At 69.4% G+C, this 56563-nt stretch carries 54 protein-coding genes and 2 pseudogenes (1 of these 56 running past the window's edge); 33 read left to right on the top strand and 23 right to left on the bottom strand.

Annotated features, from left to right (window positions below):
- Positions 1 to 883, top strand: partial view of a 6-phospho-beta-glucosidase gene (locus KME78_RS29840; RefSeq protein ID WP_219532717.1) — the 3' portion only. Its footprint begins 377 nt before the window's first position; only the last 883 of its 1260 coding nucleotides appear in the window; the start codon falls outside the window, past its left edge; the stop codon is at positions 881 to 883.
- Positions 880 to 1851 (top strand): N-acetylglucosamine kinase, encoded by a 972-nt coding sequence (locus tag KME78_RS29835; protein WP_308127185.1) that lies wholly within the window; start codon positions 880 to 882, stop codon positions 1849 to 1851. The genes KME78_RS29840 and KME78_RS29835 overlap by 4 nt, the downstream gene beginning before the upstream one ends.
- Positions 1852 to 1861: 10 nt before the next feature.
- Here KME78_RS29835 and KME78_RS29830 read toward each other — a convergent pair whose 3' ends face one another.
- Positions 1862 to 2644, bottom strand: coding sequence for an ABC transporter permease (locus KME78_RS29830; RefSeq protein ID WP_219532716.1), 783 nt, complete (start codon positions 2642 to 2644; stop codon positions 1862 to 1864).
- Positions 2641 to 3543 (bottom strand): ABC transporter ATP-binding protein, encoded by a 903-nt coding sequence (locus KME78_RS29825; RefSeq protein ID WP_219532715.1) that lies wholly within the window; start codon positions 3541 to 3543, stop codon positions 2641 to 2643. The genes KME78_RS29830 and KME78_RS29825 overlap by 4 nt, the downstream gene beginning before the upstream one ends.
- 128 nt (positions 3544 to 3671) lie before the next feature.
- On the opposite strand from KME78_RS29825, the gene KME78_RS29820 reads away from it, so the two are divergent.
- From KME78_RS29820 to KME78_RS29805, 4 genes are all read left to right on the top strand, one after another.
- Complete coding sequence (locus KME78_RS29820; protein ID WP_219532714.1) at positions 3672 to 4205, top strand: P-loop nucleotide/nucleoside kinase family protein; 534 nt, start codon at positions 3672 to 3674, stop codon at positions 4203 to 4205.
- A gap of 12 nt (positions 4206 to 4217) precedes the next feature.
- Positions 4218 to 4385, top strand: a complete 168-nt coding sequence (locus tag KME78_RS29815; protein ID WP_219532713.1) for a hypothetical protein — start codon at positions 4218 to 4220, stop codon at positions 4383 to 4385.
- Positions 4386 to 4467: 82 nt separating this feature from the next.
- Positions 4468 to 4815, top strand: a complete 348-nt coding sequence (locus tag KME78_RS29810; protein WP_219532712.1) for a DUF6247 family protein — start codon at positions 4468 to 4470, stop codon at positions 4813 to 4815.
- 624 nt (positions 4816 to 5439) lie between these two features.
- Complete coding sequence (locus KME78_RS29805) at positions 5440 to 5883, top strand: GNAT family N-acetyltransferase (protein WP_219532711.1); 444 nt, start codon at positions 5440 to 5442, stop codon at positions 5881 to 5883.
- A gap of 384 nt (positions 5884 to 6267) precedes the next feature.
- On the opposite strand, the gene KME78_RS29800 is transcribed toward KME78_RS29805, so the two are convergent.
- On the bottom strand, positions 6268 to 7581 hold the full coding sequence (locus tag KME78_RS29800; protein WP_308127184.1) for an RNA-guided endonuclease InsQ/TnpB family protein: 1314 nt from the start codon (positions 7579 to 7581) through the stop codon (positions 6268 to 6270).
- Positions 7582 to 7604: 23 nt separating this feature from the next.
- On the opposite strand from KME78_RS29800, the gene tnpA reads away from it, so the two are divergent.
- Positions 7605 to 8033 carry an IS200/IS605 family transposase gene (gene tnpA / locus KME78_RS29795; protein ID WP_219532710.1) on the top strand — a complete coding sequence of 143 codons (429 nt, stop codon included), beginning with the start codon at positions 7605 to 7607 and terminating at the stop codon, positions 8031 to 8033.
- Between the two features lie 306 nt (positions 8034 to 8339).
- Here the strand turns inward: tnpA and KME78_RS29790 are convergent, their stop codons facing one another.
- Positions 8340 to 8627, bottom strand: coding sequence for a type II toxin-antitoxin system Phd/YefM family antitoxin (locus KME78_RS29790; RefSeq protein WP_219532709.1), 288 nt, complete (start codon positions 8625 to 8627; stop codon positions 8340 to 8342).
- Positions 8628 to 9263: 636 nt separating this feature from the next.
- On the opposite strand from KME78_RS29790, the gene KME78_RS29785 reads away from it, so the two are divergent.
- From KME78_RS29785 to KME78_RS29755, 7 genes are all read left to right on the top strand, one after another.
- Positions 9264 to 10157, top strand: a complete 894-nt coding sequence (locus KME78_RS29785) for a TIGR01777 family oxidoreductase (RefSeq protein WP_219532708.1) — start codon at positions 9264 to 9266, stop codon at positions 10155 to 10157.
- Positions 10158 to 10195: 38 nt separating this feature from the next.
- Positions 10196 to 10933, top strand: a complete 738-nt coding sequence (locus KME78_RS29780) for a Type 1 glutamine amidotransferase-like domain-containing protein (protein WP_219532707.1) — start codon at positions 10196 to 10198, stop codon at positions 10931 to 10933.
- Positions 10934 to 10971: 38 nt separating this feature from the next.
- Positions 10972 to 11676, top strand: coding sequence for a lipoyl(octanoyl) transferase LipB (gene lipB / locus KME78_RS29775; protein WP_219532706.1), 705 nt, complete (start codon positions 10972 to 10974; stop codon positions 11674 to 11676).
- A gap of 57 nt (positions 11677 to 11733) precedes the next feature.
- Positions 11734 to 12714: a M48 family metallopeptidase gene (locus KME78_RS29770; protein ID WP_219532705.1), complete on the top strand. Its 981-nt coding sequence runs from the start codon at positions 11734 to 11736 to the stop codon at positions 12712 to 12714.
- A gap of 63 nt (positions 12715 to 12777) precedes the next feature.
- Entirely contained in the window at positions 12778 to 13707 is a 930-nt protein-coding gene (gene lipA, locus KME78_RS29765; RefSeq protein WP_219532704.1) for a lipoyl synthase, read from the top strand.
- Between the two features lie 391 nt (positions 13708 to 14098).
- Positions 14099 to 14779, top strand: coding sequence for a DUF4191 domain-containing protein (locus KME78_RS29760; RefSeq protein ID WP_219532703.1), 681 nt, complete (start codon positions 14099 to 14101; stop codon positions 14777 to 14779).
- 20 nt (positions 14780 to 14799) lie between these two features.
- Positions 14800 to 15564 carry a class I SAM-dependent methyltransferase gene (locus KME78_RS29755; protein WP_219532702.1) on the top strand — a complete coding sequence of 255 codons (765 nt, stop codon included), beginning with the start codon at positions 14800 to 14802 and terminating at the stop codon, positions 15562 to 15564.
- Positions 15565 to 15578: 14 nt separating this feature from the next.
- Here KME78_RS29755 and KME78_RS29750 read toward each other — a convergent pair whose 3' ends face one another.
- From KME78_RS29750 to KME78_RS29735, 4 genes are all read right to left on the bottom strand, one after another.
- Positions 15579 to 16517 (bottom strand): glycoside hydrolase family 113 protein, encoded by a 939-nt coding sequence (locus tag KME78_RS29750; RefSeq protein WP_219532701.1) that lies wholly within the window; start codon positions 16515 to 16517, stop codon positions 15579 to 15581.
- A gap of 11 nt (positions 16518 to 16528) precedes the next feature.
- Entirely contained in the window at positions 16529 to 17146 is a 618-nt protein-coding gene (locus tag KME78_RS29745; RefSeq protein ID WP_246652071.1) for a TetR/AcrR family transcriptional regulator, read from the bottom strand.
- Between the two features lie 55 nt (positions 17147 to 17201).
- Positions 17202 to 21488, bottom strand: a complete 4287-nt coding sequence (locus KME78_RS29740) for a GH92 family glycosyl hydrolase (RefSeq protein WP_219532700.1) — start codon at positions 21486 to 21488, stop codon at positions 17202 to 17204.
- 69 nt (positions 21489 to 21557) lie between these two features.
- Positions 21558 to 22019 carry an RDD family protein gene (locus tag KME78_RS29735; RefSeq protein ID WP_219532699.1) on the bottom strand — a complete coding sequence of 154 codons (462 nt, stop codon included), beginning with the start codon at positions 22017 to 22019 and terminating at the stop codon, positions 21558 to 21560.
- 88 nt (positions 22020 to 22107) lie between these two features.
- Between KME78_RS29735 and KME78_RS29730 the strand changes: the two genes are divergently transcribed.
- The 3 genes from KME78_RS29730 (at position 22108) to KME78_RS29720 (ending at position 26500) form a co-directional block, all read left to right on the top strand.
- Complete coding sequence (locus KME78_RS29730; RefSeq protein ID WP_219532698.1) at positions 22108 to 23250, top strand: hypothetical protein; 1143 nt, start codon at positions 22108 to 22110, stop codon at positions 23248 to 23250.
- 95 nt (positions 23251 to 23345) lie between these two features.
- The gene (gene glnA, locus KME78_RS29725) at positions 23346 to 24770 is read left to right on the top strand and encodes a type I glutamate--ammonia ligase (RefSeq protein WP_219532697.1); all 1425 of its coding nucleotides are present in this window, start codon (positions 23346 to 23348) and stop codon (positions 24768 to 24770) included.
- An 881-nt stretch (positions 24771 to 25651) separates the two neighbouring features.
- Positions 25652 to 26500 carry a helix-turn-helix domain-containing protein gene (locus KME78_RS29720; RefSeq protein ID WP_219532696.1) on the top strand — a complete coding sequence of 283 codons (849 nt, stop codon included), beginning with the start codon at positions 25652 to 25654 and terminating at the stop codon, positions 26498 to 26500.
- Here KME78_RS29720 and KME78_RS68125 read toward each other — a convergent pair.
- The gene (locus tag KME78_RS68125) at positions 26437 to 26799 is read right to left on the bottom strand and encodes a DUF397 domain-containing protein (protein ID WP_219532695.1); all 363 of its coding nucleotides are present in this window, start codon (positions 26797 to 26799) and stop codon (positions 26437 to 26439) included. The two genes, KME78_RS29720 and KME78_RS68125, sit on opposite strands and share 64 nt — an antisense overlap.
- A 62-nt stretch (positions 26800 to 26861) precedes the next feature.
- Between KME78_RS68125 and KME78_RS29710 the strand changes: the two genes are divergently transcribed.
- The 3 genes and pseudogenes from KME78_RS29710 to KME78_RS29700 all read left to right on the top strand — a co-directional run bounded on the left by KME78_RS29710 (position 26862) and on the right by KME78_RS29700 (position 28467).
- Positions 26862 to 27527, top strand: a complete 666-nt coding sequence (locus tag KME78_RS29710; protein WP_219532694.1) for a hypothetical protein — start codon at positions 26862 to 26864, stop codon at positions 27525 to 27527.
- 72 nt (positions 27528 to 27599) lie between these two features.
- Positions 27600 to 27853: pseudogene (locus tag KME78_RS68120) on the top strand (DUF4235 domain-containing protein).
- 134 nt (positions 27854 to 27987) lie between these two features.
- The gene (locus KME78_RS29700; protein WP_308127183.1) at positions 27988 to 28467 is read left to right on the top strand and encodes a sigma factor; all 480 of its coding nucleotides are present in this window, start codon (positions 27988 to 27990) and stop codon (positions 28465 to 28467) included.
- A 156-nt stretch (positions 28468 to 28623) separates the two neighbouring features.
- On the opposite strand, the gene KME78_RS29695 is transcribed toward KME78_RS29700, so the two are convergent.
- The gene (locus KME78_RS29695) at positions 28624 to 29247 is read right to left on the bottom strand and encodes a TetR/AcrR family transcriptional regulator (RefSeq protein WP_308127182.1); all 624 of its coding nucleotides are present in this window, start codon (positions 29245 to 29247) and stop codon (positions 28624 to 28626) included.
- Positions 29248 to 29423: 176 nt separating this feature from the next.
- Here KME78_RS29695 and KME78_RS29690 point away from each other — a divergent pair, with 176 nt between their 5' ends.
- Together KME78_RS29690 and KME78_RS29685 are read left to right on the top strand one after the other, a co-directional pair.
- On the top strand, positions 29424 to 29618 hold the full coding sequence (locus KME78_RS29690; protein WP_219532692.1) for a ferredoxin: 195 nt from the start codon (positions 29424 to 29426) through the stop codon (positions 29616 to 29618).
- 194 nt (positions 29619 to 29812) lie between these two features.
- On the top strand, positions 29813 to 31024 hold the full coding sequence (locus KME78_RS29685) for a cytochrome P450 (protein ID WP_219532691.1): 1212 nt from the start codon (positions 29813 to 29815) through the stop codon (positions 31022 to 31024).
- 52 nt (positions 31025 to 31076) lie between these two features.
- On the opposite strand, the gene KME78_RS29680 is transcribed toward KME78_RS29685, so the two are convergent.
- On the bottom strand, positions 31077 to 31457 hold the full coding sequence (locus tag KME78_RS29680) for a nuclear transport factor 2 family protein (RefSeq protein ID WP_219532690.1): 381 nt from the start codon (positions 31455 to 31457) through the stop codon (positions 31077 to 31079).
- A 287-nt stretch (positions 31458 to 31744) separates the two neighbouring features.
- Between KME78_RS29680 and KME78_RS29675 the strand changes: the two genes are divergently transcribed.
- The 3 genes and pseudogenes from KME78_RS29675 (at position 31745) to KME78_RS29665 (ending at position 33328) form a co-directional block, all read left to right on the top strand.
- On the top strand, positions 31745 to 32536 hold the full coding sequence (locus tag KME78_RS29675; RefSeq protein WP_219532689.1) for an AraC family transcriptional regulator: 792 nt from the start codon (positions 31745 to 31747) through the stop codon (positions 32534 to 32536).
- Positions 32537 to 32564: 28 nt separating this feature from the next.
- Positions 32565 to 32951: pseudogene (locus tag KME78_RS68115) on the top strand (response regulator transcription factor); the annotation flags it as partial.
- Positions 32952 to 33094: 143 nt separating this feature from the next.
- Positions 33095 to 33328, top strand: coding sequence for a hypothetical protein (locus KME78_RS29665; protein ID WP_219532688.1), 234 nt, complete (start codon positions 33095 to 33097; stop codon positions 33326 to 33328).
- 114 nt (positions 33329 to 33442) lie between these two features.
- On the opposite strand, the gene KME78_RS29660 is transcribed toward KME78_RS29665, so the two are convergent.
- Entirely contained in the window at positions 33443 to 34729 is a 1287-nt protein-coding gene (locus KME78_RS29660) for an MFS transporter (protein ID WP_246652068.1), read from the bottom strand.
- A gap of 84 nt (positions 34730 to 34813) precedes the next feature.
- Between KME78_RS29660 and KME78_RS29655 the strand changes: the two genes are divergently transcribed.
- Positions 34814 to 35806, top strand: coding sequence for a LysR family transcriptional regulator (locus KME78_RS29655; RefSeq protein WP_308127181.1), 993 nt, complete (start codon positions 34814 to 34816; stop codon positions 35804 to 35806).
- Between the two features lie 196 nt (positions 35807 to 36002).
- Here KME78_RS29655 and KME78_RS29650 read toward each other — a convergent pair whose 3' ends face one another.
- A complete protein-coding gene (locus KME78_RS29650) occupies positions 36003 to 36440 on the bottom strand; it encodes a type II toxin-antitoxin system VapC family toxin (protein WP_219532686.1) in 438 nt (145 codons plus the stop codon).
- A gap of 363 nt (positions 36441 to 36803) precedes the next feature.
- Here KME78_RS29650 and KME78_RS29645 point away from each other — a divergent pair, with 363 nt between their 5' ends.
- Positions 36804 to 37136: a hypothetical protein gene (locus KME78_RS29645; RefSeq protein ID WP_219532685.1), complete on the top strand. Its 333-nt coding sequence runs from the start codon at positions 36804 to 36806 to the stop codon at positions 37134 to 37136.
- Between the two features lie 59 nt (positions 37137 to 37195).
- Here the strand turns inward: KME78_RS29645 and KME78_RS29640 are convergent, their stop codons facing one another.
- The 5 genes from KME78_RS29640 to KME78_RS29620 all read right to left on the bottom strand — a co-directional run bounded on the left by KME78_RS29640 (position 37196) and on the right by KME78_RS29620 (position 42853).
- Positions 37196 to 37552, bottom strand: coding sequence for a hypothetical protein (locus tag KME78_RS29640; protein WP_219532684.1), 357 nt, complete (start codon positions 37550 to 37552; stop codon positions 37196 to 37198).
- 11 nt (positions 37553 to 37563) lie between these two features.
- The gene (locus tag KME78_RS29635; protein WP_219532683.1) at positions 37564 to 38145 is read right to left on the bottom strand and encodes a TetR/AcrR family transcriptional regulator; all 582 of its coding nucleotides are present in this window, start codon (positions 38143 to 38145) and stop codon (positions 37564 to 37566) included.
- Positions 38146 to 38244: 99 nt separating this feature from the next.
- Positions 38245 to 38781 (bottom strand): GNAT family N-acetyltransferase, encoded by a 537-nt coding sequence (locus KME78_RS29630; protein ID WP_219532682.1) that lies wholly within the window; start codon positions 38779 to 38781, stop codon positions 38245 to 38247.
- 21 nt (positions 38782 to 38802) lie between these two features.
- Positions 38803 to 39837, bottom strand: coding sequence for a hypothetical protein (locus KME78_RS29625; RefSeq protein ID WP_219532681.1), 1035 nt, complete (start codon positions 39835 to 39837; stop codon positions 38803 to 38805).
- A gap of 76 nt (positions 39838 to 39913) precedes the next feature.
- A complete protein-coding gene (locus KME78_RS29620; RefSeq protein ID WP_219532680.1) occupies positions 39914 to 42853 on the bottom strand; it encodes a bifunctional [glutamine synthetase] adenylyltransferase/[glutamine synthetase]-adenylyl-L-tyrosine phosphorylase in 2940 nt (979 codons plus the stop codon).
- A gap of 83 nt (positions 42854 to 42936) precedes the next feature.
- Between KME78_RS29620 and KME78_RS29615 the strand changes: the two genes are divergently transcribed.
- Positions 42937 to 43488, top strand: coding sequence for an HXXEE domain-containing protein (locus KME78_RS29615; protein ID WP_219532679.1), 552 nt, complete (start codon positions 42937 to 42939; stop codon positions 43486 to 43488).
- Between the two features lie 2 nt (positions 43489 to 43490).
- Here KME78_RS29615 and KME78_RS29610 read toward each other — a convergent pair whose 3' ends face one another.
- Both KME78_RS29610 and KME78_RS29605 read right to left on the bottom strand, forming a co-directional pair.
- Positions 43491 to 44378 carry a hypothetical protein gene (locus KME78_RS29610; RefSeq protein ID WP_219532678.1) on the bottom strand — a complete coding sequence of 296 codons (888 nt, stop codon included), beginning with the start codon at positions 44376 to 44378 and terminating at the stop codon, positions 43491 to 43493.
- 71 nt (positions 44379 to 44449) lie between these two features.
- On the bottom strand, positions 44450 to 45151 hold the full coding sequence (locus KME78_RS29605; RefSeq protein ID WP_219532677.1) for a type 1 glutamine amidotransferase: 702 nt from the start codon (positions 45149 to 45151) through the stop codon (positions 44450 to 44452).
- Positions 45152 to 45207: 56 nt separating this feature from the next.
- Here KME78_RS29605 and KME78_RS29600 point away from each other — a divergent pair, with 56 nt between their 5' ends.
- Both KME78_RS29600 and KME78_RS29595 read left to right on the top strand, forming a co-directional pair.
- A complete protein-coding gene (locus KME78_RS29600; RefSeq protein WP_219532676.1) occupies positions 45208 to 48621 on the top strand; it encodes a serine/threonine-protein kinase in 3414 nt (1137 codons plus the stop codon).
- A gap of 9 nt (positions 48622 to 48630) precedes the next feature.
- Positions 48631 to 49479: an alpha/beta hydrolase gene (locus tag KME78_RS29595; protein WP_219532675.1), complete on the top strand. Its 849-nt coding sequence runs from the start codon at positions 48631 to 48633 to the stop codon at positions 49477 to 49479.
- A 48-nt stretch (positions 49480 to 49527) separates the two neighbouring features.
- Here the strand turns inward: KME78_RS29595 and KME78_RS29590 are convergent, their stop codons facing one another.
- Complete coding sequence (locus tag KME78_RS29590) at positions 49528 to 50247, bottom strand: hotdog fold domain-containing protein (protein ID WP_219532674.1); 720 nt, start codon at positions 50245 to 50247, stop codon at positions 49528 to 49530.
- Between the two features lie 236 nt (positions 50248 to 50483).
- On the opposite strand from KME78_RS29590, the gene KME78_RS29585 reads away from it, so the two are divergent.
- The 3 genes from KME78_RS29585 (at position 50484) to KME78_RS29575 (ending at position 55057) form a co-directional block, all read left to right on the top strand.
- Positions 50484 to 51725 (top strand): serine hydrolase domain-containing protein, encoded by a 1242-nt coding sequence (locus KME78_RS29585; RefSeq protein WP_246652067.1) that lies wholly within the window; start codon positions 50484 to 50486, stop codon positions 51723 to 51725.
- 63 nt (positions 51726 to 51788) lie between these two features.
- Positions 51789 to 54587 (top strand): hypothetical protein, encoded by a 2799-nt coding sequence (locus KME78_RS29580; RefSeq protein ID WP_219532672.1) that lies wholly within the window; start codon positions 51789 to 51791, stop codon positions 54585 to 54587.
- A gap of 119 nt (positions 54588 to 54706) precedes the next feature.
- Positions 54707 to 55057 (top strand): hypothetical protein, encoded by a 351-nt coding sequence (locus KME78_RS29575; protein ID WP_246652066.1) that lies wholly within the window; start codon positions 54707 to 54709, stop codon positions 55055 to 55057.
- Between the two features lie 67 nt (positions 55058 to 55124).
- Here the strand turns inward: KME78_RS29575 and KME78_RS29570 are convergent, their stop codons facing one another.
- On the bottom strand, positions 55125 to 55514 hold the full coding sequence (locus KME78_RS29570; RefSeq protein ID WP_219532671.1) for a hypothetical protein: 390 nt from the start codon (positions 55512 to 55514) through the stop codon (positions 55125 to 55127).
- A gap of 55 nt (positions 55515 to 55569) precedes the next feature.
- Complete coding sequence (locus KME78_RS29565) at positions 55570 to 56310, bottom strand: hypothetical protein (RefSeq protein WP_219532670.1); 741 nt, start codon at positions 56308 to 56310, stop codon at positions 55570 to 55572.
- Positions 56311 to 56563: the final 253 nt, after the last annotated feature.

The following is a 56563-nucleotide window of genomic DNA, read 5'->3' as shown; positions in this document are numbered from 1 at the left end:
CGCCGAACGGGTGCGGCGGATCGCCGGCGAGAAAGCCTGGATCGTCGACTTCACCAACCCGGTCGGCATCGTCACCCGCGCGCTGCTCGAGGCCGGTCACCGTGCGGTGGGACTCTGCAACGTCGCCATCACCTTCGAGCGCTGGGTGGCCGGGAAACTGGGTGTCGCGCCGGAGACGATCGCGCTGGACCACGCCGGGCTCAACCATCTGACCTGGGTGCGGGCCGTGCGCGTCGACGGCGTGGACGTACTCCCCCGGCTGCTGTCCGAGCATGCCGGCGAGCTCGCCGAGCACGTCGGGCTCCCGGCCGAGGTGATGCGCCGACTCGGCGCCGTGCCGTCGTACTACCTGAAGTACTACTACCGTCACGACGCGATCGTGGCCGGACAGCGCGGCCCGTCGCGGGCCGAGGCCGTGAGCGAGATCGAGCATCAGCTCCTTGAGCTGTACCGCGATCCGAGCCTGGTCGCCAAGCCGGCGTTGCTGGAGCAACGGGGTGGCGCCTACTACTCGGAGGCGGCGGTGCGGCTGGTGGCGTCCCTGCTCGGCGACAAGGGAGATGTGCAGGTGGTGAACGTCCGCAACGGCGCCACGCTGCCGTTCCTGCCCGCCGACGCGGTGGTCGAGGTCCCCGCCCGGATCACCGGCGCGGGCCCGGTCCCCCTGCCGGTGGCCCCGCTGCCACCGGCCATCACGGGGCTGGTCGCCCATGTAACCGCGTACGAGAACCTCGCCTTGGAGGCGGCGCTGCACGGTGGCCGTGACCGGGTGTTCGACGCGCTGCTGGCGCACCCGCTCATCGGCCAGATCGACCAGGCGGAGACCCTGGCCGACCGGCTGGTCACCGTCAACCGTGACTTCCTGCCCTGGGCGGCGGCGTGATCGACGGAGTGCTGGCGATCGACGGCGGCAACTCGAAGACGGACGTCCTGCTCGTCGCGGCCGACGGCACGGTGCTGTCGCGGGTGCGCGGTCCCGGGGCGTCGGCGCAGACCGTCGGGGTCGCCGCCAGTGCCGCCACCCTCGACGCGCTGGTCCGGCAGGCGGCGCGGCGCTTCGATCCGGCGGCCCGCGCCCCGTACGCCCGGCACACCGCGGCCTACCTCGCCGGAGTCGACTTCCGCCGCGAGCAGGAGGCGCTGACGCGGGAGCTGGCCGAGCTGGGCTGGTCGACCGAGATCACCGTCGAGAACGACATCTTCGCGCTGCTGCGCGCCGGCACCTCCGGGCATGGGGTCGCCGTGGTCTGCGGGGCGGGCATCAACTGCGTCGGCGTGGCGCCGGACGGCCGGACCTTGCGCTTCCCCGCGATCGGCCGGTTGTCCGGTGACTGGGGCGGCGGTTCGTTCCTAGGTGACGAGACGTTGTGGCGGGCGGTGCGGGCCGAGGACGGTCGCGGCCCCGACACCGCGTTGCGGCCGGCGGTGATCGATCACTTCGCCGTGTCCTCGGTGGCCGACCTCGTCGAGCGACTCCACTTCGGGGAGGTCGGCCGCAGCCGGCTCCAGGAGCTCAATCCGCTGCTGCTGGCGGCCGCGAGCGCCGGCGACGCCGTGGCCAGGGAAGTGGTCGACCGGCTGGCCAAGGAGGTGGTGCTGCTCGCGTCGGCGACGCTGCGCCGGTTGGATCTGCTGCACGTACCGGTGGACATCGTGCTGGGGGGCGGCGTCCTCACGGGTGGCGACCAGTACCTGCTCGACCGCGTCCACGCCGGTTGTGACCGGGCGGCACCGAAGGCGACGGTCCGTGTGGTGGACGTGCCTCCGGCCGTGGGCGCCGCGCTGCTGGGCCTGGACAAGCTCGGCGTCGGCGCCGACGCCGAGCACCGCCTGCGCGGCTCCTACCGGTAGCCGCCTGCCGTCAGGCATCCCGTGAGCGGAACACGGCGAACGCCATGACCAGCAGCAGCGCGGTGAAGGCGGCCATCAGTCCCAGCCCCACCCAGGGAGTCAGCCGGTCGGGGTTCTGCACGGTGGTGGCGACCTGGAGACCGGCCGAGATGGGCCAGTACGTCATCAGCACCTCTCCGGCCTCCTTGGGCAGGAGCCGGGGACCGATGATCGGGATGAGGAAGTTGACCGCCACCAGCACCGTGACCGCGATCATCGTGCCCCGCAGCAGGCAGCCCAACGCCACGCCCACCAGCCCGACCAGCCCCCAGATCAGCCCCATCCCGGTGACGGCCCGCAGCACCCCGGGCTGGCCGAGCGTCGCGCTGGGGGCGCCGGACGCGGCGATGGCCGCCTGCCCGAGCAGGAACGCGGCGAAGCTCGCGACCTCTCCCGCGACCAGGGCGATGCCCCCGAACAACCCGGCCTTGGCGGCCAGCAACCGCCCTCGCCGCGGCACCACGCTCAGGCTCGTCCGGATCATCCCGGTGACGTACTCCGAGGTCACGATCAGCACACCCAGCGCGCCCACCACCGTCTCCGCGAACAGGAACCCGCCGTACATGCTGATGTTCGTCGCGTCGAACGCGCCACTCGCCCCCGACGCGTGGTAGCCCTCGCCCGCGCGGTAGGCGGTGAGGCTGCCGAGGCCCGCCATGAGCGCCACGGCGATCAGCAGGGTGGACAGATTCGACGGGATCGTGCGGAACTTGGTCCACTCCGCCCGGAACGTGTGCGCGATGGTCGCCCTCATGCCACAACCGCCTGGTACTCGATGCTGTCACGGGTCAGGTTCATGTACGCCTCCTCCAGAGAGAGCCTCTGGGGTGTCAGCTCCGACAGCGCCACCCCCGCCTCCATCGCCAACTTGCCGATCTCCCCGGCCGCCAGCCCCGTGACGATGAGCGCGGCCTCGGGACCCGGCTCGACGGAGGCGCCCGCGCCGATCAGGCGGGCAGTGAGCAGTTCCTGGTCGTCCGCGCGGACCAGCACGCCGGAGCTGTGCCGGACGAACTCCCGCATCCCGACGTCCGCGATCAGCCTGCCCCTGCCGATGACGACGAGGTGATCCGCGGTCAGCGCCATCTCGCTCATCAGATGGCTGGAGACCAGGACCGTCCGGCCCTCGTCGGCCAGCCCGCGCATCAGCTCGCGGATCCACTTGATGCCCTCGGGATCCAGCCCGTTGACCGGCTCGTCGAACAGCAGCACCTTCGGATCGCCGAGGAGCGCCGCCGCGATGCCCAGCCGCTGGCCCATGCCCAGGGAGAAGGTGCCGGACCGCTTGCGCGCCACCGATTCCAACCCGACCAGGCGCAGCACCTCGTCCACCCGTTTGTCCGGGATCGCATTGGTGTGGGCGAGCCAGCGCAGGTGGTTGCGCGCCGTACGCGTGCCGTGCAGGGCGCGGGCGTCCAGGAGGGCGCCCACTTCGCGCATCGGCAGCGGTACGTTCACATAGTCGCGGCCGTTGACCGTCACGCTGCCCCCGTCCGGCCGGTCAAGGCCGAGGATCATCCGCATGGTCGTGGACTTGCCGGCTCCGTTGGGCCCGAAAAAGCCGGTGACCCGGCCCGGCTCGACGGTGAACGTCAGCCCGTCCACGGCGGTCTTGCCGCCGTAACGCTTGGTCAGCCCCTCAAGCGCGATCATCTGTCAGCCCGCTCGCTCGTTCAGCCTGCTCACTCGTTGTCATGCTCCGAGGATCACCGCCGCGCGTCGCCGCCGGAATCCACCGATCGGTTGATGCGGCGGCCGTCCCGGCCTCTACGATCATGTAGGTGGAAGCGCACGCACCCCTGTATCTGCTCGCGGGCGCTCCCGGCGCCGGAAAGACGACCTTGCTGCCGCACCTGCTGCGGGCGGCGGACGGGTTGGTGGTGATGGACTCCGATGAACTGCTCGAGGACGGCGCGCTGCTCGGGGTGCCCATCGCGGAGCCGGCAGCCGCGCCCGTGTGGCCCGCGTACGACCGGATGTGGACGCACATCGTGACCATGGTGCGACGGGCCGGGCATCCGGTGCTCCTGCTGTGCCCGATCCCCGATCCCGAGGAACTCGCACCGGCGGGACGCTGGCACGAGCCGGCTCATTGGGCTCTGCTGGACTGCCCCGATGAGGTGCGGCAGGACCGGTTGCGGGACCGCGGCTCGCCGCGGGAGTGGGACGAGGAGGCGATGGCGGACGCCGCGGAAGGCCGCGCGCTGATCCCGACGGTGTTCCACAGCGGGAGCGAGAACGTCGCCGACCTGGCGGCGCGGATCCTCTCGTGGACGCGCGGCGCTCAGGGGCGCCCCGGAATCCGGGCTTCGTGAGACGCTGACGGCGTGCGGATCGCGCTCCTTGGTGAGCTGGAGTTACGTGACGACGACGGCCGGCTCGTCGAGATCGCCGGTGTGCGACTGCGCAGGCTGCTGGCCCGCCTCGTCATCGCCGGTGGGCGGCCCCGTCCCGGCGGAAGGGCTCGTCGGCGCGGTGTGGGGAGACGGCCTTGATCACTTAGAGGTTCCGCCGAGCCCGCACGTCACGTCGATGAAGTGGCGTCTGAATCGGACCTGCGAAAGGGGAGATTGCCTCATGACCGCGCAGCCGCATGAGCCAACAAGCGCGAGCGCACCCGTTCTGGACAAGAGCTTGCGTTCGATCCGCGTGGCGCTGACCGTGCCGCAGGATCGGGAGGCCTTCGATGCGGGTCTGCGGATGGCTCTGGATGAAGTACGGGCCACGCTCGACCTCAGCAAGCTGAACGAATTCATCCATACCTGGTGGCTGATCGCCCACGATTCCCTGCACGACCGCGCAGGCCGCGAACGCATGTATACGCACGCCGCGCACATCCAAGACCTCGCCGAGCGCGGGCAAACAGTGCCGCGTGGAGACAAGAGCTGGCGAGAGCTCCTCGCCGAGCGTGGGGTGCAGCCATAGGTGTACTCGATCACCGAGCCGGATCCCATCGCCCAAGACCAGATCGCTGCTCTACCAGTTGATGCAGCCCGTTACCTTGCCGAAGTCTTCGTCTTGCCGAAGTCTTCGCCCTGCTAGAGACGGCCCCCTGGGCCGGCAGGCCATCCAACCCGGCCAAGTCGGAAGGAAATCTTCGGATCATGCCCTTCGGCGATGGCGGGCTGGTGACCTACCTCGTGCTGGAACAGCAGCGTGAGGTCTACATCGTCCGCGTGCAATGGCTCTCGATCGCATAGCACCGTGACATCGCGGCCGATTAACAGGCTGGCCCGTGGCCGCAGGCACCGACGCCATGCACGCCCGCATCGCCGAAGGCACACCGCACACCTTCCCGGCCACACCGACGATCCCGATGTGGTCCCGACCTTCGCCGATGCCGTGACGCTCGCCGAGATAGCGCGCGATCCGGCCGCGTCACTCACCGCGGCCCAGCTCGCCTTCGGCTTCGCCCTTGTCGGCGGTGGGGGCGTGAACGGCCACCCCGGCCTCGTTCCAGCCGGCGCCACTGGCCGATTGGTCGCTGCTCAAGGGCCGGTTAGGCTCGGACGCGTCACTCTACGCCGAGCACATCAGGGAGCCCCATAAGTGGTGATCATCGCTCAGGAGACGTCGTTCGACGAGGCCGAGATGTTGGAGCTCTACGACTCGGTCGGCTGGCACCCGTGGACGCGCGACGTCGCCCGGGTATGCCGGAGCCTGGCCAACTCGCACCTGGTCATCACCGCCAGGGACGAGACAGGCAAGCTGCTCGGCCTGGCGCGGACGGTGTCCGACGACGAGATCGTCTGCTACGTGCAGGAGCTGCTGGTCAACGCCCAACACCACGGCAAGGGCATCGGCCGCCGACTGCTTGAGCACCTCAAAGACCGGTACGCGCATTGCCGCTACTTCGTCCTCACCACCGACCACGAATCCGCCCCGGAAGGCCCCGCAAACCACGCCTTCTACCGCCGCCTCGACCTGATCGAGCACCACGAGCAGGGCCTGTCGGCCTTCGGCCTGCGGGTGCGCGACCCACGGAGCCTCTAGACCCACCGACGTGCTTTTCGCACGTCAGTACGATTATCCTGTGGTCCTCCGCAACCCACCGCACAGCGGGGAAGGTCCCTTGGAGAAGAGGAGCAGAAAGCACGCCCGGCGTTGGAGCCCGACGGAATAGGCAGTTGATCTGGTGGGAGCTCCGCCGACAGGACTCCTCGCCATGCCCGTGTCCTCCACTCACGGCTGGACCATGTGTACGGACCGAGAGCCCTGTTGATCTGGCTGTTCGGCGGCCCGATACAGGCCTCCGCCTACGGACGGTAGGCGTCTCGCCGATGTTTGACGGACTGGATCATCACGGTGTGTGTTTGTCTTCGTCGATGCGTTGACGTGCTCCTCCACTTGAATGAATGTGGAGGATTCCTGTGCTGCTTACGCAGCAGTTCGCAGCGCGGGTGCGGGCGAGACTGTGGGACAGGATGCTTGACGCTTCACAGGCCCCGCTATCGCGGAGTCTCCACGTCCTGTGACCGCCCATCCGGCGGCAGAGTTGTACCGATGAAGCTGGTTTCGGGCGGCGTTGGTGTCGGCGTTGCCGATCCATCCGCACGCCGGGTTCTTGCACGCGAACCGCGACTGCGTTTCGCGTGATCCCGCAGTCGTGGTGTGGCAGCGGTGGCACTCTTGGCTGGTGCCGTGCGGGCGGACCTGGGCGACCAGGCCACCGTGGTCGGCGCTCTTGTAGGTCAGGAACTCCACCGCTCGGCCCCACGCCTGACCGGCGATCGAGCGATTCAGGCCCCGCTTCTGGGCGACATTGACCCCCGGCTCCCGCACGGTCCCAGACCCCGAGGCCATCATGTTGGTGATGTTCAGGTCTTCGACCACGATCGCGCTGAACCGCCGCGCGAGGTCGGTCGTGCTCTGATGCTGCCAGTCGACGGCTCGGCGCTTGGCTGTCGCGCGGAGCCGGGCGATCTGGTCGTAGGTGCGGCGTTCCCGGTTGGAGACCGGGCCGCCCTTCGTGCGGGTGGCACGCTGACGGGCGCTTTTGCGCTCCAGACGCAACAACCGCTCGCGCTGCCCGCTGCTCAGCCACGGGCCGTGCCGAAGCTGCTCCCCGGTGGACAGGGCCAGGGGGACTGCGATGCCCCGGTCCATGCCGGCCTTCGGCCCGATGTGCGGGACGGGTGCGGATACGAGTAGCTCGGTGCGGAAGGCGATGGTCCACCCGTAGGCGTCTTTCACCAGGCGAGCCCCGGTGACCCTCCCGCAGGGTCCGCCCTTGGTGACGCCGGGCAGATCCTTTGTCCATCGGAATCTCACCCGCCCGACTTTGGGCAGGTTGACCGCACCCCATCTGCGGTTGATCCGGGTGATGTGCAGGTCGCGGGCCTGGGGGACGTCCACGGCCATCCGGGAGCGCAACCGGCCCTTGAACGTCGGACGCTTGGCCGGGTGGTCGGGGTTGAAGAAGTTCGCCCACGCCTGCCGGTAGGTCTTCAGTACGGCTTGCGCGGCCTGAGCGGGCAGTTGCCCCATCCACTCGATCTCGTGGCGGGCCTGGCGAATCGCCGCGTCGCACTCCTTCAGTGACGCGAGGCGGCCCTGGCGGAAGGTCGTGAACTCATGGAGCAGGTTCCACACGGCACGCGCGGCGTGGGCTTGGCCGTCCACAACGGCCTCTTGGGCCGGGTTGAGGCCGAGTCGCGCCACGTGCGCACGAGTCCGCTTCACCTTCTCCACGCACTGATCATATCGTTTGGTCTATGTCACCGCGATGGAATCCGAACCCCGATGTCAGAACGGGACGGCATGTCGTCTACACCCTTCATGCCCATTTGGTGTTCGTGACCAAGTACAGGCGTGGGGTGTTCACCGACGAGATGCTGATCCGCTGCGAGGAACTCATGCGCGAGGTATGCGCCGACTTCGAGGTCGAACTGCGCGAGTTCAACGGCGAGCACGACCACGTCCACCTGCTGGTCCACTACCCGCCCAAGGTCGCCCTGTCCAAACTCGTCAACTCGCTGAAGGGGGTCTCGGCTCGGATGCTTCGTAAGGAATACAGCGCACACGTCCGCACATACCTCTGGGGCGGACATTTCTGGTCTGGTTCCTACTTCGCCGGTTCGGTCGGCGGGGCGCCGCTCACCGTGCTCAAGCAGTACATCGAGCAGCAGAAACGACCTGGGTGAGCAAAGCCGCCGACAAACCGGAAAGGTCAGGGCACACTCGCGCCCTAGCGGGCACTCCCACGTAGGCCTTCACCCCCGGCGTAAACGCCGGAGCACTGGCCCACATTCTGGTAGACCACGCGGTAGACCCCTGGCGGGCGACATGCAGTCCCTCGTAGGGCTCTTCAGGAGGATCGTGGACACGCCATGGCTGGTGAGCGACGGCGCCGGTGATCAACTCCCAGGCCGCTGCCGCTACGGTCTCGGGAAGACCCGAGGCGAGCGCGCGGCGGGCCGTTGGGATCAGGAGGCTGGTTTAGCGGTCGCTCACGCGCCGGCCTTGCCGAGGCGGGCCTGCATGATGGCGGTCATCTCCTCCTCGGTGGTCACGTCACCGCGCGCCTCGGCGGCAGCGGCCTCGACGAGGTCGGCGCGCATGTGCGGGTCAGCGAGGATCTCGAGCGTCTCCTGCAGGGACTCCCACTCGGCCACGGACCCGATAACCGCATGCGGCCGCCCATTCCGGATGAGCGTGAAGTGATCGTGCTCGCGAGCGGCCCGGTCGGCAAGCTCAGTCAGCTGGTCGTTCGCTTCGCCGATCGGAATGATCTCCATGGATCCATGAAACCTCCCTGGCCTGGATGTCGGCCAAGGTTTCGGCAAATTGCCGATGCGCTGCGCTACTCGGTTGGAGCGCTCACGGCCGTCCACCAAGCGGTGATGCCGTAACTGCGCCGGGAACCGCCGCCGCGCCGATCAGCTTCTCGCCCCGCCAGGCGCGGCGGACCGCACCGCGGAAGCCGTCCCGTGCGGTCGCCTGTTGTATTGAGCTCGGCCAAGGCATTTCATGCCCCATCTGGACAACGATAGAAGCCGTGGGCGAAGCGGGCGGCGAAGCCGCATCTCGGGAAAACGCCCGAGCGGAGCGAGGACCATCGCGGGGGCGGGCGTCAGCCCGCCTGGCAGGACGCGCGAGCGAAGCGAGCACCATGGACATGGGCGGGCATCAGATGGCCAACCGTCCAAACGGGTAACGGGCGGGGCCGTGCGGCGAAGCCGCACCAGAAAGGCGTCCGAGCGGAGCGAGGCCCTTCAGGGGTCGGGCCCGTGGCCCGACTGGGAGCAACGCCTGAGTCCCGGAAGCGCGAAGCGCCGGGCCGCGAAGCCCTTTGCGGTGGGGTGGGCATCAGACGGCCAACACTCCAGACGGGCAACGGGTGGGTGAGCCGGGGCCCGGCGTAGTGTGGGAGTATGACGATCATCGTTACGGGGGCGTCGGGGCTGCTCGGCGGGCTGTTGACCGAGGCGCTTCGGGGTCAGGGGCAGCGGGTTGTCAGGATGGTGCGGCGGCCTCCGGAAGGTGATGAGGAGGCTTACTGGGAGCCCCGGGAGGATGTGATCGATCTTTCGGCGCTCGAAGGGGCCGAAGGGGTCGTCCATCTGGCGGGCGCGCCCATCGCCGACCGCCGCTGGAGTGAGGCGTACAAGCGCGAGCTCGTACGGAGCCGGGTCGACGGGACCCGCGTGCTCGTCAACGCGCTGCGGCAGCTCTCGCGGCCCCCTGAGGTGCTGGTGTCGGCCTCCGGGGTGGACTTCTACGGTGATACCGGAGATCGGGTCATCGATGAGTCCCAGGGGAAGGGCACGGGGTTTCTGGCCGACCTGTGCGAGCTCTGGGAAGGTGAGGCCAGGGCCGCCGGGGAGCTCGGGGTCAGGGCCGCGCAGTTGCGTACCGGGCTCGTGTTGAGCGGGCGGGGTGGGGCGCTCGGGCGGATGCTGCCAATCTTCAAGATGGGGCTCGGCGCGCCTCTGGGAAGTGGGAAGCAGTACTGGTCGTGGATATCCGAGGATGACTGGGTGCAGGCCGTACTACATATCCTGAAAAATCGGGAATTGGTGGGGGCGGTAAATGTGGTCACGCCGAATCCCGTCACCAATGCCGAGTTCACCACCACGCTCGGGAAAGCCCTGCGTAAGGGCACTGTGCCGATGCCCGTCCCGGCGTTCGCGCTGGGCATCGGCCTCGGCGAGTTCGCGCGGGAAGGGCTGTTGCCCAGCCACCGGATTCTGCCTGGGAAACTGTCCGATACCGGCTACAGATTCACCCATAGCCACCTCGACGCGGCGTTCGGCGCCATAATCTAAAGTGCCGCTCGTCCTTTACCACATGGGAGACACTGAACATGACCCGCTCCGGCCAGTCACACATTCTTGCCATCGGCGGTGGATCCTTCCGCCTGACCGAGCGTCAGAACTTTCTGGAGGCGAGCCCGCTGCTGCGCTACGGCCTCGACCTGACCGGCCAGGACCGGCCGAAGCTGGGGCTGGTCGCCACCGCGACGGGCGACAGCGCCGACTGGCTGCTGAAGATGTACGGCGCCTTCGCCGGATGGGACGTTGAGCTGAGCCATCTGACCGTGTTCCCGATGCCCAATGTCGAGGATCCCCGTGCGTGGATGCTCGAGCAGGACATGATCTATGTCAGCGGTGGCAGCGTGGCCAACCTGGCGGTTCTGTGGCGGTTGCACGGGCTCGACGAGGCCTTCGAGGAAGCGTGGCGGTCCGGTGTGGTGCTGTCCGGGCAGAGCGCGGGTGCGCTGTGCTGGCACGTCGGCGGCAACACCGACTCCTTCGGCCCCGAGCTGAACGTGTGGGCCGACGGCCTGGCCTTCCTGCCCTACTCGTGCGGCGTCCACTACAACTCCGAGCCGCAACGCCGGACGCTGCTGCACCAGTCGGTGGCCAGCGGGGAGTTGCCCGAGGGCTACGCGGCCGACGAGGGCGTGGCACTGCACTACGTGGGCACCGAGTTCATTCAGGCCGTAACCACCGATCCAACCGGATATGCCTACAGGATCGAGCATGACGGGGCCGAAGGGGCGAAGGAGTTCCGGATCGAGCCCCGGCTGCTGACCTCCTGAATTACCCTTGATGCGTGAGGGAACGGCACAATGGACACATGCGCCCCAAGCACGGGGTCGACCCCCACGCATTGGCCATCGTTCGCCTCGGTGTCGACGTCCCCTACGAGCAGGCTTGGCAGCTGCAACGCTGGGTGCACGGCAAACGAGTCGCCCGTGAGCTGACCGACACGGTCCTGCTCCTGGAGCACGCGCCGGTCTACACAGCCGGCAAGCGCACCGCTCCGCACGAACGTCCCTCTGATGGCACCCCCGTGATCGACGTCGACCGCGGGGGCCGCATCACCTGGCACGGCCCCGGCCAGCTCGTCGCCTACCCGATCATCGAGGTCGGCGACGTAACCCGCTACATCTGCCGGCTCGAAGACACGATGGTCCAGATCTGCGCCGACTTCGGTGTCACGGCCAGGCGGGTGCCGGGGTGGGCCGGGGTCTGGGCCGCGGGCGACCCCAGTCTCGGCCTGCCCGATCGCCAGCTCGGCGCGGTCGCCATCCGCGTCTCGCGCGGCGTCACGATGCACGGTTTCGCGCTCAACTGCGCCAACGATCCGCGCTGGTTCAGCCGGATCGTTCCCTGCGGCATCCCGGACGTGGGTGTCTCCTCGCTGTCCGCCGAGACGGGCAGGCGGATCGTGGTCGAGGAGGTCCTGCCGATCGCCGAGAAACGGCTGGCCGAGGCGCTGGGCCTGGAGCCGTACGACCTCCACGAAGAAGACCTCATGCGCATGACCGGCCGCGGCTGACCGAAGCGGTGCGGGGATCCCGGTGAATTCTGGCGTTCGCCTGTTTACGATCGGGCTGTGAAGCGACTCGCGGCTCTGGTCCTCGCTCTCATCGTGCACACACTGACGCTGGCGTTCGTCGTGCTGGGCGGGTGGACGATCGTGGTCAACGCCCAGTTCGCCGCGGCGTGGGCGCTCGGCGGCCTGCTGATCGCCCTCGGGTGGATGCTGCGGCCGCGTCTCGGCCGCCTGCCCGCCGACGCCGAGGTCCTCGATCCCGCCTCGGCCAGGCAGTTGTACGGCATGGCGGACCGGGTGGCCGACCGGATCGGTGTCAGGCCTCCCCAGAAGGTGGCGGTCAGGGATCTGGTCCTGGGCGCCGGCTATGCGCGCAACGGCCTGCTCAGGACGCCGGTGCTGGTCATCGGGCTGCCCTCGTGGCTGGCCCTGTCGCCGAGGCAGCGGGTCGCGCTGCTGGCCAGGGCGTACGCGGAGCTGCCGACCGGCGACGAGCTCATCGTGAACGGCGCGCTCTCGACCCTGGGCGAATGGCGGGAGGCCCTCCTCGGAGCGGCACCGCTGCGGGTGCGCGAGGAGGCCCAGACGAAGATCGCCTCGTCGCTCGGCATGCTGGACACCGTGGGCACCGGCTACGAGGTGGCCGGCTTCCTGGGCCGGATCTTCGGGCGGGTGCTCGGCGGCCCGGTGCTGCTCACCGAGTACTCCCTGAACCGGCTGGCCCGCTCCGGCGATGCCCGCAGGCGCGAACAGCGCCAGGCGAGGGCCCTGCGCGTCATCACGGCCGAGGAACTGGCCGAGATCGACGGACTGCTGGCCGGCGGCAGCTACGTCGCCCCGATGCAGGCGGCCGCGCTGCGCGGCGAGAGCGTGGCCTCGATCAGGCAGGCCGCCCTGTCCCCCGCTTCGCCGTCCGCCGAGGGCGTCCTCATCGCCACGCCCGGCTCCGAGCTGCTCGGCTCGGCCGAGTCGGACCGGATCGACGACGAACTGCTCCGCCACTACACGCGCGCCATCCGGGGCTTCGGTCTCATCATCTGAGGCTCCTGCCTGACAGGCGGCCCTGGGCGTGGGGCAGGGTGCGGCGCGACGTAAGCTGGGGCGGTGACCGTTGCTCCTGAAGGCCGAAAGCTCCTCCGCCTGGAGGTGCGCAACGCCGAAACCCCTATCGAGCGCAAGCCCCCGTGGATCAAGACCAAGCTGAGGACGGGCCCCGAATACACCGAGCTGAAATCGCTCGTGCGCCGGGAGGGCCTGCACACGGTCTGTGAAGAGGCGGGCTGCCCCAATATCTACGAGTGCTGGGAAGACCGCGAGGCCACGTTCCTCATCGGCGGCGACCAGTGCACGCGCCGCTGCGACTTCTGCCAAATCGACACCGGCAAGCCCAAGGAGTACGACCGGGACGAGCCGCGCCGCGTGGCCGAGTCGGTCGAGCAGATGGGCCTGCGCTACGCCACGGTGACCGGCGTGGCCCGCGACGACCTGCCCGACGGCGGCGCCTGGCTCTACGCCGAGACCGCGCGGCAGATCCACGCGCTGCTGCCCGGCTGCGGCGTCGAGCTGCTGGTGCCCGACTTCAACGGCAACCGTGAGCAGCTGGAAGAGGTGTTCTCGGCCAAGCCCGAGGTGTTCGCGCACAATGTCGAGACCGTGCCGCGGATCTTCAAGCGGATCCGGCCCGCGTTCCGCTACGACCGCTCGCTGGGCGTGATCACGATGGCCCGCGAGGCCGGGCTGGTCACCAAGTCCAACCTGATCCTGGGCATGGGCGAGACGCGTGAGGAGATCGTGGAGGCGATGCGCGACCTGCACGCCGCCGGCACCGACCTGCTGACGATCACCCAATACCTGCGCCCGACGCCCCGCCACCACCCGGTGGAGCGCTGGGTCAAGCCGGAGGAGTTCGTCGAGCTCCAGGCGGAGGCCGAGGCGATCGGCTTCGCGGGCGTGCTGTCGGGCCCGCTGGTCCGCTCCTCCTACCGCGCCGGCCGGCTCTACAAGCAGGCCATCGAGGCTCGCCAGAGCGCCTGAAGCTCCGGGCCGCGTTCAAGAGCGCCCGAAGTCCGGGCCGCGTTCAAGACCGTCTCCGTCAGGAGGCGGTCTTCTTCGTACCGTGCCGTCCTACGATTCGATAACGGCCGATGACAGTTCGGGCACGGTGGCGGTGACCGACGCGGCGCGGGCGGATCAACGATCATCCGCACGCTCTTTCCCAGCCCCGCACCTGGTCACGCTCACGTAGGCCGGGGTCTCACCGTCTCGTAACGGCGCCCGGCCCCGTATCACCGCAGGAGCGTACCCCTGGACAGAGCCCCGCCCCGGTCGGCGACCGGGGCCTGCCGTGCTCTGCCGTAAAAGAAAATTGCCCGATTGACCACGGGCGTTTTCGTATCCCGGCCGGTTGGTTTGTATTCTTCGAAGCATGGCAAAGTCCGAGGACCCAGAGAAGCCGGGACGCATCAAGCAGTTCCGCATGATCGCGCAGATCATCAAGCAGGCCAACCCCAAGGGGATGCCGATCGTCTTCCTTTCGGCGGTCGGCACGCTGGCTGTGGTCGTCGTGATCGGGCTGGTCACGGACTATCTGTGGTACTCGGTGTTCCTCGGCGTGCTCGCCGCGCTCACCGTCGGCCTCGTGGTGTTCGGGCAGCTGGCTCAGAAGGCCCAGTATTCGATTCTGCACGGTCAGACCGGCGCCGCGGCCGCGGTGCTGCAGGGGATGCGGGGCAACTGGCAGGTCACCCCGGCCATGGCGGTCAACCGTGACCAGGACCTGATCCACCTTGTCATCGGGTTCCCGGGTGTCGTGCTGGTGTCCGAGGGGCCCGGCAACCGGGTGGCGAAGATGCTCGCGGCCGAGAAGAAGCGCGTCGCGCGGGTGGTGCTGGGCGTCGAGATCTACGACATCCAGTGCGGCGACGGCGAGGGGCAGATCCCGCTGGGCAAGCTCCAGCGCCACATCATGAAGTTGCCGCGCAACCTGAAGAAGCCCGCGGTCAACGAGGTGAAGGACCGCCTGCGCTCCCTCCCCAAGAACATGCCGATGCCCAAGGGCCCGATGCCCAGGGGCGCCCGCGTGCCGCGCGGCCCCAAGATGCGCTAGTGCCGTTGAGGAGTGCGCCGATGCTGTCGGACTCGTCGCGGGCCAACCGCGGCTGGTGGGACGGCAACGCCGACGACTACCAGGTCGAACACGGCGAGTTCCTGCGTGACACCGGCTTCGTCTGGTGCCCGGAGGGCGTCGACGAGGCCGAGGCGCGCCTGCTGGGCGAGGTGCGCGGGCGGCGGGTGCTGGAGATGGGCTGCGGCGCGGCGCAGTGCGGGCGGTGGCTGGTCGGGCAGGGGGCCGAGGTGGCCGCGTTCGACCTGTCGCACCGGCAGTTGCGCCACTCGCAGCGGATCGACCTCGACACCGGCGTGCACGTCCCTGTGGTGCAGGCCGACGCCGAGGTGCTCCCGTTCGCCGGCGGGTCGTTCGATCTGGCGTGCTCGGCGTTCGGGGCGCTGCCGTTCGTGGCCGATCCGCTGGCCGTGTTCCGGGAGGTGGGCCGGGTGCTCAGGCCGGGCGGCCGGTTCGTGTTCTCGGTCAGCCATCCGATCCGGTGGGCCTTCCCCGACGATCCGGGGCCGCGCGGGCTGACGTCCGACCGGTCCTATTTCGACCGTTCGCCGTATGTCGAGATGGACGAGTACGGCACACCGACCTACGTCGAGCACCATCGGACGATGGGCGACTGGATCGGCCTGATCGTCGCCTCGGGGCTGACCGTGACAGGGCTGCTGGAGCCCGAGTGGCCGGCGGGTCATGACCGGGTGTGGGGCGGCTGGAGCCCGCTACGCGGCGAGCACATACCGGGCACCGCCATCTTCAGCTGCGCACGCGCCTGACCGGTCGGCCCGAGTCAGTCTCGCCCGTACCTGGCCGCCATCGCGTGGAAGGCCGCCTTGGGCTCCCAGCGGGTCTCGTCGAGCATCCTGACCACGCCGTACGCGCCGAGGTCGGCCTCGCCGGGCCGGTTGTAGGAGGCGAAGGTGAACCACAGGGCCGTGTCGACGCCCTCCCGTTCGAAGACGTCGAGCAGCTCGTTCAGGTAGCGGACCTGCTCGCCCTCGTCGCGCTCCGAGCCCTCGGGCACGACCCATGCCATGCCCCCGCGCTCCCCCGCCCCCTTGTAGGCGCAGGTGCCGAACTCGGTCACCACGACGGGCTTACCGTGCTTGAAGTGGCCGCGCAGCTCCTCCGCGAAGCTGTGAGCGTTGTACGCCGCACGGTAGGCGTCCACGCCGACCAGGTCGAACGGCGTCCAGTCGACGAACTCCCACGGCCCGGAGGCATAGGTGATCCGGCCGCCGAACAGCGGCCTGACCGTCTCGGCGGCCTCGCCGAGGAAACCGTTGAAGCGGCCCATGACCGTGCCCAGCGACTGCCACCACTCCATGTCGGCCGACATCATCGCCCGCAACCGCTCGTTGTAGTCGGCGCCGGGCAGGAACCCGTCGCAGAAGGCGCTGGTCTCGCACCCGGTGACCAGCACCACCTCGGCGCCGCTCCGCCGTACGGCCTCGGCTCGTTCGGCGCAGTCGGCGTAGAGGGGAAGTATCCGCTCCGGCGGCAGGTCGACGGGGAAGGGCGCGAACCAGACCTCCAGCCCGGCCGCGGCGGCCTGCTCGGCCGCCAGGCTCAGCCGCTCCGGGTCGCGGCCGGAGACGCGTACGACCGCGCAGTGCAGCTCATCGGCTATCACCCGCATCTCGCGACCGACCGTCTCGGCGTCGAACGCCGCGCGGGACAGGCTCTCCCCCGGCAGGAACCCGGTGTCATAGTTGATACCTTTTTTCACGAAATATCCCCTTATTGTCCGGTGAAGCCGTGCTCGAGAAGGTCGAAGGCGAGCTCGACCTCGTTCGCCAGCCGGCGGCCCGCCTCCGCGATGGGCGTCCCCGCGCCGAGCCGCTGGAAGAACCCCTCCTGCAGCGTCATGAGCACGGCGCCGATCTGCGCGGCCATGAGCTGGTCCAGCAGCTCGTACGCCCCGTCCGGCACGCCCCGCGCGCCCGCCAGCGCGGCGGCCAGCTCGTAACGCTGCCCCGCCTGGGTCTGGTGCAGCCCCGCCATCAGCGTCGGACTGGCCGAGATCACCCGAATCCGGGTGAGCAGGCCGTCGACGTCGACCTCCCTGATCCCCTCGGCGGCGAACGCCCCGTAGTGCGCGCGCAGCGCCCCGAGCGGCGTCTGCCCCGGCCTCCGCTCGGTGACGATCTTCGCCGTGTCGTCCTTGACCACGTCGAGGACCAGGCACTCCTTGGTCGGGAAGTACGTGAACAGCGTGACCTTCGCGACCTCGGCCGCCTCGGCGATCTCGTTGACCGTCACGGCCTCGTAGCCGCGTTCGGCGAACATCCGCAGCGCCACCTCGGCGATCCGCCGCCGTGTCTGCTCCTTCTTCTTCTCCCTGAGTCCCGCCATCATGAGGGCAGCATAAACCGTACCGGGTTAGAAATCTAACCCGGTACGGTTTTCCCGGCTACAGCCCCTTGCACTGCCCGATCGACGGCCCGGAGACCGTGTTGGGCAGGCCGTTCCCGGTCGGGGCCGGGGAGTTGCCCGTGCAGGTCAGCGGCCCCTTGACCGTGCTGGCGGCGATCAGGGGCCCGCTGTCGCCGATCAGCGTGACCGGCCCGCCGACCGTCGACCTCTCCAGCGACAGCTCCTTCACCGAGGTCGCCGTGAGCGGTCCGCCCACGGAGGTGTCCACCAGGACCAGCCGGGCGGCGCCCACCGCCGTGACCGGCCCGCCGATCGTGGCGCCCCGCGCGATCAGCGAGGCGCCCTGGCGGACCACGACGGGGCCGGTCACGTTCGCGCCCGCCGCCAGGCAGGTCACGCCGGAGCCGGCCGTGAGCGGGCCGCTGTGGGTGCCGGTGACGGTCCGCGTGCAGGTCGGATCCGGGGCTGCCAGCAGTTCCAGCTCGGCCAGCGTGCCGGAGGTGGTGAGGCGGTACTGGGCGTACCGGCCCGGGCTGGTGACCTTGAAGGGCCGGGTCTGCTTCGCCTGGTCGAACGCCTGGCCGTCACGCTGGTCGATGACCGTCCAGGTCGTGCCGTCATAGGAGCCTTCGAGCCGCCACGACAGGGAGCCGGGGGCCGCCGAGGTGAGCGTGTAGAAGTCCACCTTCTCCCGCACTCCCGCCTGGAGGGTGATATTTCCGGAAATGGTGGCTTGGGTCAGTGAGGTGTCGTCCGACAGCGCCGCCGGGCCACCGGTGACCGGGATGTCACGCATCGGCCGGGGCGTCTCACCGTCAGGCGTGATCGACTCGGGCGGCTCGCCCCACGTGGATGGCGTGGCGCCCATCGCGAAGTCCAGTACGGCCCCACTGGCCAGTACGTCGTGCGGCAGCGCGGTGGACTTCCACGCCTTGCCGTTCACCTTCAGGCCCTGGACATAGACGTTCTTGGCGCTGTTGGCCGGCGCCTTGATCACCAGCTCCTTGCCACTGGGCAGGTGCACGGTGGCCTTGGTGAACAGCGGCGAGCCGATCGCGTAGTCCTGGCTGCCGGCCTGCAACGGGTAGAAGCCGAGGGCGCTGAAGACGTACCAGGCGGACATCTCGCCGTTGTCCTCGTCGCCCGGATAGCCCTGGCCGATCTCACTGCCCAGGTACAGCCGCGACAGCGCCTCCCTGACCTTGGCCTGCGCCTTCCACGGCTGCCCCGCGTGGTCGTACATGTAGATGATGTGGTGCGAGGGCTGGTTGCTGTGGCCGTACTGACCCATGCGGACGTCCCTGGCCTCGCGCATCTCGTGGATCACGCCGTTGTACGAGCCGGGGAAGGTGGCCGTCTCCTGGTCGGCGAAGAACGCGTCGAGCTTCTTGGCCAGGCCCGCGCGCCCGCCGTAGAGGGCGGCGAGTCCGGTGCCGTCCTGGGGCGCGTGGAAGGCCATGTTCCAGCCGTCGGTCTCGGTGTAGTCGTAGCCCCAGACGCGGGGGTCGTAGTCGGCCTTGGTGTGCCGCCACTTGCCCGTGGAGTCGCGGCCCTGGAAGAAGCCGACCTCCGGGTCGAACATGTTGACGTAGTTCAGGGCCCTGTTACGGAAATATTCGGACTCCTCCAGGTAGCGGGCCTTCTCCGGGCCGGTGGCGGTCTTCGCCAGGGACGCGGCCATGGTCGAGATGCCGAAGTCGTTGATATATCCGTCCATGGCCCAGGACAGGCCCTCGCCTACCTCGTTCAGCGCGGTGTACCCCCGGAAGATCGAGGTCTGCAGTCCCTTGCGGCCGACGGCCGGGTTCGTCGGCACGACGGTGGCGTTCTTCACCGCCGCCGCATACGCCGCCTTGGCGTCGAAGCCGCGCACGCCCTTGCTGTAGGCGTCGGCGAAGGCCACGTCCGAGCTGGTGCCGACCATGAGGTCGGCGTAGCCGGGCGAGGACCACCGGGCGATCCAGCCGCCGTCGCGGTACTGCTGGACGAACCCGTCGATCAGCTCGCCCGCCTCGGGCGCGAGCAGCGAGTAGGCGGGCCAGGTCGTCCGGTAGGTGTCCCAGAAGCCGTTGTTGACGTAGATCTTGCCGTCCACGATCTTGGCCCCGGTCTGCGTAGGGGTGTCGGGTCCGCTCCTGGCCGAGACCGGGCTGGCGTACTTGTAGACGGGGGTGGCGGCGGTGCCGGTGTTCTCGAAGCCCGAGTTCGGATAGAGGAACAGCCGGTACAGGTTCGAGTAGAGGGTGGTGAGCTGGTCCGGCGTGGCGCCCTCGACCTCGACGGTGCCCAGCTTGTCCGCCCAGGCGCGCTGGGCCCGTGCCTTGACCTCGTCGAACGTGCCGTTCTCCAGCTCAAGATTGTGCTTGGCCTGCGCCACGCCGAGGAACGAGGTGGCGATGCGCATCGTGACCTGCTTGGCGGAGAAGGCGAGATAGCCGGTCACGTTGTCGCGGCCCGCCCCGGTCAGCTTGCCGCCTGCGGTGGGCTGCTGGTCGAAGACCGCGTAGACGTACATCCGGGTGGCGCCCGCCGACAGGCCGCTCCGCGTGTCGGTGAAGCCGGTGACGACGCCCTGGTCGATGGTCAGCCCGCCGTTGTTGTTGTAGTTGTCGAAGATCAGGCTGCCGCTGTCGCCGGGGAAGGTGAAGCGGAACACCGCCGCGTGGTCCGCGGGCGCGATCTCCGTACGGATGCCGTTGAGCAGGTCGACCCCGTAGTAGTACGGCTTGGCGGTCTCGCCCGAGTGCAGGAACGGGGTGGCCCTGGCGACCCGGTCGGGGTTCGGCGTGGCCAGCAGCGACGGCATGACCTGGAAGGACTGCCGGTCGCCCATCCAGGGGCTCGGCTCGTGGCTGGCGGCGAACGCCTGGATGGTCGGAATGTTGTCGGCGTTGCCGTTGCGGTGGTACTCGTACAGCCACGAGTTCGACCCGGAGCCCGTCATCGGCGTCCAGAAGTTGAACCCGTGCGGCACGGCCGTGGCCGGGAAGTTGTTGCCCCGCGAGAAGCCGCCGGTCGACTGGGTGCCGCGCGTCGTCACCACATGGTCGGCCAGGCTGTCGACCTGCCGCGGCTTGGCGTTGACGAGCGTGATGTCGTCCACCCAGCCCTTGAACGGCAGCGGCCCGGCCGGCGCGTCGAAGGCGACCAGGATGCGCTTGATCCGCTTGCCCTTGGCCACGTCGCCGATGCGGGAGCGCTGGAAGTTCCACTGGTCGGCGTAGAGGGTCTTGGACTCGCCCTGCGCCCGTGGGGTCAGCGTGATGCCGTGCTGGTCCTTGGCCTTGAGATCGCTGAGGTAGGTGCCGTCGGCGAAGGCCAGGTCCACGCTCGCGTACGTGCTGGGGTAGCTCAGCGAGGCGCCGGTGAACTCGGGGAACAGCACGTACGACAGTTCGGTGTCGGCCGTGACCTCGATGTCCGTCTCGAACACCTTGTTGGCCGAGTGGCCGCCGCCGCTGGTGGTCGTGCTGCCCGAATAACGCAGCGCCTTGAGGCCCGTGTAGCCGGCGCGGGGCTTGGCGGTGTAGCCGCTGCCGGGGCCGGGGCCGATCAGGCTGCGCATGTCGGAGCGCGGTTTCGGGGCGGTGTCGCCGTCCGAGAGCTGGAGCTCGGCGAGCTGGACGATCGTGCCCGAGCCGATCCGCGTGATGTCGAGCCGGTAGTAGAGGTAGGAGGCCGGATGCGCGACATCGAACTCGCGGGTCTTCAGCCGGGCGTCGAACACCTCTCCCGCCCGCGTGTCCACGGCCGTCCAGCTCTGCCCGTCCGCCGATCCCTCAAGCGCCCAGTCGCGCGGGTCGCGCTGGGCGGCGTCGTTGGCGGAGGCCATGGCGTACCGGGTGACCGCGATGGGCTTGGACAGCTTCACCGACACCCAGCCCGTGCTGGTGAACGCCAGCCACTTGGTGTTGACGTCGCCGTCGAGCAGGTTCTCCTTCACCTCGCCCGAGGCGGTGTTCTCGCCGCTGGCCGCGATGTCGACGACCTCGTCGGTGATGTTGCCCGGGATGCCGCCCGTGGTGCTGCCGGTGATCCCCTCGGCCTTCCTGCCCTCGTCGACCGTGTTGAGCCAGGCCGGCTGCGGGTCGCCGGTCTCGAGGGAGGAGTAGAAGAGCGCCCCCGGCGGGGCGGTGCGCACCGCCCCCCGTCTCGCGTTCGGGGCCGGCGTCACCTCCTCGATGGGCGTCGGCTGCGTGGGTGCCGCCGACGGCGCGTCCGACGGCAGGGGTGACGGAGGTGGATCGGCCACCGCCACCCCGGATAACCCGGCGAATCCCAGTGAGGCCACGGCCGCCATGACCGCAAGATGTGCTCTCCGCATGTCGCCTCCTGACAACGTTGTCAACAGCAGATCCCGAGCAGACAACGTTGTCAATGAGGCTCACATGACTCACATACGAACGACCATCGTGTTGGAGGCGCGGTCGTGGACTCCCCTGTGGTCGCGATCCCAGATGAGCGCGGGCACGGTCAGGCAGAGCAGCAATGTGCGTACGAGCACGGGCAGCAGCCGCGGGCTGCCACCGTCCAGCGCGGCGACCCTGATGCCCGCGAGCCGGTGCCCGAACGTCTGCCCCATCAGCCCGACGAGCAGCGCGTACTGCACCGCGAACACCGCCACGACCGCCCATGGCGACTCCGCCGGGTTCATCCTCAGCACCAACTGCACGACCACCCAGGTGCAGATCATCCAGTCGACGACCAGCGCGGCGATGCGCCGCCCCCACCCGGCGATCGCGCCGCTCCCCTGCTCGGGCAGGCCCAGGCGTTCGCCTGGGTACCCGAGATCGACCCCGGCCGCCCTGACGCCCCCCAGCCAGGTCTGGGTCCAGCGCGGTTCGTTCCTGCTCATGCCCTCCACGGTATCCGGCAGGGGGGCCGGTCGGGATCGTGACCCATTCGCGGCACAAAGATCACTTTTCTCCCCCATCATGTTCGCCATGACGAACGGGGATGACTTAGACGCGCGCTTCAACGAGCTCGTCTCGCAGATCGACGCGGACGAGCAGCGCAGGATGCGCGCGGCGGCCACCCGGGGGAGCCGACCGCCGCGCTCGGACAAGGCCATGCGGCCTCTGGGGCGGGCCGGACGCGGGCTGCTGGCCACCGCCGCGGTGATCACGGTGATCGCCGCCGCGGGCGCGGTCGTCGCCTTCCGCCCCGACCTGCTGTCTCCGTCGGCACGGCCGGCGGGCCCGGTCCCCGAGGAGACCCAGCCGGTGATCATGCCTCCGGAGGGGGCCAACGTAGCGACCTTTATCCAGGATGCGACCGCAACTCCGGAGGCGACCGCAGCTCCGGAGGCGACCGCAGCTCCGGAGGCGACCGGCGCGACGGAGACGGCGGCCCCGGGAGGGGAGACCGCCGCGGACCCGTTCGAGGGCTCACCCGCCGAGAAGTACGCCGACGGCGCGGCGGGCTTCGTGATGCCGAGGGCGAAGGCGATCGGCGGCGTGTCGAAGAAGGACGTCGCGAAGGCCCTGGACCGCACCCGCGAGCTCATGGCCGCGGCCTACCTCGACCACAAAACGCTCATGGGCGGCAAGCCGACCGCCTTCAGCAAGCTGCTCGACCGCGAGCAACGCGTCTGGTTCCGGAAGAACCTGGACCCGCGGAAGAAGGGCAAGAACGACCCCGACAGCCGCGGCTGGGTGATCAGCTTCGCCCCGAAGACCGCCCAGCTCTCCACGGACGTCATCAAGGTCAACGGCCGCACCACACTGACCAAGGCCCGGAAATACGGACGCAGCGGCGTCCTGGTGAAGCTGAACCACACCATCACCTATGCCGTACACCGCCCAGGAGCGCCCGCCACGACGATCCGTCTCGTCGCTCACCCCACCGGCAGCGTATTCGTCTTCCGGGATGCGGGAGAGCTCGTCCTGTGGCTGTCGAGCTGGGGTTTCAGCAGCACTCCCGCGCGCTGCGACGTGGACGACGCCTTCATCCACCCCGACTACCCCGACTCGGCTCCGGACGCGGTGAAACCGACCGGCCCACCGTTGGATCCCTACGATCTGGACACGGAGAAGGGCGGCGAAGAAGACCGTAAGGACGGGTGTCGCGCTTCGAACCCGACCTGAACCCGCTTAACATGTGCGAAACAACCGAGACACCGTTCGGAAACGGCCACGACTTAACGTCGGCCTGATAGCCATGTCCCCAGGGAGGTTCGAGAGTGTTCAACTCCGCCGACGACGTCCTGAAGTTCATCAGTGACGAAGGGGTGCAGTTCGTCGATGTCAGGTTCACCGACCTGCCGGGGACGACGCACCACTTCACCTTCCCGGTCGAGAACTTCGGCGCCAGCGTCTTCACCGATGGCCTCATGTTCGACGGCTCGTCGATCCGCGGCTTCCAGGCCATTCACGAGTCGGACATGCTCCTGCTGCCCGACCCGTCCAGCGCCGTGATCGACCCGTTCCGCCAGCACAAGACGCTCAACATCAACTTCTTCGTACACGACCCGCTGACCGGCGAGGCCTACAGCCGCGACCCGCGCAACGTCGCCCGCAAGGCGGAGGAATACCTCAAGGGCACCGGCATCGCCGACACGGTCTATTTCGGTCCCGAGGCGGAGTTCTACATCTTCGACGATGTCCGCTTCGAGACCCGGCAGAACGCCGGCTACTACTACATCGACTCCATCGAGGGCGCCTGGAACACCGGCAAGGCCACCGAAGGCGGCAACCTCGGCTACAAGCCCCGTTACAAGGGCGGATACTTCCCGGTCCCGCCGATGGACCACTTCACGGACCTGCGCTCGGAAATGGTGCGCAACCTCATCGAGGCCGGCATCGACGTCGAGATGCAGCACCACGAGGTCGGCACGGCCGGTCAGGCGGAGATCGACTTCAGGTTCGGCACGCTGCTCAAGACGGCCGACAACCTGATGCTCTACAAGTACGTCATCAAGAGCACGGCCCTGGAGTACGGCCACACGGTCACGTTCATGCCCAAGCCGATCTTCGGTGACAACGGCTCCGGCATGCACTGCCACCAGTCGCTGTGGAAGGACGGCTCGCCCCTCTTCTACGACGAGGTCGGCTACGCGGGCCTGTCCGACACGGCCCGCTACTACATCGGCGGCCTGCTCCGGCACGCCCCGTCGCTGCTGGCGTTCACGAACCCGACGGTCAACTCCTACCACCGTCTGGTCCCCGGCTACGAGGCCCCGGTCAACCTGGTCTACTCCCAGCGCAACCGCTCGGCCTGCGTCCGCATCCCGATCACGGGGTCCAACCCGAAGGCCAAGCGCATCGAGTTCCGCGTGCCGGACCCGTCCTGCAACCCCTACTTCGCCTTCTCGGCCATGCTCATGGCGGGCCTCGACGGCATCCGCAACAAGATCGAGCCTCCGGAGCCCGTCGACAAGGACCTCTACGAGCTGCCTCCGGAGGAGGCCCGCCAGGTGCCGCAGGTGCCCGGCTCCCTCCCCGAGGTCCTCGCCGCCCTGGAGGCCGACCACGACTACCTGCTCGAAGGCGGCGTCTTCACGCCCGACCTGATCGAGACGTGGGTGGCCTACAAGCGCGAGAACGAGGTCGACCCGATCCGGCTGCGCCCGCACCCGCACGAGTTCGAGCTTTACTACGATATTTAGTGTCGAGGTTTTCCGGCCTCGGCGATCTTCTTCGGAACGAGCGCTGAGCCGAGAAAACACTCTCGTCCTCTGGCGGACCGGAACAGGACGGCCCGGCATCGAATCACGATGCCGGGCCGTTTCTGCACGTGAGAGGAGTCAGGCAGCCCCCTGCGCGGCGTACTGCGCGTCCTCCCATGCTCGCCCTTGCTTGCCAACCCTCATGTACGCCGGGCCGTCCCATCCGAGTTCATCTTGTAGATCGTCCTCTTCGGAACGCTGAACCGCGTCGCCAGATCATCCGGGGTCAGGTGCACCTCTGCCATCGTGGCCCTCCGCAACGCTTCCCGTTCTTGCTCATCACACGCCATCCGCGCCCGCTATGGCGTACTTGGCGCATTTTGATCAATCTGACGCACCATGCGGCAATGCTGTGAGTCGGCCCGCCCGGACTTCCAGACGCTGGTTCTGACGCCGGATCAGACGGTCATACCTATATGCGATGACGATGTCACACCGAGTAGCGGCGCCCTGGGTTCCAGGGGTGACGGCCTGACCTCACACTGGCCAACGGAGGCCGATGAGGCGGTGTGCCCAATGCGCGCGGCGGCGATAGCCGCAGGGGTGGACTCGCCGAACGTAGTTGCCACCGCAGCCAACGCTTGCCACGGGTTGATGTGACCCTCGGACAAGGCTCGCACTCGGAGTTGACCGCCAACTCAATCGTTTCGGGTCGCTGCTCGCCCAACAACGACAGTGCTGCCCGAAATATACCTTTATGAGGCTTTCATCGCCTATATCCTGTGACAGTTGTATAACGTTGTGCAAATCGTTGCAAAGTGCGACTTATTGCACTAGCTTGTCGGACGACCATATTGGCACGTTTGTGAGGGGCATCCAGAGTGGAGACGGACGGCCGGGCGATGCTTCGCCGTCGAGTAGGGGTGCTACTGCGCAGGTCGCGCGAGGCCGCCGACCTGGCGATCGAGGACGTGGCCGCGCACCTGGAGTGTTCGTCCGCGAAGGTCAGGCGAATTGAGAACGGTCAGGTAGCCGTTCGCCCGTTGGAGATCCGCGAGATCCTTGCCCTGTATGAAGTTCCGGACGCCCGACGCTCCGCGCTGCTCGACCTTGCCAGGAGGAGCCGAGAGAGCAAGCTCGAATGGTGGCAGGAATACGCAGATGTCGTGGGGCCTGACTACGAGTTCTTCGTCGGCCTGGAGGATCGGGCCACGTTGATATGCGACTACCAGTCCTATCTGATTCCGGGCCTGCTGCAGACTGAGTCGTATATGCGTGCGGTCATGGATGCCTATCGGGTTCCCGCCGACGAGGCCGCACTGCGTATCAGGTTTCGCCAGAAGCGCCAGTCACTCTTGGTGGACGCCGGTTCGCCTGCATTTCGCGCGGTCATCGAGGAGAACGCGTTGCGAAAGAAGGTCGGTGACGACAGTGTGATGCGGGAGCAGCTCCGGCGGATTGTGGACGTCGGATCGCGCAGCCGGGTCTCCATACAGATCATTCCGGCGGCGACGGGACTTCACCCGGCTGAGGGCCGCGCCTTCATTATGCTCGGTTTCCCGGATCCGGAAGAGCCGAAGGTGGTCTACCTCGAACACCTCAACGGGTCCCATCTGCTCGACACGCCGGCTAAGACCGTCGCGTTCGACCGGGCCTTCGCCGACCTTCAGGCGATCGCGCTGTCGCCCGATGACTCGGCCTCGCTCATCGAAGACATGGTGAAGGAGTGACCATCGCGGATTCCCCTGACGAATGAGATCCATTCGGACCGGGCGAGGATCAGACAGCGAGCCGGCTGGTTTGACGATCGCATCGCGACAGTGTTGTCGTCGAGCATCGCTACTTCAACACATGCTCCGGTTGCACCGCAGTAACTACTGCGTTGCCACGCCGCTTTTGCTGGGTGTGATTTTTCCACTTTCGCACCGCCTTTACCGGGCAGGGCACACAATGGCGATATTACAGGTACCCAGAAACCGCGAGGAATACTCAATCTTGCCGCAAAGGCGCGGCTGTAAGCAAAGAACATGAGGAATGAGCATAAAGAGACTTTCTCGTGAGCCGAATGAGGAGCCATGTGGCCTCGGCCCCTTGTTGGTTGATCAGACGACACTCAGAAAGATTGCCCGTGCCGCTTCCCGGCTTGGCAAACCGACCATCATGGCCAGGGATTCGGTCGGTCGTTGGTTCGCGCTTCCGAGCGCCGAAGATTTCGTGGAACTGGCTCATACGACGACGCCGGAATTAAAGTACGTCAGCATATGCGTGCACCGTCAGGCCGAAATGACGCCGGACCTGTCGGTAGAGTTCGCGCGGGACCGGGCCGAGCTCCGTTACAACACTGACTCGGCCGAGGTCAGCGCGGTGGCGCAGGAGATCATCGTCCTCTGTCGCCCGCGTGTTCGTCGCTGGACCAAGTTCGCACTCGGGCACGCGATGGTGGCGCAGGCCGCTGTGGTCGTCGTCGCTGCCGTAGTCAGCTTGCTCGTCACGTTGATCGCCAGGGTCGAACTCGAGTGGTGGCACGTGCCTGCCGCCGCACTGGCGAGCATGGCCCTGGTCTGGGGCTGCCGTTTCCTCCTGCGCCGTCTCATCACTCACGCCGTGATCCGTAACCACCCTGAGCAGGATCAGCCGGGCTTTCTTGAGCGCAACAAGGATGCCCTCATGGTGGCCAGCATCGGAGGCGCCGCGGGTTCGGTGGTTGGTGCTGTCGTTGCCACGATCCTGACCGTCCTCACCAGGTTGTGGGAGTGACCGCCATATCAGCAGGAGTTGAGCAGGTGTCACAGGGTACGGGCGTACGTCACGTCGCCGTAAGGAGTTGACATGCATCCCATGGAGAAGGCCACGTCATTCGGGATCAGTCTGGTGAGCGGCGCGCTGGCAGTGGCGCTGTTCAAGCGGGTGTGGCAGGTCGCCGCAGGGGAGGGCGAGGCTCCGGAGCCCAACGACCTGGAGCGGGCCTAACGGAGGTCTTGGTGGCCGCGACCGCGCAGGGCGCGATCTTTGGGCTCGTACGCGCGGCCGTGCAGCGGGCCGGAGTCAGGACGTTCAGGGGCCGGACGTCAAGCGCGCATTGAGAGTGCGGCCAACTCCGGCCCTTAGGGCTGGTCGCCGGGCAGCCAGACGGCTACAGAGGCCACCCCAGTGAAGAACACGCCATGGATCCCCTCCTTACCCCTAACGGAGAGCTCGACAATCCCGTCCCACGGCCGTGACCTGGGCCCCCGCATTCAGGCGATGCTGCACCCTGGCATCGATCTCGGCCGTACAGAGGGCCAATATCGGCCCGGCTCGGTGGACTGGAAGGCTGGCGGGCGTTACAGGCGACGCGGTTGAGGAGTTCGAGCGGCATCGCTTGACGCTGTTCGGGCTGGCCTATCGGATGCTGGGTTCGGCTGAGGAGGCCGAGGACGTGGTCCAGGACACCTTCCTTCGCTGGCACCACCGGTCGGCTGTCGAATCGCCGTGGGCCTGGCTGGCCAAGGTGGCAACCAACCTGTGCGTGAACCGGTTGACGTCGGCGCGTGCTCGTCGGGAGAGCTATGTCGGTTCGTTGCTGCCTGAGCCGGTACTGACCGCGGACGGCGCTCTGGGACCGCTGGACAGTGCCGAACAGCGAGACTTCGTCTCGCTGGCCTTCCTGATGATGCTGGAACGGCTCAACCCCGTGCGCTTTCGGCGGCGGCCGTGATCCCGCTGGTCCTGTGGCCGCTCACCAACAGACTCCAAAAGACCTGAATCCCGCATTCCTAAAGAGAAGCCTCTTCGCCCTGCCCAAAACAGTTCCGCTGCCGATCCGCAGGGATACGGCTGCGCCCGCATGGGTTCGAGCTCTACGACGGCGTGGTTACAGGGGCCAGTGGCCCGGTAGCCGCAGCGGGGGGGCCGCGGCTGGCAGCGGACTGGCCGCGTCAGGTGAAAGGGCGTCGAGGACGAGTGCGAGGTAGCGTTGCCGGCCGTCACTGTGGGGGTCCATGGTCCACAGCAGGCTCACGAGCATGACCACGATTCGGGGCATGTCGTCGGGGACGAGATCGGCGCGGATGAGCCCGGCCTGCTGGGCCCGGCGGGCCAGCAGGATCAGCGACTCGAAGGAGCGGCTGCCGGCCTCGGCGGTCATGGCGCCCGCGTTCCTGGCGGCGGCCAGAGTGCTGTGTTCGCGGGCCGCCATCGACAGCGTCGCCTCGAGCACGGTGACCAGGCCGCGTCTGGGATCGTCATCGCTCAGCGCCTGCTCGATGGCGGGGGCGATCTCTTCGTCGAAGGCTTGGTCGACGGCTGCGCGGACCAGGACCGTCTTGTCGGGGAAATGGCGGTAGAGCGTCGCATTGCCGACGCCGGCGTGGCGGGCGATTTCATCGAGTTGCGCATCGGGACCGCGTTCGGCGTAGATCTCTCGCGCGGCTCGCACGATCCTGTCGAAGTTGCGTGCCGCGTCGGCGCGCAACGGTTTGGGGGCTTCGGTGGTCACCACCTCAGGATAGCAACCGAGATACAACTCTCAATTTCTCTGCTATCGTGACAGCATTATGTGAGAGTTGACTCCCGATTTCGGGATGTCGTACCGGCGTGCCGGACCGGCCTGGTGCGGGCGCCGCATACGGGTTTCCGGGCCATTGGCGATGCGCTCGGAGGGAGGAGGACCAGGTGAAGGTGAACGTCGACGTCCCCAAATGCGTGGGCTCCGGGCAGTGCGTGCTGATCGCGCCCGAGGTGTTCGACCAGCGTGAGGAGGACGGCATCGTGATACTGCTGGCGGAGACGCCCGCGCCACACCTGCACGACGCCGTCCGCGAGTCGGCCGCGGTCTGCCCGGCCGCCGCCATCTATCTGGCCGAGTAGTGAACCGGATCGTGATCGTCGGCACTTCGGCAGGTGGGCTGACCGCCGCAGAGGCGCTGCGCCGGGCGGGACACCTAACGCGCCCTCATCGCGGCCCGAACCCATGGGCCGCCGCCATCGCCGACACGACAGCCGCGTAACTCGCATCGTGGCGTCGTCGCGACGCCCGCACACGACACCTCCAGGAGTTTTCCATGAGCATCACGACCGACACCAACGACAACGCCGACCTTCCCGTCTTCCCCGGCGTACGCTCCCAGCGCTGCCCCTTGGACCCGCCCGCCGAATACGCCGACTGGCGCCAAGCCGAAGGCCTGCGGCACGTCCGGCTGTGGAACGGCCACACCGCCTGGGCGGTGACCCGGTATGAGGACGTACGCGCGGTATTGAGCGACCCGCGCCTCAGCGCCGACGCCCAGCGCTACCCGTCCGTGCTCCCTCACACGCAGGTCCCGGCGTTCCCGCGAATGGACGACCCTGACCATGCCCGGCTGCGCCGCATGCTCACCGCCGACTTCACGGTCAAGCGAGTCGAGGCGATGCGTCCAGAGATCCACGAAGTGGTCGAGAGATTCCTCGACGAGATGATCAGCAAGGGGCAACCGGCGGACCTCGTTCGCGAATACGCACTGCCCATCCCATCCTTGGTGATCTCACTCCTGCTCGGAGTTCCTTACGACGACCACGAGTTCTTCCAGCAGCACAGCGCCACCATGAACCACGCGAACGCCTCGCCGCAGGAGAAGGCGGAGGCGAGCGGGGCGCTGTTCGGCTACCTGCTGAGCCTGGTGAAGCGCAAGGAACGCGAGCCGGGAGACGACCTCATCAGCCGCCTGCTCACCGAGCGGGTCGCCAAGGGCGAGCTCAGCCGCGAAGAAGCCGCCATGAACGGCATGATCCTGCTGTTCGCCGGGCACGAGACCACGGCCAACATGATCGGCCTGGGCACGCTGGCGCTGCTGCAGAATCCGGATCAGGCCGCCCGGATCCGCGACACCGACGACCCCGCCGTGGTGGCGAACGCCGTCGAGGAACTGCTGCGCTATCTGTCCATCGCCCAGGACATGATCGTGCGGGTGGCAACCGAGGACCTCACCATCGGCGGGCAGTTCGTCCGGGCCGGAGAAGCGGTGACCGTCAACCTGCCCGCCGCCAATCGGGACACGGCGTTCCTCGACCAGCCCGACAACGTGGACATCGACCGCAACACTCGCGGGCATCTGGCCTTCGGCTACGGCATCCACCAGTGCCTGGGGCAGAACCTGGCGCGCGTGGAACTACAGGTCGCACTGCCCGCACTGCTGCGTAGGCTGCCGGGGCTCCGCCTGGCCGTGTCGCTGGAAGAAGTCAAGTTCCGGCACGACATGTCCGCCTACGGCGTCCATGAACTGCCGGTCGCCTGGTAACAGGCAACAGCCCTTCCGCTACAAGCAGCGAGGCAGGGCGGCGTCAACCTCCTCAGAACATGGTGTTGTCGTTCTTGGAGGTGGAGGGGATGGTCTGAAGGACGTCCCAGTGTTCGACGATCTTGCCGTTGGAGTCGAAGCGGAAGATGTCCATTCCCGCGTACTCCTCGTCCGGCCAGGTCTGGTGGCAGTGCAGGATGACGTGGTCGCCTTCGGCGAACGCGCGTTTGAACTCGACATGCTTGCCGGGGTATTCGGCGGCCATGCGGTCGAAGTACTCAATGAACGCCTTCTTGCCGTCGGCGACGTCCGGGTTGTGCTGGATGTAGGTGTCGCCCGCGTACCGGTCGATGGCCTCGGCGGGTCGGTTGTGGTTGAACATCAGGTCGTAGAACGCCTGGGCGGTGGCCTTGTTCGTCTCCGGGTCGCTCATGGTGCTCCTTGCGGGTCGGGCGCCGGATATGGCGCGCTGCGGGCCAGGCCCGGATGCTCACCGGGCCCGGCAGCCGGGGCGGAACGGCTCGTTCAAGCAGACGCCGGCGCGGCGCGCGTGGCGTCCGGCATGGTCATTCAGGCCACCATGCCGCGCTTGCGATAATGGGAACAGCGATCAGCCTGGTGAATAAGGGATCCATGATGGTCAATCGGCGACAAGTTGGTGTGCCGCAGATCGGGTACCGGCCAGCTGACGGCCGCTCAGTCGGGATCGAGGTCGTCACCATGGCCGACATCACCGGCCGGATCCCCGCCCACGCCCTGGCCGCACCTCACCGCGCCGACTTCCACATCCTCATCCTGATCACCACGGGCGAAGGCCGACACGAGATCGACTTCGCTTCCCACCCCTGCTGGCCTGGCATCCTGCTGTGGGTACGGCCGGGACAAGCCCACCGCTTCCACCAACCCGGCAGCCTCGACGGCAAGGTGGTCCTGTTCACCGCCGACTTCCCACCCGATCTCGGCAGCGCAGAGCCGCGGCTCACCAACTGGCTCGCCGCTTCCCGCTGGGCCCCGGCCAGACCCGACCTCACCGCTATCTCCACCACGATCGACCAGATCGCCGCCGAACGCGCCGCGTTCGCACACGCGATGCCCGTCGCCCTGCTCCGCCACCTGCTGGCCGTCCTGCTCCTGCGGATCGATCGGCTGCCAACCGAGGACGACCGCCGCGTCGACTCCGCCACCGCCGAACTCTTCGGCCGGTTCCAGGCCGAGCTCGAACGCTCCTACGCCATCACCCGCTCCGCCGAGCACTACGCCGCCCGCCTGGGCTATACCGTCAAACACCTCACACGCGCGTGCATCGCCGCCGCCGGCCACCCTGCCAAACACCTCATCGACGCCCGCGTCATCCTGGAGGCCAAACGCCTGCTCGCCTACACCGAGGTCCCCGTCGCCGACATCGGCCGGCGCCTCGGCTTCATCGACCCCACCAACTTCGGCAAGTTTTTCGCCCGCCACACCCACACCACCCCCGGCGCCTTCCGCCGGACACAGAAGGCATCGGGCTGAAGCAGCCCCTCGTCATCGGTGGCAGCTCGGCCGCAACCGCTCGGCCTGCGTCCGCATCCCGATCATGGGGTCCAACCCGAAGGCCAAGCGCATCGAGTTCCGCGTGCCGGACCCGTCGTGCAGCCCCTACTTCGCCTTCTCGGCCATGCTCATGGCGGGCCTCGACGGCATCCGCAACAAGATCGAGCCCCCGGAGCCCGTCGATAGCGCGCTGACGCCACGCGAGACCGACGTTCTGCGGCACCTGGCCGCCGGGAACAGCAACGCCGAGATCGCCCAGGCGCTGGTCATGTCGCCCGGCACGGTCAAGGTCCACATCGAGCGGATCCTGGCCAAGCTCGGCCTGCGAACCCGCGTTCAGGCAGCCGTCTACGCGCACCGGCACGGCCTCATCACCTGGGCGGACCTGCCGTGACCGACGCGGTGCTCCCACGCCGAAGATTAATGATCGACTGCCGCTGGTTCCGTTGATCAAACGCGGTTACCGTGATGTCAGATCACGCAAATGGCCTTGGCATTCGCTCTGGCCTGGAAGCCCGCTGGACTGGAGGAACGTCCATGAACATCAAGCGAGGAGTTTTAGCGGCGGTTTTGGCTGCCGGCGCGCTCGCTCTCGGCTCGACCCCGGCTCTCGCCATTCCTCCTCCCCCGCCAGGGGGCGACAACCTCCTCGTCATCAGCTACTACAGCGGAGACCAGGTCGTCGGACAGCGCTGGTCCGGGTGCAGTCAGCCTCCCGGCCAGTGGGGGATTCTGGAGGGCACGCAGAAATACTTCTTCACCCCCTGCTGAGCGAGTGGAAGAGGCTCTGGTGTCTGGTGTCTCGGCTAGAAACCGCTCAGACGGCTAGCGAGGCACGCGGTCGGCCCCCGGAGCGGCCCATGGCGGCTCCGGGGTATCACGCGATTACTTCCTGGTGGCGAGTCCAACCGCCCCGGGTGAGTCCACGGCCGGCACCGTCCGTCGAGCGCGGGCCGCGAGGCCGTAGCAGGCGCAGGTCAGTGCGGTCACGGTGGCGGCCACCGGCAGAGGGTGGGACAGGCCGCCGAGTACGGCCACACCGAGGGTGGCGCCGACCTGGCGGGAGGCGTTGAGGACGCCGCCGGCCGTACCGGCTGTGCCGGGCGGTGCGCTGGTGACCACGCCCGCCATCAGCGCGGGCAGCACGAACGACAGCCCGAAGCCCATCACGACCAGCCACGGCGCCAAGAGATCGGTGAACGAGACGCCGGCCAGGCCGATCGCGAGCAGGGCGAGGCCGCCCAGGATCGGTGGGCGGGGGCCGTAGCGGGCCACCAGGCGGCCGGTGAGCAGCGGGTTCACCGTCATCGGGAGGGTGAGCGGCAGGAAGGCCAGCCCGGTGGCCAGCGGGGTCAGGTGGCGGGTGTCCTGCAGGAGCAGGGTCAGGACGAACAGGGCACCGGAGAAGGCGAAGTTCGCCACCACGCCCGCCAGCAGCTCCGGCCAGGTCACCGCGAGCAGGCCACCGGGCAGGACAGGGGCGTGGCTACGACGCTCCACGAACACCAGCGCGGCCAGGGCGCCCAAGGCCGACAGGCCGGCGATCCATGACGAGTCGATCAGGGCTTCGGCGAGCAGGCCGAGGAGTACGCAGGCCAGCGCCTGCACCCCCCAGTCGATGAGGCGGTGCCCACGCGCTGAACGGACCTTTCGCATGGCCAGCAGGCTGATCAGGGCGAGGGGAGGGTTGAGGAGGAAGACGGCCCGCCAGCCGTACGAGTCGACCAGCAGGCCGCCGAGCAGCGGGCCCGCGACCAGGGCGATGCCGGTGATGGCGGCCCACAGGCCGGTGGCGCGGGCGCGGGCGGCCGGGTCGGGGAAGAGTTCGGGCAGGAGGCCGAGCGAGCCGCCCGTGCAGAGCGCGCCCGCCACGCCGAGCAGGGCGCGCAACGCGATCAGTACGCCGAGATGGGGCGCCGCCGCGCTCAGCAGCGAGATCACACCGAAGGCCAGCACACCGATCTTGAAGATCCGGGCCGCGCCGTACCGGTCGGCGACCGCTCCCCCGGTGAGCAGCGACGCGGCGAACGCGACGGTGTAGGCGTTCACCGCCCACTGCTGCCCGGCCAGCGAGCCACCCAGGGAGGTACGCAGATCGGGCAGCGCGATGGTGAGCACGGTCGTGTCGAGGATCACCAAGAAGTAGGCCAGGGAGAAACCGAACATCTTCATGCCCATCAGCCTGCTAAAAGACGATATTTCCCCTCAACAGGCGCAACCGCAGGGGGCATTCGGGAAAACCGTATGCTGATATCTGTGGATTTGCGCCAGTTGCGGGGTTTCGTGGCGGTGGCAGGGTCGGGCACCGTCACCGCAGCCGCGAACACCCTCGGCCTCGCCCCCGCCTCGGTCTCCGAACAGGTACGCCGCCTGGAGGACAGCCTCGGCGTCGCGCTCTTCGAGCGCACGCCCCAGGGCATGCGCCTGACCGGCCCCGGTGCCACCCTGCTCACGCGGGCGCAGGGTCTGCTCGACCACGCGGACGAGGTACGGCGCGCGGTGACCGGGGAGCGCCCCAGGGTTCGGATCGGGGCGCTGGAGATGCTGGCCGCGGCCAAGCTGCCCGCCATCGTCCGCCGCCTGTCCGAACGCCGCCCCGACTTGGACGTGGATGTACGCTCGCTGACCAGGCAGGCGTTGCTGTCCGAGGTGGCCGGCGGCGGCCTGGACGCGGCGCTCCTGCTCGACTCCGGTCCCCGGATCGGCGGCCTGGGCTTCACCCCGCCGGCCGACCTGGACTTCCTGGACGTGGGCGAGGTCAGGCTGCTGCTGGTCGCGGCTCCGGACGGTGACAGGGAGCCGCTGCTGGTCAGCACACCCGGCTGCTCGATCCGGCTGGCGGCCGACCAGCTGTTCGGCGCTCGGGTGCCGCGCAGAGAGCTGACCAGCATCGCCACGGCTCGCGAGTGGACCAGGCAGGGCTTCGGCAGGGCGCTGCTCCCCGACTTCGTCCTGGAAGCGGACCTCGCCTCCGGCGCGCTGATCCCGCTCGACCTCGCCCCCGAGACGGATTTCGCGCCGGGCCCGCGCAACTTCACCTCTGAGAAGGACGGTGCGCCGGGCCCGCATAACTTCACGCCCGAGACGGACGGTGCGCCAGTCCCGCTCGACGTCCCCCAGGAGACGGGGCCGGCCGCCGGCGTACCGGTTCCGCTCGACCACGACGCGCCGACGCTGGCCCTGCGGCTGGTCTGGCTGCGCAGCCGCGAGGCCACCCTGCGCGACGTGCTCTACGCGATGAGCGCCTGACTACGCTTGGGACGGTAGATCGCGGTCACATCAGGCCGGACGCCCGCGCTGAGCAATGAGCCACTGATCAACGGAGGCGTCCTGGGTGCTGGAACAGAGCACGACCACCAACTCCCCGACTCTCACCGATCCGCGCGGCGACGTCAGCGTTGGCGCTCAGGGCGGTGCCCTGTGTGGAGGCCGGGAGCGCAGCGGGTCAGACCGGAACGACCTTGACCTTGGAGTTTCCGGCGCCGCGCGGCTGACTCGAGCGGTCCAGACGCTCCCCGAGGAGCTTTTCCAGATCGTCCGGGTCGGATGTGAGGATCCGGGCGGGCTTGTCGGCGGTGGTGATCGCCGTCGCGGCGACCATCGCGTCAATGGCGTACTTGTGACCGTGCAGCCCTGCGGATTCGAGCAAGCCTGACGCCCGCTGGGCGAGGTCCTTGGTGAGCGGTTCCACGGTGAGCCGGGACAGCGTCCAGGCCAGCCGGGCGGAATGGACTCTGTCATGATCGGCCTCGACGATCGTGACAGCGCTGATGACGACACGGATGTCGTCCTCGAGAGCGACGGCAAGCCGGGCGGTCATCTTGCGATCGGCTCGCAAATACCGCGAGAGGGCTTCGCTGTCCAGAACCCAGGTGCCGCTCACGCCACCTCACCGTGGGTACTGAGTCCAAGCATCTCTTCCCGAGCTGCCTGGATCTCCGCCCCGGTGAGCGGGCCGTGGATCTCTTCACTGGCTCTGATGAGAGCGGCCAGGTTGTCGCGCTCGATCTGCCGCCGGACTGCCGCCTCCACATACGGAGATACACCACGCTTGCCGGCTGCCAGAGGCGCTGGCCATGACCGTGCAGCGCGGCGGAGGCGTGCGCCACGTTCGTCCTCAACGATCGGGTGGACCGGGAGGAGAGCGTCAGCTCGGCCTTGGCACTGATCGGACGCTTCACGGGAACCGACATCGCCGCCGACCGGTTCCTGCGGTGTAATGGAGAGGAGTCTCCCTTTATGACGTGTGCCCCGGGATGACGCTGACACCCGGCACATCAAGCGGCATGAACGGGAAGCCATGGCAGCGGAGTTCGCGATCGGCGAGTACATCCTGGTGCATGACGGCAGGACCTTAGATGTCTTCCACTGTCAGGCGGATGCCAGGCGATATCACGTGATGTTCCTCGGAGTGGACGCGAAACCACACGGGGACGGCTTCAAGGTCACGATCGGCACCAGGTACGACGACCGGATCGCCAACGGGGTGTCGCTGAAGATGGATCAGCAGCAGTTCGCGCGTTTCCAAGAATTCATGGCCGCGGTGATCGAGGCACGCGATGGCACGACCGCCCAGTAGCCGCACAGGACAGCTCCCGAATCCTCAGCTCGGTCATGTCGATGGCAAGGGCGGGCGGCTCATGCGCGGGTGATGTGGCTCTCCACGAGGTCGACGGTGGCGCGGGGGTCGTCGACCTCGATGACCAGGCGGCTGTAGCGTTCGTCGGCCAACTCGATGACAACGGCTTTGGCCGCGTCGTGGACGTCCCAGAAGACGCGCTCGCCGTCGAGCTGGAAGGTGCCCGCGGTGATCACACCGGGGATGTGGGTGCCGGGTACGCGGATGCCCTTGGGGCTTTTGATCATGCCGGGGTCGGCGGTCGCGCCGCGGATGTTGGCCAGGGGGATCGTCAGGCTGCTCTTCAGCGCCCAGAGCTTGTCGAGTCCTTCGATCTCCACGACCAGCGCGTCACCGTCGACGTGCAAGTGTGCCATGTCAGTACTCCTTAGATGGTGAGGTCGTTCGGGGCGAGGCACCGCACCAGAGCCGCCGCCGCCCGGTCGGATTCGGTGGCGGCGGTGGTGGCTCTGGCGCGTAGCCGGAGCCCGATCAGCGCCGCGGTGAGCGCCCCGGCCAGCGCCGGCGACGGCTCGCCGACTCGGTCGGCGCGGTCGGGTGCGGCGCCGGTCAGAACGGTGCCGATGGCCTGGTCGAGAGCGTCCAAGGCGGCGCAGACCTCGGCGCGGACCTCCTGATCCACGGGGGCACGTTCGGCCGCCGCCATCAGCAGCAGGTCCAGTGCGCCTCCGTCGTCGTGTGCGGCCAGTGTGCCGCGCACCGCCTCGGCGAGGTCGCCCGCCGCGCCGACCGCCGAGACCAGCGGACGCACCTGATGCTCCACGTGCCAGCGCAGTGCGGCCAGGTACAGCCCCCGCTTGCTGCCGAAGGTCTTGTACAGGCTGTTGCGGTGCACGCCGAGGTGGTTGACCAGGTCGTCGACGGAGACACCGTCGTAGGCCCGGTCCGCGAACAGCGCCGCCGCCGCCCGGATCACCTCGGTTTCGTCGAACCCTCTCGGCCGTCCCATGCGATGACCATACGTGTTTAGGAACGAATGGTCAAGAACGATCATTCCTAAATAACCTCACGCCAGGCGAAACACGCGGCCGCTACCGCGTCGTGGAGACTAAAGAGCCTGACCGCGCTTGAGCCGGTACAGGACGTGCGGGCGGAGCGGGTTGTCCTCCGCGATGCCCGGGAAGTAGAAGTCGTCGGCTATGTCGCGGGTCATGCCCAGGCGTTCCATGACCTTGCGCGAACGGGTGTTCCGCACGGTCGTCATGGAGACGATCTCGTCCAGCCCCGCCTCCTCGAACCCGTACCGTACGGCCCGCCTGGCGGCCTCGATCGCGTACCCGTGCCCCCAGGCCGCCTTCGCCAACCGCCAGCCCACCTCGACGGCCGGCGTGAACGGCGCCTCGAACGTCTGCAGCACCAGCCCGGTGAACCCGATGAACTGGCCGCTCTCGCGCACCTCCAGCGCCCAGAGCCCATAGCCGTGGGCCTCGAAGCCCTGCTCGATCCGGTCGACGAAGCCGTCACTCTGCTCCCTGCTCAGCAGGGCCGGGAAGTGCTCCATCACCTCGGCGTCGGCGTTCATCGCCGCGAACGGTTCCCTGTCTTCGTCGCGCCATCTGCGCATGATGAGCCGTTCTGTCTCCATCCGTTCAACACTAACCCAGATCTAACGGCGACCACGGATGCCGGTGAGGCGGCGGAGCAGGTCCCACCAGAACGACGCGCCGAACAGCAGCGCCACGAACGTCAGCAGATAGCCGGGCCAGTGGCTGAGCGTGGTGAGGCGGTCCCACCAGGTGCCGCCGTTCCAGTTGACGCTCGGCTCGCCCTCGGCCGGGATCACGATGTTGACGATCGCGTGGTCGAACACCTTGACCAGCGCGGGCTGGCTCAGCGTGTCGGTGATGCAGGGCACCGGGTTCGACTGCGCGCACTGCTCCTTGAGCTCGCTGTAGGCGTCGGGCCCCGCCTCGGACACGGCCGTGACCGAGGCGCGGAAGGCGTTGTCGCGCAGCAGGGTCTTGCCGTATTCGAGCCCGTCCATCGTGAACAGCAGCACCACCACGAAGCCGAGCAGGGCGACGACCCACTTGACGTAGCGCTTGTAGAGCATCGACAGCCGCTGCATCTCGCCGTCGAACCAGGTCTCCACGCCCTGCCGGAAGCGGTCCATGTCGCGCTGCGCGGAGTCCCACACGCCCTTGAGATGGCCGTGCAGCGGGCTGCCCATCGCCTTGAGCTTGGTCAGCAGCCCCTCGACGCCGTCCTTCTCGACGGCCGCCATCTCCATCAGCGCCACCGCGAAGCGTTCCGGCGGGATGTTGGCGATGCTGGTGCGGCCCCTCTTCGGGTGGTCGATCTCCTGGACCCGCTGGTAGAGGAGTTTCGTCATGGCGTCTTCGGCCTTGGTCTCGTGCTCGGGCGCCTGCGCCGCCTCGACCGGGGCCGGCTGGTCGCTGTGGACCGGCCGTGGATCGCGGACGAACGGCAGCGACGCGAACACGTCCGCCACCTTGGCGGGCAGCCACGACTTTCCCTGCGCGTCGCTGCCGTCCATGGTGTCGCGGAGGTAGGCCCACAGGAACTTGCTACGGATGCCGAGCAGCCGTACGAATGCCTCGTTCAGCCCGCTCACCAGCAGCGAAAGCATGAGGAACGCGAGCACCAGACCTAAGGCCAGGTCAACGTAAATGGAAAGCACAATCGATCACCCCGCGCCTTGATACACCCGCCAGGCAGCATCCGCACGGTTTGTAGCCAAGCTGTGACAGCTGGGGTCAGGAGTCGTAGAAGACCCGGTGGACCACCTGGCGGGCGCGGCGGGTCACCCGGCGGTAGTCGTCGAGGAAGTCCTCCGAGCCGTCGGGAGGGTAGCCGAGCATGCGGGCGATCAGCCTGCGCTCCCGGACGTCGGCCGGGAGGCTGTCGCCGGGACGGCCCTTGACCAGCATGACCGCGTCCCTGACGCGGGAGGCGAAGCGCCAGGCCTCCGCCAGCACGGCCGCGTCGGCACTCGTGAGCAGGTCCTCCGCCTCGGCCGCCCGCAGCGCCTCCAAGGTGCGGGTGGTCCGCAGCGCGGGATGCTGGTCCGCGCAGCGGAGCTGCAGCAGCTGCGCCACCCACTCGACGTCCGACAGGCCGCCGGGGCCCAGCTTGGTGTGCAGGGCGGGGTCGGCGCCGCGCGGCAGCCGTTCGGCCTCCATGCGGGCCTTGATCCGCCTGATCTCGCGTACGACGTCGTCGGGCAGGCCGTCAGGCGGGTAGCGCAGCTGGTCGATCACGGAGATGAACTCGGCGCCGAGCGCGGCGTCACCGGCGGAGAAGCGGGCCCGCAGCAGCGCCTGCGCCTCCCACGGAGACGACCAGCGCGCGTAGTAGGCGCGGTAGGAGGCCAGCGTACGGACGAGCGGGCCCTGCCTGCCCTCGGGGCGCAGGTCGGGGTCGATGAGCAGCGGCGGGTCGGGCGCGGGCAGGGCGAGCAGCCGGCGCAGCTCGTTGGCGACCGCGTACGCGGCGTCGGTGGCCTCGCGTTCGGTGGCGCCGGGCACGGGCGAGTGCACGAACATCACGTCGGCGTCGCTGGCGTAGGAGGACTCCATGCCGCCGAGCCGTCCCATCGCGATCACCGCGAACCTGGTCGGCAGCTCCGCCCGCCGCTCGACCTCGACCTTGCCGATCGCCACGTCCAGCGCGGCCTGGATGGTCACGTCGTTCAGCGACGACAGCGCCACCCCGACGTGCTCAATGCTCATAAGTCCAGAAATGTCGGCTACGGCCGTGCGGAACAGCTCCCGCCGCCGCAGCGCGCGAACGGCCGCCACCGCCGACTCCATGTCGGTCCCGTGCCTCGACACGGCGGCCGACGCCTCCTTCAGCAGCGCGTCCGGCGGGCGCGGGGACAAGCCCTCGTCGGAGCCCAGCAGCCCGACGGCGTCGGGCGCGTTCAGGAGCAGGCCGGTCGCGTAGCGGCTGGTGCCGAGCATCCGCGCCATCCGCGCCGCCACGGCCGTCTCGTCACGCAACAGCCGCAGATACCAGGGCGTGGCACCGAGCTTGTCGCTCACCTGGCGGAACCCGAGCAGCCCCGCGTCCGGGTCGGGCGCGTCGGCGAACCAGCCGAGCATGACCGGCAGCAGCGTCCGCTGGATCGCCGCCCGCCGCGAGACGCCCGTGGTCAGGGCTGCGATGTGGCGCAGGGCGCCGTTGGGGTCGACGTAGCCGAGCGCCTCCAGCCGGGCGGCCGCCGCCGTGGTGGACAGCCGGGACTCCGACTCGGGCAGCCGGGCCACCGCCTGCAACAGCGGCCGGTAGAACAGCTTCTCGTGCAGCCGCCGCGCCTCCCGCGCGTGGCGCCGCCACCTGGCGGTGAACTCCCCCACCGGGTCGGCGTGCATGCCGAGCGCGCGGCCCAGCCTGCGCAGGTCGCCGGGGTCCGACGGCAGGATGTGCGTACGGCGCAGCCGGTGCAGTTGCAGCAGGTGCTCCACCTGGCGCAGGAACGTGTACGCCTCGGCCAGCCCGCGCGAGTCCTCGCGGCCCACGTAGCCGCCCCGGGAGAGCGCGGCCAGGGCGGGCAGGGTGGCCTTGCGCCGCAGCAGCGGATCGAGCCGCCCGTGTACGAGCTGCAGCAACTGCACCGCGAACTCGATGTCACGCAACCCGCCGGGGCCCAGCTTGATCTGGCGTTCGCCCTCGGCCCGTACGTGGGACTCGACGCGGCGGCGCATGGCCTGCACGTCCTCGACGAAGTGGTCCCGGGTCGCCGCCGACCAGACGAACTCGTTGACCGCCTCGACGTAGGCCGCGCCCAGCGCGAGGTCGCCCGCCACCGGCCGCGCCTTGAGCAGCGCCTGGAACTCCCAGGTCTTGGCCCAGCGCCGGTAGTAGGCCAGGTGGCTGCCCAGCGTGCGTACCAGCGGCCCCGCCCGGCCTTCCGGCCGCAGCCCGGCGTCGACCTCCCACAGCGCGCCCTCCGGGGTGGTCGCGGTGCAGGCCCGCATCATGGCCTGGGCCAGCCGGGTGGCACCGCGCAGGGCCGCGGTCTCGTCGGCGCCCTCGCGCGGCTCGGCCACGAAGATCACGTCGACGTCGCTGATGTAGTTGAGCTCCCTGGCGCCCTGCTTGCCCATGCCGACCACCGCCAGCCGTACGTCACCGGCGTCGACCTCGGCCCGCGCGATGGCCAGCGCGGCCTCCAGCGCCGCGCCCGCGAGGTCGGACAGCTCGGCGGTGACGTCGGGCAGTCCGATCTGCCCGGTGAGGTCCCGCGCGGCCAGATGCAGCAGCCGCCCACGATAGGCGACCCGCAGCCTCACCAGCGAGTCGGGCTCCGACGCGCGCGGCTCGTCCTCCTCCGGCTCGGCGCCGACCGCGCGCAGCAGCTCCGCCCGCGCGTCTCCGAGCTCGGGCACGGCCAGCAGCCCGAGCTGTTCGGGATGGCGTACGAGATGCTCCCCCAAGGCGGCACTCACCCCGAGCACCGCGAGCACCCGGGCCTGGAGGTCTTCGTCCGCGCGCAGGGTGTCGAGCACGGTGGGCTCGCGCTCGGCGAGCCGGGTCAGGGAGGCGAGCGCCAGATCGGGGTCGGCCACGGCTACCAGTCCTTTGAGCAGGTCGTCCAGCTCGGTCCCCGACTGACGTACCAGGGTCGCGGCCCGTGCGCCGTCGGCGAAGCCGAGCTTTGCCAGGCGGGCGGCGGTGGACTCGATCCTTGGCACACCCCCATCTTGACAGCCCTCTGGTTCCGGAGCCTAAAGTTAAACGCAACGTTGCGTTGCATTTTGAATCGGGAGGTTCTGGGATGGATGGTGTGCCGGCGGCGGTGACGTGGGGGCTGCTCGCGGCCTGGGCGGTGCACGACGCGGAGGAGCTGGCCACGATGGCCCGCTGGACCCGCGAGGCCCGGCCGGAGCTGGAGCGGCGCTACCCGCGTGTTCCGTGGCAGCGGCTGGAGCTGTCGCAGCGGCAGGTCAACGTGGCGATCGGGCTGATGGGCGGCGTCATGGCCGGGGCGTCGGCCATGGGGGCGCGCACCGGAGGGCGTAGCCCGGTGTTCCAGGCGGTGCTGGCCGGGTTCGGCCTGCACGGGGTGGGCCATCTGGCGCAGTCGGCGGTCGCGCGTGGCTACACGCCTGGTGTGGTGACGGCGCCGGTGGTGGTGATCCCGTTCACGATGTGGGCGTGGCGGCAGCTCAGGGCGGCCGGCGTGCCGACGGCGAGCGGCCGGTCGGCCCTGGCCGGGCTGGCCGCCCTGCCGCTCGTCCTGGTCGGCGTCCACGCACTCGCCCACGCGCTCACCAAACAGCGCGTCCACCGCCGATCACTCACGCCGCGCCGCGCCCGCCGCCGGTAGCCCTAATCGACGCAGACCAGGAACTGGTCCGTGTCCCAGGGGCCGGCCAGGCCGGTCTCGTCCTCGGCCGCCCTCGTGGTCGCCTCGTTCAGCGCGGCCGACGGGAAGACGGCCGTCGGGATGACCTGGTTCTGCTGGCCGCCGTTGCCGACGCCCGTTCCCACGATGCGCTGGGCGGGGTTCGGGCAGGCGACGAGGGAGCTCTTGGGGCTGGCGGAGTTGCCCTGGAGCTGGGCGGGCATCTCCACCGCGTAGCCCGGCGGCTGGTCACCGCAGACGGCGAAGGCCGTCACCCGCCACCTTCCCGCGAACCCGCCCTCGGCCTCGTAGGCGTTGGCGAAGGTGAAGGCGTCCTGGAGACCGATCTCCGTCAGGAAGACCTTCCCGTCGCCGCCGTCGATCCGGCCGCCGGTGCCCAGCGCGACCTTGCCCGCCGGGCAGTTGACGGTCTGCGCGTCGCTGGGCGGGGAGCCCGGCGTTCCGCGCTGCATGAGGTAGACGAGCCCGGGAAGTCGCCCGCACACCGCGTACACCTTCAGCCGCCACTGACCGCCGAAGCCGTTGCCGTCCTCGTGCGCGGCGGCCTCGAAGTAGTGCCCGGAGCCATGGGCCACCGGCTCCAGCCGGGTGAGCACCACCTGGGCGGTGGCGTTCGGGGCCTGCCCCGCCGTGCCTCCCTCGATGGAGGCGCCACCGCTGATCACCCGCGTGCCGTGCGGGCAGCGGGCGCGGGCCGATTTCGCTTTCGCGGAGTCCTTGCCCGTCTGGGCCGAGACCCTGACGACCTGCGGGGCCGACCGCGCCGCCGCGTCCGCCACCGGCCCCGCCAAGGTCAGACCGATCGTCGCGCACACCGCCAGGGCCGCGCGCACTGCCGTGCGTCGTTTCATGACCGTCCTACCCCCCTCGATCGATGAGGCAGCGTAGGACGGCTCAAGAACCGACCGCGTCAGGGTACGACCTAGTGCATCCCCTGAATCGGCTCCCGGCCGAGATCCAGGACCACGCGCCCGAACGCCTCCGCCATCGGCCGCCAGGTGGCGACCAGCGCTTCCTCGGCCGCGACGACCGCCGCGTTGAGCTCGCGGGCCGAGTCGAGGCCCGAGGCCGTGGTCCACGTGGCGAAGATCTCCGGCGTGGCCTCCGGGTGGAACTGCACCGCCCAGGCCGCCTCGCCGAGCCGGTAGGCCTGGTTCGGGTACCGCGAGCCGGTCATCAGCGGCACCGCTCCCTCGGGCAGGCGGGCCATCACGTCCTGGTGGTACTGGACGGCCACGGCCGTGCCGGCGCCCGACAGCAGCGGATCGTCGGTCGCGGCGGGCAGCGCGACCACCTCGCACAGGCCCACCTCCAGCCCGGCGCCGCCCCGCTCCACGGTGCCGCCACAGGCCAGGGTCATCAGCTGCGCGCCGAGGCAGACGGCCAGCGTCGGCGTCCCCTCCTCGACGGAGCGGGCCAGCAGGTCGCGGGTGGCGGGCAGCCACGGGCAGCGCTCGTCCTCCCACGCGGCCGACTCCCCGCCGAGCACGATCAGCCCGTCGGCGGCCCGCTCGGGAATTTCCTCGCCCAAGTACGGGCGGACGACGTCGCAGACCGGCCCCAGCCAGCCGCCCAAATAGCCGAGCGGTGCGTCCGCCTCATGCTGAATGACCGTGATGCGCATAAGGAGTAATTTATCCGCCCAAAAACCTTTGCCACACCGCACGCATCAAACAGCCCGTGAGCGAACTGATCGACGGAGACCCTCAGCGGCTGGGCGGTTACTGGCTGGCCGGGCGGCTCGGCGCGGGCGGCCAGGGTGTGGTCTACGAGGGCTACGCCGAGGACGGCCGCCGCGTGGCGATCAAGGTGCTGTACGGCGACCAGCCGGCGCAACTGGCCAGGGAGGCGGCCGCGGCGCGGCGGGTGGCCGGGTTCTGCACCGCGAGCGTCCTGGAGGCCGAGCTGGAGGGGCCCAGGCCGTACATCGTCAGCGAGTACGTCCAGGGCCCCAGCCTGCGTAAGACCGTCATGGAGGGACGCCGCTTCGGCGGCGGCGACCTGCACCGGCTCGCCACGGCCGTGGCCACCGCGCTGACCGCCATCCACGACGCCGGGGTGATCCACCGCGACCTGAAGCCCGACAACGTGCTGCTCGGCCCGGACGGCCCCCGGGTGATCGACTTCGGCATCGCGCGGACCGCGGAGATGTCGCTCACCGCGACGGGCCTGGTGACGGGCACGCCCACGTACATGGCGCCCGAGGTGTTTGGCGGGCAGCGGGCCGGGACGCCCGCCGACGTGTTCGCCTGGGGCGCGGTCATGGTGTACGCGGCCAGCGGCACCGACCCGTTCGAGGCCGAGAACCTGGGCGCGGTCATGCACCGGGTGCTGTCGGCCCGTCCCGATCTGAGCGTGCTGCCCGCGACGCTGCGGCCGCTGGTGGCCGCGGCGCTCAGCAAGGACCCGTTGGAGCGCCCGTCCGCCCGTGAGCTGCTGCTGGCCCTGGTGAGCGCCGAGGGCGGCCTCGACACCGGCCTGCTGCTCGCCGCGGGCGGCAAGGAAGCCGCGCGGGCGGGCGTCCCCGCCCACGATCCCGCGCTGGGCACCCTGGCCGAGGAGGCGTACGCGCTGCTCGCCCCGGACGAGCGCGAGCTCGCGCCCGAGGTCTTCCTCCGGCTGGTCACGCTGAGCGAGCAGGGCGGCCTCGCGGTACGGCGGGCGCAGCTGGCCGAGCTCGTCGAGGGCCGGCCGCTGCCCGAGGTCTCGTCGGTCACCCGGATCCTGGAGGTGTTCGGCTACCTGCTGTCCAGGGAGGGCGAGGAGGTCTGGCTGGCCCGCCCCGCCCTGCCACTCGCCTGGCCGCGCTTTCGCCGCTGGGTCGACGCCAACCGGGACGGCCTGGCCGTACACCGGGAGATCCTGAGCGCCGCGCAGCGGTGGAATCGGGCCGGGCGCAGGGACGGCGACCTGTTCCAGGGCAGCAGCCTGGAGAACGCGCTGCGGTGGGCGGCCACGGCCCGCCGGAACATCACCCTGTCCACCGCCGAACGCGACTTCCTCGACGCGGGCGCCGATCTGTCCAGGCGCAGGAGCAGGCGGACCAGGCTCGTCTCCCTCAGCCTGGCGGCGCTGCTGGTGATCTCGCTGCTGGCGACCGGCCTGGCCGTCCAGCAGAGCGCGCTCGCCGGCGAGCGGGCCGACCGGATCGCCGCGCAGCGTGACCAGGCGGAGGCGGCGCGGCTGGCGCAGTTCGCGGGCACGCTGCGCAAGAGCGACCCGAGGGCGGCGATGCTGCTGAGCGTGGCCGCCTGGCGGCTGGACCGGACCCCGCAGACCAGGGCCGCGCTGACCGCTTCGCTGGCGCAGCGCGAGGTGGCCGTGTTCAAGAATCCCGTCGCCTCCGGTGACGCGCTGCGGCTGCTGAGCGGCGACGGCCGGACGCTGGCCAGCGTGAGCGACGACGCGGTGCGGCTCTGGGACGTACGCACCGGCGGACGGACCGGCGGCATCGCCCGGCTGGGCCTGGCGGGCGAGCGGCCCCTGACCGCCGCCCTCTCCCCCACCGGCCGGAACCTGCTGGTCGTCACCGGGAAGCGGGCGCGGGTGTGGGACCTGCGTACCGGCAAGTCCACCGGGACGTGGACGTTCGGCCATGACGTGGGCGACGACACGGGCACATCGGTCGGCGTCCGGTACCGGACAACCGACCGCTACGCGCTGATCCGCCTCGACCAGCACGAATACACCTGGGACCTACGAACCGGCACCCGGACGAAGGACCCGCTCACCGCGCGCCCGGTCGTCTCACCCGACGGCAAGTCGACCGTGCGGCCGGTGGGCGGAAAGCTGCGGATCACGGACCGCGCGGGCGGACCGGCGGCGACCCTCGGGAACGAGACCGACATCTGGAACGGCGGCGAGGTGACCTTCAGCGCCGACGGGCGGCTGCTCGCCTCGGTGACCGGGCAGAACATCCAGGTCTGGCGGGCGTACGACCGGCTGCTCACCACGCTGACCCTGCCCAGTGGCACGGAGGACGACTCCGTGCCGCTGCCTCAGGCCGGCTTCGAGGGCCACACGCTGCGCTATCTCAGCGAGGACCGCGTCTTCACCGTGGACCTGAGCGACCTCGCGGTGCGCGCGCCGAAGCAGGCGCCCTCGTGGTCGTGGGCGAAGTTCGGTCCCGGCGGGCGGCAGGTCCTGAGCTCCGAGGACGGCTACCAGGTCTCCCTCGCCGATCCGCGCGGGCCACTCGGCGCCCCGGTGCTGAAGAGGCCCGATTCCGACCCGGCGGAGGCCGCGGCGATCAGCCCCGACGGGCGGCTGGCCGCGGTGGGCGGCATCAGCGGGTTCACGGTTGTCGACACCGGCACGCGGCGCACGCTCGCGAAGGCGGCGCCCAGCGGTGACCTGGCGGACTACGAGACCTCCTTCCTGGCCTTCAGCCCCGACGGCACGAAACTGGTCACCGGGCTGCGCTACGTCGACGGGGACGTGTCCACCCGGTACGCGGTGAGCGTCTGGGACTGGAAGTCGAAGCGCCAGTTGTGGTCGGCCACGGTGGGCGAGGTGCACGACGCCGACTTCTCCCCCGACGGCAAGGTGCTGGCGGTGGGGTCCGGCGAGCAGCACCTGTTCGACGCGGCGTCGGGCCGGCGGCTGGGCAAGCCGTTCGGGGGCACCGGCCAGGGCACGACCGTCACCGACGTGCTCTTCACCCACGACGGCAGGTCGCTGGCGGTCGTGGACTCCCGCGGTCGCGTCAGCGTGTTCGACACCGCCACCAGGCAGCGGGTACGCCAGGTCGCCCTGGGCCCGCTCGCGGGCGAGGACGTCGCGGCCAGGTCACCCCGCGCGGACGTGGTCGCGCTGGTCACGCACGACCACCGGGTACGGCTCGTCGACCTGGCCGCCGCCGCGGACCTGGGCACGCTCGGCGACGGCGACGACCGCGGCGACCTTTACGGCCCGGTGTTCACCGCGGACGGCTCGGAGGTGATCACACTGGGCCAGACGGGGACCGTGCGCGAGCAGCCGGTCGAGCCGGGCAAGGTGGTGGCCGCGATCTGCGCCCGCGCCGGCCGGTCGCTGAGCCCCGGCGAGTGGCGAAGCTTCGTGCCAGGAGTGCCGTACCAGAAGGTTTGTCCGTAAGATCCGGCTATGAGGCTCGACGAGGTCGATGGCATGCGGGTGGCCACGTTCGGTACGGGATCGCGCCTGATCATCGCGGTGCACGGGATCACCGCCTCGCTGATGGCCTGGGCCACGGTGGCGCGGTTCCTGCCCGGGGACTGGTCTCTGGTGGCGATGGACCTGCGCGGCCGTGGGCACAGCGCGGCGCTGCCCGGCCCGTACGGACTGGCCAGGCACGCCGAGGACGTGCTGCGCGTGGCCGACCACGTCGGCGCTGGACCGGAGACCGTGCTGACCGGGCACTCCATGGGCGCCTACATCGCGGCGCTGGCCGCGGCCGAACGCGACTTCGCGCGGGTGGTGCTGGTCGACGGCGGGCTCCCGCTGCCCATGCCCGGGGGCGCCGATCCCGACGCGGTCCTGGAGGCCAGCCTGGGACCGGCCGTGGAGCGGCTGCGCCGGACGTTCCCGTCACCGGAGGCGTACGTCGGCTTCTTCAAGGAACACCCGGCCTTCCGCCGCGGCTGGACCGCCGACGTCGAGGCGTACGTCCGCTACGACCTGACCGGGGACGAAGGCGCGCTGCGCTCGCGCGTGGCCGGTGAGGCGGTGCGGGAGGACGGGCGCTGGCTGTTCACCGAGTCCGCGCGCATCGGCGCGGCGCTGGCCGCGATCCGGGCGCCGCTCTCGCTGATCAGGGCGCCGCGCGGGCTGCTCGACCAGGAGAGCGGCATGCTGCCCGACGCGCTGGCGGCCACGTGGACCGCGCGCCTGCCCGGCCTCGCCGACGAGGTGATCCCGGACTGCAACCACTACACGATCATGTTCGACGACCGCTGCGCCTCGATCGTCGCCGACCGGCTCACCTCCCGCTGAGAACGCGGACGGCCCGGCACGATTCCGTGCCGGGCCGTCACGCTTTTCTCACGCTTCGCGTGGAGCGATCCAGGTGGCGCGGGCGGCGGCCACCAGCGTGCCGTCCACCTCGTAGATCGCGCTCTCGCCGAACAGCTTGCGCCCCTCGCGGCCGGTCGCGCGGGCCACGACGGAGTAGGCCCCGCCCGCGTACAGCCGCCGGTGGATCTGTACGGCCAGCCGCCCGAGCAGCGCCGACTCGCCGGGCCCGAAGTGGGCCCAGCCGGTGATGCAGTCGAGCGCCGCGCCCACGACGGAGGCGGGCACGCCGTCCTCCTCGGCCACTGTGAACGGCACCAACCACCCGGCGGCCACCAGGTCGGTCCCCTCCACCGGGCCGGGGAAGATCCGCAGCCCGTCACCCGGCTCGCGCAGCCCGCAGGCGAAGCACTCGGGGAAGGCGTGGCCCCGCCAGCCGGCGAACCCGGCCTCGGCGCGGGCGGCGTCGTTGAACGGCACGAACGCGGGCGCCGTCAGGTCCTCGGCCACCGGGATGGCCTCGACCAGGAGCTTGTCACCCTCGTGGAGGGAAACCGTGTTGGCGACGTGCTCCAGGCACAGGTCGGTCTCCAGAGGGGTGGGCGCGTGCAGCGTGACCTCGACCGCTGATCGATGGCCGCCCAACGCCTCCGCCATGGTCCCGGCTATCCAGCCGCCGTTGGCGACTCCCGCCGGTCCCCTGAAGCGCTCAGGAACGGTCAACACGGTCTGCAGGGCAGCCGTCGTCATGCCACACCCTCCAACATCGCCCTATATGGCGAAATATCCGAAAAGTCTCTTTGGAACGGACCGATTTTAGCGGACGATCAGTTTCCTCACGCCCTCCAGGAGCTTTCGTCCCACCTCATAACACCCCAGAGGCGAGCAAAACTTCCCAGCGATGACCCGGGCTGCGCCGGGTTCTTCATGTCCGTAAGATACGACGCCTACTTTGCACGGACGTTACCTAGGAGCCAGAAGTGACGATGCTCACTCGTAGGAGCCTGCTCAAGGCGGGGGCCGTCGCCGTACCCGCCGCCGCGATGACCGCTCGGCCGGCACTCGCCGCGCCCGTCCCGGTGGTGGAGACCTCAGGGACCGCTCCCGCGTCCTTGGCCGGGTTCGACAATGTGATCAAGTCGTTCGTGAAGGAACGCGAGATCTCCTGCGCCCAGTTGGCGGTCATGAAGAGCGGCAAGATCGTCCTGGCCCGCGGCTATCGCTACAACACCGGTGCCCAGGCGCTGCCCACCGTGACGCCGACGTCGCTGTTCCGCATCGCCAGCCTGAGCAAGAACATCACCTCCGCCGCCATCATGCGGCTGGTGCAGGACGGCAAGCTGAGCCTTTCGGCCAAGGTGACCACGCTGCTCGGCCTCACCCCCGCCGACACCCGGATGAACCAGGTCACCGTGCTCAGGCTGATGCAGCACCTGGGCGGCTGGGACCGTGACACCTCCAAGCAGGACCAGCTCTGGCTGGACCACACGATCTCGGCCGCGCTGGACGTGCCGCTGCCGATCAGCCACGCCGACATCATCAAGTACGCCACCGGCCGGCAGCTCGACTTCGCCCCCGGGTCGAAGATGGTCTACAGCAACTACGGCTACATGCTGCTGGGCCGGATCATCGAGAAGGTGTCGGGCCTGTCGTACGAGACGTACGTCAAGACGAAGCTGCTCAAGCCGCTCGGCATCACGCGGATGCGGCTCGGCAGGAGCCTGCGGACCGAGGCCGCGTCCGGCGAGGTGATCTACCAGTCCCAGTACACCAACAAGACGGTCTTGGACGACTCGGGCACCGTCGTGCCGTACCCGTACGGCGGCTTCAACATGCCCAACCAGGACGCCAACGGCGGCTGGCTGGCCTCGGCCGTGGACCTCGTCCGGTGGACGCTCGCCTTCGACCGGCCGGGCACGGTGCTGAGCTCGGCGTCGATCGCCAAGCTGGTCGCCAAGCCGGAGATCGGCGTCAACTCCTCCGGCGCCTGGTACGGCGGCGGCTGGTGGGTCAGGCAGGTGACCGGGCACCTCAACACCTGGCACAACGGCTCGATGCCGGGCACGTTCTCGTACCTGGCGCGGCTGCAGAACGGCTGGAGCTATGCGGCGATCTTCAACCGGCGCGAAGAGACCGGAACCCCGGACTTCGACGTGATCGACGGCCAGATGAACAACGTCAGGATCACCACCTGGCCGACGACGGACCTGACCTCGAAGTACTTCTGACCTCCGGCGGCTGCGGAATTCCGGTTGCCTCACCGCGTACCGGGCCAGAACCATGGGGATGTGGTGCGATTGGCCTTTGGGGTGGTGTCCGGGCGGGACCAGGAGGTGTGGGACGTCCGTGGCCGTCCCGCGAGCGATTCCCCCGGGTCCGCGGTGGTCGTGGGCCCGGCCGGCGGCGATCCCCGGAGCTCGGCGGCCGAACTGGCCCGCCTGATCGAGGCGGGCGGCGTGGCGGTCGCCGGGGCCGGGATCGAGCTGCGGCCGGGCTTCAGGTCCGCGCGGCTCGACGGAGCCGGGGGCGACCGGCGGGATGCCGTGCTGGCGGCGCTCAGGACGCTGGGCGTGGCGGGGATGAGCCGGTTCGGGGAGCGGACCGGCATCCTGGTGGCCCTGTTCGGACCGGCCACGACCAAGCGGGTGGCCGCGGCCGCCGGCCAGGCCGTGATCGACGGACGCTGGCCGGCGCTCCAGCTCGCCTCGGCGGCCAGCGACCTGCTCGGGCCCGAACAGCTCGAACGCCTCCTCGCGCTGAGCACCCCTCCCGGGCGACCGGACCCGATGGGACGCGTCACACCGTCCGCCCTGGCCGCCCACCTGGCTCGCGTGCTGAGCCCCTTCCCCGGCCCGAGGCGGCTGGAGCTGCTGCTCGACCTGTGGGACCAGGTAGCCGCGCACCAGGCGGAGCTCGAGCGTGAGCAGCGGATCATGGCCACCCAGGCCCGCGAGAGCAGGCTGCCCGAGCTGACCCGGCGCTACCGCGGCCACGAGGACGAACTGCTGCTCGACGAGGTCCGCACGGAGCTGGGCCCGGACCCCTCACTGGCCCAGGTCGCCCGCTGGACCCCACAGCCCTGGCACTGGGCTCACATGATGCACCGGGTGCTCGACAACGCGCTGGCCGCGACCGTGCTGCTCCGCACCGCGGTCGCGGTGGCCGAGCACGGCGTGCCGGACGGCCTGGCCCGCTGCCGCGACCAGCTGGTGGCCGCCGCCGCCCGGCTCGACGATAAGGCGGCGGGCCGGGCCGCCCGCCGGGTCCCCGGTCTGTGCGGCCTGCCCGCCCGGCCCGGCTGTTACGTCCGCGACCTGGCGAGAAGGGCCGACCCGCCCGAGCAGTACGTCAGGCAGCGGCTGGCCAGAGCCCGCGAGTTCGGGCTCGTCGTCCTCGAGGCCGTCCCCGAGCTGCTGGCGGCCGGCGGTGGCCGATTAGGGCCGTGGGCCTGCACCGACCTGCGCAAATGGCGCGAAGCGGTCGGCTACACCGCCATCAGGCCGCCGCGATCCTGGGAGCAGATCCCAGTCGCCGGTCAGCGGGAGTCGCTCGCGCGACGGCTGGCGGCGCAGCCGGACGCGGTGCCGTACGCGGTGGAAGAGGCCGGTGACCTGCTCTGGTACGGCGAGCTCGCCGACGCGGTCGCCCGCCTGCACGGCCACGAGGCCGCCACCGTCACCCACCTCGGCCCGGAGGCACCGGAGGTCACCGTCGACCCGCCGCCCGGCGAGCCAGCCCCACTGGATCCGCGCCTCGACTCGCTGCCGCTGGCGGTGGCGGGCGCCGCGCAACTGGTCGCGCTGGGCGCGCGGGCGCCCCGGCGCTGCCGTACCTGGAAAGAGCTGGTCGAAGGGCTCATAGGCGACGTGGACCTGGCGCAGGCGCTGACCGGGGCCTTCCAGGTGCCGGAGCCGCTGACCGCCGTGGACGGCCAGGAGGTCCCCGGCACCGGGCTCCGCGTCGAGCTGGCGCGTGGCCCGCGCACGCTCGCCGAATGGTCGGCGTACATGGGCAACTGCATCGCCTCCCCCATCTACGTGGAGGAGGCGACGGCCGGGAAGTGCGGGCTGCTGGCGCTGCGCGACCGCGACGGCGTCATCGCCGTCAACGTGGAGCTTCAGCTGTCGACGCGGCGCTGGCATGTGGCCGAGATGAAGGCCAGGTTCAACACCGAACCGGAGCCTGGGGTGGGCGAGCAGGTGCTGCGGTTCGTGGCGGGAATCGCGCCGCCTGCCCTGCCGGAGCAGGCCCCCGCACCCCGGATACCCGGCGAACGGCTGCCTGCCAGGCGCCCACGGAACCAGGCCTTCCGCGATCTGGCCGAACCGCTGGCGACCCTGGCCGCGCAGACGATGGCCGCCCCGTCGGCCGTGTGGGCGATCCGCGTACTGGAGTCGCTGGACGCCGCCGACGACGGCAGTGGTGGTGGCCCGGGCGGCGAGGTGCTGGTCGCGTTGCGGAGGATGCGGCCCGGACGACTCGCTGAGACCTGCCGCACCGCGCTGGCGGCGGCCCGGCTCGGCGAGGTGTGGGCGGCGACGCGGGTGCGTCCGCTGGCCGGCGCGATCGAGCGGCTGGATCCCGGGCTCCGCGACCGCTACGACCAGCTCGGCCTGCTGCTGGTGGACGCGCCGCTGCCCGGCTCGCTGCGCGGGCTGGCCCGGCACCGGGCGATCGCTCCCGCACGGACGGCGGAGCTGGTCGTACGCCGGATCAGGGCGGCCATCGGCCGGCTCGCGCGCGCGGCGGACCCGGTGCTGGCCCAGGCCATCGGCCGGGGCGCGGACACCGACGTCCTCTGCGCCCTCGTCATCGCCACCACGATCTGGCCGCTCGAAACGGTCCCGGTGACCGAGCCCGCCCACACCAGCGTGCCGGGCTTCCCCGCGTCCACCCTCTCCGACGAAGACGGCCCGTGGCACCGCGCGCTCCCGGCCGCCGCCGAACTGGGCGCCGACCTCACCACGTTCTGGGACCGCGTCGCCACCGGCGGCCTGCGCGTCCCACCCACGTGGCTCGGCCACGGCGGCTGGCCCGCCCTGTGGAACCGAGCCGCCAGGAACACCCGCAGGACCGACCGCACGGTCTGAGGACCGCGACAGCCAGCCACCACGAGGCCACGACCCGCGACTGAAGTATCCTGGCAGGGGTAGCTGATGTGGACTGCGACTTCTCCCCGCCAGTACTTCACGTGTGTTGGAGGGAAGCCATGAAAATCATCATCGCCGCCGCCGGATTGTCGCTGATCCCCATGTTCGGAATGACCTCCACCTGGGATGGCGCCGACCGGCACGAGGTGAGCAGATCCCAATACGAGGTCCTGATCGGTCAATGCCGGTATGCCGACTCCTCGCACGCACGATCGAGGTGCCGCACAGCGGTCAGGACGAACTACCGCGTGGGAAGTCGTGATCCCAACCTGGATTGCCGGACTTATTCCAGCGTGACCGTGTGCGGCACGTTGCACCTGAGCAGTGGCGAACGCGCCTGCGTGCGCGACTCCGTGGCCAGGCACCTGTCTTTCCGCCGGTCCGAGGTCGAGTGCTACGCGTTCCAATGATCGCCACGTTGAAGACATAGTCGTGGGCACCAGCTGTCTGGTGCCCACGACCCGAGCTGAGGACGTCTCACGTCTTCTTTCTGCTGCTGGTCCCCCTGGCTGTGGCGGTGGTCGTCCTCGGGGCCTTCGCGCCGCCGCCCTTGGCGTTGGTGGTGTACTGCTCCAGGACCTTCATGATCTCGGGAGTCAGCGCCTCCGCCAGTGCGGGCGCGAGAGCGTCCGCCAGAGCCGAGGCCAGAACCTGGGCGAGCAGGACCCTTTCGATGGCCGAGGACTTCAGCATCGCGCGCGGTGCTGAAGTAAGGGCCGTTTCGATCAGGGTGGCCATGGAGTCCCCGCCGCGGGCGAGAACCTTGGTGGACTGGCTGGCCTCGTTGAGGATGTCGCGAATGGCGTTGTCGATCAGCGACTCCACCGGGTCATGCTCGGTCGGATCGGCGGCTTCCCCTGACGCCATGAGTTGCTCCTCTGCGGTCGATGTGATCTGTCTGCCGGTGATCGGAATCGCGCCACTATCGGTTGGCGAGGGCGGCGAGCAGCAGCGGGTGGTCGATACCGCCCTCCTCCTCGCTTTCCCCGCGGCGACGCATCAGCATCGCGAGCAGCAGCGGGTGATTGATACCGCTCTCCTCGCCTCCCCTGCGCCGACGCATGAGAGCGGCGAGCAGAAGCGGGTGGTCGATGCCACTCTCTTCCTCGCCCTCCCTGCGACGACGCATCAGCATCGCGAGCAGCAGCGGGTGATTGATACCGCTCTCCTCGCCTCCCCTGCGCCGACGCATGAGAGCGGCGAGCAGAAGCGGGTGGTCGATGCCACTCTCTTCCTCGCCCTCCCCGCGGCGACGCATCAGCATCGCGAGCAGCAGCGGGTGATTGATACCGCTCTCCTCGCCTCCCCTGCGCCGACGCATGAGAGCGGCGAGCAGAAGCGGGTGGTCGATGCCACTCTCTTCCTCGCCCTCCCTGCGACGACGCATCAGCATCGCGAGCAGCAGCGGGTGATTGATACCGCTCTCCTCGCCTCCCCTGCGCCGACGCATGAGAGCGGCGAGCAGAAGCGGGTGGTCGATGCCACTCTCTTCCTCGCCCTCCCCGCGGCGACGCATCAGCATCGCGAGCAGCAGCGGGTGGTCGATACCGCTCTCCTCGCCATGTTCGCGGCGTGCGGCAAGCGCGGCGAGTAGCAGGGCTTCCAGAGGGCGTCCTTCGCCCTCGGTCGTCTCGGTCCGCTGGGCCTCTGCGGTAGCGGTCATGGAATGTCCTTTCATGCGCCTATATGGCGCACCAGGTTGGAATTCGGGATACATCGACCCGATACCCGAGGCCCATGAAATGTATTCACAAAGGATGTCTAAAGAAAACCTTGCCCTTTTTCACTTTTGCGGGTCGACGGCGTGCAGCTAAATGGAATTCCCAATAATCACCAAAACCAAGGGCCGCACATGGGAATCCATTGATATACGACAAGGCGCCCTGCCACTGAGAGGACTCTCAGTGGCAGGGCGC

It is taken from the genome of Nonomuraea guangzhouensis, from assembly GCF_019396345.1.
Classification (GTDB): domain Bacteria; phylum Actinomycetota; class Actinomycetes; order Streptosporangiales; family Streptosporangiaceae; genus Nonomuraea; species Nonomuraea guangzhouensis.
Note: the sequence above shows the minus strand (reverse complement) of the source record. Positions and strands in the feature narration are given on the sequence as shown.

Coding starts and splice junctions, on each gene's coding strand:
- KME78_RS29830 (WP_219532716.1), bottom strand. CDS start 2,644: ATGAGGGCGACCATCGCGCACACGTTCCGGGCGGAGTGGACCAAGTTC.
- KME78_RS29825 (WP_219532715.1), bottom strand. CDS start 3,543: ATGATCGCGCTTGAGGGGCTGACCAAGCGTTACGGCGGCAAGACCGCC.
- KME78_RS29810 (WP_219532712.1), top strand. CDS start 4,468: ATGACCGCGCAGCCGCATGAGCCAACAAGCGCGAGCGCACCCGTTCTG.
- tnpA (WP_219532710.1), top strand. CDS start 7,605: ATGTCACCGCGATGGAATCCGAACCCCGATGTCAGAACGGGACGGCAT.
- KME78_RS29790 (WP_219532709.1), bottom strand. CDS start 8,627: ATGGAGATCATTCCGATCGGCGAAGCGAACGACCAGCTGACTGAGCTT.
- KME78_RS29785 (WP_219532708.1), top strand. CDS start 9,264: ATGACGATCATCGTTACGGGGGCGTCGGGGCTGCTCGGCGGGCTGTTG.
- KME78_RS29780 (WP_219532707.1), top strand. CDS start 10,196: ATGACCCGCTCCGGCCAGTCACACATTCTTGCCATCGGCGGTGGATCC.
- lipB (WP_219532706.1), top strand. CDS start 10,972: ATGCGCCCCAAGCACGGGGTCGACCCCCACGCATTGGCCATCGTTCGC.
- KME78_RS29760 (WP_219532703.1), top strand. CDS start 14,099: ATGGCAAAGTCCGAGGACCCAGAGAAGCCGGGACGCATCAAGCAGTTC.
- KME78_RS29755 (WP_219532702.1), top strand. CDS start 14,800: ATGCTGTCGGACTCGTCGCGGGCCAACCGCGGCTGGTGGGACGGCAAC.
- KME78_RS29745 (WP_246652071.1), bottom strand. CDS start 17,146: ATGATGGCGGGACTCAGGGAGAAGAAGAAGGAGCAGACACGGCGGCGG.
- KME78_RS29740 (WP_219532700.1), bottom strand. CDS start 21,488: ATGCGGAGAGCACATCTTGCGGTCATGGCGGCCGTGGCCTCACTGGGA.
- KME78_RS29735 (WP_219532699.1), bottom strand. CDS start 22,019: ATGAGCAGGAACGAACCGCGCTGGACCCAGACCTGGCTGGGGGGCGTC.
- KME78_RS29730 (WP_219532698.1), top strand. CDS start 22,108: ATGACGAACGGGGATGACTTAGACGCGCGCTTCAACGAGCTCGTCTCG.
- KME78_RS68125 (WP_219532695.1), bottom strand. CDS start 26,799: ATGTTCTTTGCTTACAGCCGCGCCTTTGCGGCAAGATTGAGTATTCCT.
- KME78_RS29685 (WP_219532691.1), top strand. CDS start 29,813: ATGAGCATCACGACCGACACCAACGACAACGCCGACCTTCCCGTCTTC.
- KME78_RS29680 (WP_219532690.1), bottom strand. CDS start 31,457: ATGAGCGACCCGGAGACGAACAAGGCCACCGCCCAGGCGTTCTACGAC.
- KME78_RS29675 (WP_219532689.1), top strand. CDS start 31,745: ATGGCCGACATCACCGGCCGGATCCCCGCCCACGCCCTGGCCGCACCT.
- KME78_RS29665 (WP_219532688.1), top strand. CDS start 33,095: ATGAACATCAAGCGAGGAGTTTTAGCGGCGGTTTTGGCTGCCGGCGCG.
- KME78_RS29660 (WP_246652068.1), bottom strand. CDS start 34,729: ATGAAGATGTTCGGTTTCTCCCTGGCCTACTTCTTGGTGATCCTCGAC.
- KME78_RS29640 (WP_219532684.1), bottom strand. CDS start 37,552: ATGGCACACTTGCACGTCGACGGTGACGCGCTGGTCGTGGAGATCGAA.
- KME78_RS29635 (WP_219532683.1), bottom strand. CDS start 38,145: ATGGGACGGCCGAGAGGGTTCGACGAAACCGAGGTGATCCGGGCGGCG.
- KME78_RS29630 (WP_219532682.1), bottom strand. CDS start 38,781: ATGGAGACAGAACGGCTCATCATGCGCAGATGGCGCGACGAAGACAGG.
- KME78_RS29615 (WP_219532679.1), top strand. CDS start 42,937: ATGGATGGTGTGCCGGCGGCGGTGACGTGGGGGCTGCTCGCGGCCTGG.
- KME78_RS29610 (WP_219532678.1), bottom strand. CDS start 44,378: ATGAAACGACGCACGGCAGTGCGCGCGGCCCTGGCGGTGTGCGCGACG.
- KME78_RS29605 (WP_219532677.1), bottom strand. CDS start 45,151: ATGCGCATCACGGTCATTCAGCATGAGGCGGACGCACCGCTCGGCTAT.
- KME78_RS29595 (WP_219532675.1), top strand. CDS start 48,631: ATGAGGCTCGACGAGGTCGATGGCATGCGGGTGGCCACGTTCGGTACG.
- KME78_RS29590 (WP_219532674.1), bottom strand. CDS start 50,247: ATGACGACGGCTGCCCTGCAGACCGTGTTGACCGTTCCTGAGCGCTTC.
- KME78_RS29585 (WP_246652067.1), top strand. CDS start 50,484: ATGCTCACTCGTAGGAGCCTGCTCAAGGCGGGGGCCGTCGCCGTACCC.
- KME78_RS29575 (WP_246652066.1), top strand. CDS start 54,707: ATGAAAATCATCATCGCCGCCGCCGGATTGTCGCTGATCCCCATGTTC.
- KME78_RS29570 (WP_219532671.1), bottom strand. CDS start 55,514: ATGGCGTCAGGGGAAGCCGCCGATCCGACCGAGCATGACCCGGTGGAG.
- KME78_RS29565 (WP_219532670.1), bottom strand. CDS start 56,310: ATGACCGCTACCGCAGAGGCCCAGCGGACCGAGACGACCGAGGGCGAA.